This window comes from Cryobacterium sp. Sr3 (assembly GCF_004402835.1).
GTDB lineage: Bacteria > Actinomycetota > Actinomycetes > Actinomycetales > Microbacteriaceae > Cryobacterium > Cryobacterium sandaracinum.
This window is the reverse complement of the sequence record NZ_SOFA01000010.1, coordinates 1-57,671: the sequence shown is the minus strand read 5'-3', so window position 1 is coordinate 57,671 and position 57,671 is coordinate 1. Positions and strand designations below refer to the sequence as shown.

The following is a 57,671-nucleotide window of genomic DNA, read 5'->3' as shown; positions in this document are numbered from 1 at the left end:
TCAAAGGCCCGGGCGAATGGCGGAAACCATTCAGGGTTCTCGTGCAGGGCATAGATCGTGGTTTGGCTGGAAGTCATAAAAATCCCTTCGGGTTGCACTGAACTTAAGGAGGCCCCCGTGCGGGGTATTCCTCCGGTCTTGCGCAGTTACTACTGCGGGATCATGATGCCGTTGCCCGGGCCCATCGGTAGGTCGAAGAAGTAGAAGACGCTCAGCACGGCTACCCAGGCGATCCAGAACGTGACTGCGAAGGGCAGCATACGGGCGATCACGGTGCCAAGGCCCGCCTGTGGCTCGTACCTACGCAGCATGGTAAGTAGCACGATCATGTACGGGTTGAGGGGTGTGAGTACCTGGGTGGCCGAATCTCCCACCCGGAACGCACCCTGGATGAATGCAGGTTCGTAGCCAAGTAATACGAACAGCGGCACGAACACGGCGGCCATCAGCGTCCACATGGCCGAACCCGAAATGATGAAGAGGTTTAGCAGCGAGGCAAGTAGTACGAAGGCGACGACGGCCGGATATCCGGTGAGGCCGATGGACTCAAGGCCCCCGGCTCCTGCAACGGCGAGCCAGCTTCCGATTCCGGAGAAATTAAACAGGGCGACGAACTGGCCGAGGATGAATGCAAGCACGAGAAATCCGCTCATGTCCTTGATGGCCTGCCCCATCACGCGAGGCACGTCGCTGCCCCTGGCGATGGTTCCGGTGATCTTGCCGTACACCAGTCCTGGAATCACGAACATAACGAAAACGATGAACACGATCGAACTCAACAGGGGTGAGCGCGGCAGAAACTCGCCGTCTTCGTTTCGCCAGGAGGATTCCGGCAGGAGCACGCCAACCAGAATCACTCCGGCGACCACGATGCCGGCCACGAACGACCAGAACAGGCCGCGGTTCTCGGTGTGCGTGAGCCGCGTGTTCATCACGGAGGGAACCAACACGTCGTCGTCAGTGATCTCGTCGCGCGCAATCTGCTGCCGCCCCAAACGCGGTTCCAGGATTTTGTCGATGATGAAGCCGGCGAGTGCGATGAGTACGAGCGCGGAGACCACGTTGAAGAAGTAGTTCGATACCGGGGTCACGACGGAACCGGCGTTGGGCAGGTTCTCTGTGACCGACGTGGTGATCCCGGCGAACAGCGCGTCGAGGCTCGTTACGAACAGCGAGGTTGAGTAGCCGGCGCCCACGGCAGCAAACCCGCCGAGCAGCCCGGCCACGGGGTGCCGGCCAGCAGCCTTAAAAACCAGGGCGGCAAGCGGTGGGATGACCACAAAGGCCGCATCAGACATGATCGACCCTACGACTCCCACGAACGCCACGGCGTAGGGCAGCGACCAGCGTGGTGCCGAGCCGAAGGCCTTACGGATCAGCGCGGCGAGCAGGCCGGACTTCTCGGCAACACCGACCGCGAGCAGGATGGGTAGCACTGTCGCCAACGGCGGAAAACCCAAGTAGTTGACCCCAATGTTCTGGGTGAACCAGGTGAGCCCTTCGGCGGTGAAGAAACCCGTGATCACCGTGATCTCGTCGGTTCCGGGCAACTGCACCGTGACGTTCGCCCAGGCCATCGCGGTCGACGCCACCGCCGTGATTGCGAACAGCAGAAGGAAGAGCATGAACGGGTCGGGCAGCTTGTTACCGACGCGTTCGATTCCACCGAGAACACGATCGATCACGACGGTGCGCCGGGTGAGGGACTGTGCTGAAGACATGGAGCCTACCTTGCGTCGGATCGAACAAAACGATCGGTGTGTCAGGAGTTAGATCGTGCGCTGTCAGACAGGAAACGGAGTTAGGAATCAGTCGAAGAAGTGCGGCACATCGATCGCGCCGCCCTGCTCCGCGAACTCTTGAGCCATGCTGCGGCGCAATCCGGCGTCGCAGAGAAAATCAAGGGCGGTGAGGGCGAGCCCGCAGGCACCGTCGAGGGCGCCTGACTCCGCGGCATCCGTTGCGGCGGCCGCCGCGAATTCGCGGGTGTGCAGGGCAACGTCTGGTGCCGCAATCTTGATTAGTGGGTGAATACCGGGGATGCGATGGCTTACGTTGCCGAAGTCGGTGGACGCTGCGATGGTTTCCGACACCACGCTAAGCGGGAGTGGCTGGCGCCCACGGCGCTGCTGGGCGGCGACCCAGCGACCGGTGAGCACACCGTTCGTGCGCACCGGAAGGGTGGGGGCGTGCTCGTCCCAGTCGATCTCGACACTCGTTCCAGTCATCAATGCTGCGCCGCGCGCGATGTCGTCCAGCCGCACGCTGAGGTCTTTGAGCGTGTCCGCAAACTTGGATCGGGCGTAGAGCTTGAGTACCGCGCGCTCTGGAATGATGCTCGGCCGTGTTCCCCCCTCACTGATTACGGCGTGCACGCGGTCTACCGGCGGTAACTGTTGACGCAACAGGCCAACGGCCTGGTACGCCAGGGTTGCGGCGTCGAGAGCGTTGCGTCCCATAAAAGGTTGAGCGGATGCGTGCGCCGCGACGCCCGTGAACGTCACGGTTAGCACGCGGCGGCCGAGCCACACCTGGTCGGCGAGGTCGTAGCCATAGGGGTGCACCATGATCGCGGCGTCGAGGCCGTCGAAGGCGCCGTGCCTGGCCATCACTTCTTTGCCGGAGAAACCTTCCTCGGCGGGAGTACCGAGGAACACCACCCGGCCTCTGAATGCGTCGGGATTCTCCTTGAGCGTGTTAGCCAACGCGAGGAAGGCGCCGACGCCGGCGGCGGCGATCACGTTGTGCCCGCAACCGTGCCCCACGTCGGGCAAGGCGTCGTACTCGCTGAGAATCGCGATTGCCGGGCCGCAGTCCGACCCGATCTCGGCACGAATTGCGGTGTCTACCCCGTGCACGCCGAGCTGTGCGCTTATCCCGTGGCGACCGAGCAGCTCCACCAGATAAGCGGCGCTTCGATGCTCGGCGAAGGCGGTCTCCGGGTCGGCGTGCAGGGTGTGAACAACGTCGTTCAGGTCCCGGGCGAGCGCCTCTACCTGGGCGTCGACGGCGCTTGCAAGCTCCTCCGGGGCCCCGGAGAACGGCGACGGCACCGACTCATAGCTCTGTATCCTGCGGGCCGTTTCGGCCTGAAGCTTCTGCAGATACGTGGTGCTCGGCACTAACGAAGAGCTCATATATCCACCCTAGATAGGAAGATTACCTCCTAGGGCCGCCCTGACCTGCGCCGTCATCTCCAGAACCTGTGCTGGGTCAGCATCGCACTTGGCAGTGAGGAATCCCCCTCGCACTCCCCTAGCGGAATATCACGGTGATATCACTTCCAAAAGTGCGACGGCGAAGCCGTCACAAGCGATATGGAGCCGCTGCGCGGCACTGATTGTTGAGTATTTTTGTCCTATCTGGCCAATCATCGTAGCTCCCTTGCGTGCCTGCGTCACCCGCATTGCCGGACGCGCCCTGCGGGCTTATTTCGCCCGGCACTGCAGGCACTTCGGCACTCCCGGTCGCTCTCGATTTCTCTTGCCAGACAGGCCAAAAAAACAGTTGTTCACGAAGAAAGAGAACCCATGGCTGAGTCCGACTACCGGTACGAAAACACCTACCCGAGGGAGCGCTACGCGGACGGGTGCGCCTGCAGCGGATGCACCTCGGAAGGGGCCGTAGATACCCAGCCCGCAGAAACCTGCACCGCGACCCGCTACGCCGACAGCTTCGCCTAATCGAGGAAACAGAAACCATGCTCACCATCACCCACAGCCACGCCGCCGGAACCAGGATCGACGGCACCAGTAAAGGCGACGGAACCGCCGACGTCCTCAAGACCGTTGGTTGGCGTTGGGGGCGCAGCATCAGCGCCTGGTTCGTCCCCCAGTCCCGCGACCGCCTCCCCCAGCTCCACACCATCACCCGCACCCAGGAGGCCTTGGAAGCGGCCGGATTCGAGGTCGAAACCGACATCGACCACGAGCACCGCACGACCTCCGAGGTCGAGGCCGGAAAGATCGGACGTCAGGCCGACCGGGTCGACGCCCTGGCCGCGAAGGCCGACCGCAAGAGCGCCGCAAGCGACGACGCGTGGACCCGCGCCCGGACAGCGCTGGACCGCCTGCCCGAAGGAGGAGAACCAATCAAGATTGGCCACCACTCCGAAGGACGCCACCGCAACGCGATCACCAAAGTGGATAGTGCCATGCGTAAATCAGTTGAAGCCAGCGCCGACGCCACCCACGCCCAGGCGCGAGCTGACGCGGCCACCCACACCACCGACGCCCGCTACCGGCCCGTCACCGTGGCCAACCGCATCGACACTCTGGGGGCGGAGCTGCGCAAGTTAAAACGACGCGTCATCGCCCCGCGCTACGACGACGCATACGGCTACGTCGACGCCACCGACGCCCAGAAGCAGGCCCGAGCAGACCACCTCGCACCCAACCTCGCCGAAAAGCGCGACCAGATCGCGTACTGGGAAGCCGTGCGCGCCGCCCAGATCGAGATCGGCACGGCCACCGGCTACGACCGCAGCACCGTCAAGAAGGGTGACCGGGTGAAGATCCGCGGCCAGTGGCGCGAAGTCGTCCGCGCCAACCCCAAAACCGTGAGCGTCAGCACCGGTTACACGTGGACCGATACCGCCCCGTATGCGGAGATCCAGCAGCACCAGCGGCCCGAATAACTGCCGCGTAGGCCGGCCCGCCGAGGGGCCGGCCGCCGTGAGGGGGATGTTGCCCCCTCACACTCCCCCACCAGGTGAATCCGGCCTGGAGGCCGGACCCACACGGAGCCGGCTGCGCCGGCCTGACTCTTTCAAAACATTTCTTCCCTTGGTGGCCAATCATCGTAGTTCGCTCCGTGCCTGCGTCACCCGCACTCTCGCACGCGGTCGCAGGCTCCCTTATTTCGCACGAGAGTGCGGGCACTCCGGCACTCCCGCTCTCAATCGATTTCTCTTGCCACCAAGGGCAGAAAAACGGTGGACGACAACACAACCACTGCTCACGAGAGAGCTCGGGACCCCGCGCCCCTCACCAACCCTGGAGAGAGAACCCCATGACCACCAGCATTCGCAGCGTCAAGATCAACCCGACCGAAACCATCACCACCCTGGACGTGAACGAGGCCAGCATCGGGGCGGACATCGTCGCCGCCATCGGTTGCCGGATGTTCGACGTCGTCGGCCTGGAGGACGACATCGACCTCTTCGTCGATGATGAAGGCCTCATCAACGGGTCAACCCTGAACCTGCCCGCGACCGTGCTCGCCCACCGACTTGGCTCCCGCACGGTCATCTTCGGCACCGCCATCGCCGTCAGCGTCACCCGAGACGGCGAAACCGTCGGCCTCACCGACGCCCAGCTCGCCCGAATCCAGAAGTCTTTCGCGCAGAAGCCCGACGCCGGGACCGTCGACGCCCTCGTGGAGAGCCTGTCGCCGTTCCCCACCGTGGTGAGCATGCTCCGCAACATCTAGCCGCAAGCACCGGCTGGCCCCGGGCGGGCCGGCCGGTGAGGGGTGTCCCCCTCACACTCCCCCACCGGGCGCGGATATGGAAGCCTCCGCAGCGTCGAGCGACTTCGAAGCGCCTGTACTCACCGCCCAAGCACGCCGCAAGGCTCGGGAGAGCTGGACTGGCAGCTGTCATCGCTTGTAATGCTGCTATTGTCAGTAATGCTGGCATTGTAGGTAATAGCACTAATACAATTAATACCTGTAAAGACAGTGAAAGCAGTAAAGTCAGCATAAGCAGTAAAGACAGCATAAGCAGTAATGATGCTTATGCCATTAATGACAGCATTAGCTGTAATGTCACTAATGACGACAAGAGAAACGAGAACGTATGCCTCCGGCACTCAATCGCACCGCGTTGGAACGGGTCATCGCCGTCATCAACGGCAAGGGTGGCGTCCTCAAGACCACACTCACCGCCAACATCGGCGGCATGCTCGCTAACAACGGCTACCGCGTACTCCTGGTAGATCTCGACCCCCAGGGCAACCTGGCCGAGGATCTCGGATACACGGACGACGACCGGGACGACACCGGCCGCGCACTGGCTCAGGCACTCATGTTCGGTGGGGGAGCGGCCCCCATTCGCGAAGTTCGACCAAACCTTGACGTATTCGCTGGAGGTCCGGCCCTCGACCAGGCCACGGCCGGTCTCGCTGCCAAAGCGAACAAGGACCCCGATGGGGCCAAGCTAGCCGTCGCTCATCTGCTGGAGCCCATTGCGGGCGACTACGACATGATCCTCATCGACTGCCCACCAGGCGATGAAACGCTCCAGACAGCGGCCGTTGCGGCCGCGCGATGGGCACTCGTCCCCGTCAAAAGTGATAAATCAAGCCGCAAAGGACTTGGTGCCGTCGCAGCGCGACTCGACGCGGTCCTCGGAGTAAACCCCACCCTCGACCTCCTCGGCGTGGTCCTGGTAGACGTCGGGACCTCTGCCCACGTCGTCCAGCGCGAGGCACGCGAACACATCGCAGAGCTCTTCAATGCCGACAACAACGTCGTCTTCACTGCCACGGTTCGCCACAGCGAGGCGACGGCCCAGGCCACCCGAGAACGGGGTCTTTTGGTGCATGAACTCGACGCACAAGTCCGCAAGGGGCCGAAGTGGTACGAGATCCGGCGGGGTGACGCGCAGGCACAAACATTTGCACCACGCACAGCATCGTCGGTCGCTGACGACCTGCAGGCAATCACCCAAGAAGTCGTGGCCAGGATTACAGCCGCAGAGAACCAGGAGGCCCTCGCATGAGCGACGAAACCCCCAACCGACAGATCGGCGGCCTCACGCCACGCGCCGGGGCTCATGACCTGAGCCGGCTCCAGGCCCGAAACCGCCCTGAACCAAAACCGGAAACCAGTGAGCAGCCCAAAACCGTTGCCTCTCCCGCTGCAAAACCCACGCGCACACCAGCCAAGAAGTCGGCAACCGTTGTGGTCGACACGACTGCGCGGATGACCACCTATCTGTCAGTAGCCACACGCGATCGGGCCCGCGCAACGTACCGGGCGACGAGCCACCTAGACGGCGACAAGAGCTGGTCAGACTTCGTGGAGCGAGCCATCTTGGCAGAGGTCGAACGTCGTGAATTCTCACACAACGCAGGGGAGAGATACCAGGGTGACAGCTCGCCCCTCCCCGCTGGACGACCACTGAGCTAGCGGGGTCTCCCCACCCGTAGCCCGGCGCGAGAGACGGCACCGCCGACGGACAGGAACACCCCAGAACGCTTGCTGACGAGACGCGGGGGAGTGGGCCGGCGTTCTACTTCTGCTTGGGGCGTGGCGCCTGTGCTCCGGCGCGGTCGGCGCGGGTACGCTGTTCGCGTTCACTGGTGCGTGCCTGGTCCAGGTCGGCGCGCAGCTGGGTGAGTTGCTGCTCGAGGGCGGCCCGCACGTCGGTGACGCGCTGCTCGGCGTAGGAGCGCTCCCTGCCCGCCTCGGCCGTGGCACTGTCTCGTTCACTGCTGACTGTGGCCAGGCGCCCGGTGAGCACGAGCGCTTCCGCCCGCGCGCTCTCGCGCTCCGTCCGGGCCTGATCGAGCAGGTCCCGGGTACTCGCAGCATCCGTCTCGGCCCGCTCCGCGCGGCCGGCCGCGGCGGCGGCCTGCGCGACCGCGTCGCGCGCGGCCGTCAGCGCCTCGTCCTTGGCCGTTGTGGCCGCCGCGACGAGCTCCCGGGCCTCGGTGAGCTGTACGGTCGTGGCCGCGTTCTCGATGCTCAGAGCGGCCACCTGGTCTGTGAGGGCGGTGATCTCGGCGGTCGCCCGTGCATTGTCCTCGCCCGCAGCGACCAGGTCGCTCTCGAGGGTGGCGGCTCGCTGCTCGAGCGCGCCCAGGGCCGTGCGGAGCTCGTCGACCAGGGCAGCTGATTCCTCGGCTGCCGCGTCGGCTTCGGCGCGCTCGGCCTCGGCCTTGCGGGTAGCGGTCTCGGCACGGTTGGCGCGGGCGGCCGCCGTAGCGACCTGCTCGGCCGCGTCAGAGGTGACTGCCTCGATCTGCGCTTCGGCCGCGTCCGGGTCCGCGACGGTGCGGAGCTCGTCGACAAGGACCACCAGCTGCTGCTGCAGGTGCTCGACCATGCCGGCGACCTGGGACCGCAGCACGCTCGCCCGCTGCCGTGCCGCATCAACGGGGAGTTTGGCGTCCTCGGCGGTGCGCTCGACCCGGCCGGACTCGGCGCGGCGGGCCCGCCACGCAGCGGCGCGGTTGTGAGCGGGGTCGACGCAGTAGCCGGCGGGCCGGCCCACACCGGCCGTGGCGTCCACGGGCTCCTCGCAGCCGGGGAAACCGCAGGTGCGCACGTCGGTGATCTCAGGAATGCTCATATCGATATCGTACCACTGGTAACGCAATACGTTATAATGAAATAACGATAACGAAAATACGAAACTGCCCCTCGTCTCGGAGAGCGTGGAACCCGCCGCTGTCATTTTCCGAGGTCGTCTGCACAAATGCTCTTACTCGGCTGCACACGCCCGCTGGACGATCCCCTATCGGGCATCAGTTGCAGTGGTCGACCTCGCTAGGCTCGGGCCATGCTCGAATGGGGAAACGCTGTCAACGGCTGGGACGTACTGTTCACCAGCGTCGTCCAAGCTGGAATCGTAATCCTGACCGGAATGCTGACTTGGATCCTCACGCGGGGCTCGGAGCGGCGCAGAGCCTCAAAAGAGGCCATCAAAGACAAGCGGGTGCTCCTTGAGCAGTACTCACGTGACCTCATGGACCTCTGCGATCTCTTGGAGGACATGGCGGCCCGGCAAACGCCGATATCGAACGAGTCGTTGCGTCCCTTCAACCGCTTTCAAGATCGCGTGACTTGGATTCCGCAGAAGTCAGATAGGGCTGTGGACTCGTGGGTGCGAACACGCCTTTCTCGGTGCATCGGCCTTGTGATGGATGTCGTGAACAGCGATCTTGAGGGGGACAGCCTCGAGTACGAGGTCCATCAGACGCGCGCCGAAATTAGCGAGATATCCGAAAAGTTCACAGCCTGGATAGACAGGAAACTCGGGCCGGAGTGGTTCGCCGGCGAGCTGATCCACAGTTCGATGATTGTTTACCATCAACGAATCGCTTCCCCCGAAGAGATGTCTCTCACCCGGTGGGAGGTCATGCGGGGGGTCTTCTCCCGGTTCCGATACCAATTGGGTGAAGCATGGAATCATCCCATCAAGCCGACGCCCGTTAGGAACGTTGAAGCCAACGACGTAGCATGGCTCAGCGGGCGGAATCCGCAGGCGTAGTGCGTGGCATCGGCCGGTCTCTCGGTAGCAAACGCCCCAGTATTTCCTCGCCTACGCTGGCATCGGTACAGGCGCTCCAACAGCGGGGTCGTCGAGGTCACGGTTCTGCCAAGCCCCGTAGGTGAGCCCGGTGCTATTTTCCACCCAGGCGGTGCGACCGTTGGCGGAGCGGCCGGCAACGACAGCTGCTGCTGCAGACGGACTAGCAAACACCTGGTTCTTCGTGAAGATTGCCGGATCCGTAGTGGTGTCGATAGTGCCGTCTTTTTCGAGACGTTCGCGAAGGGCCACGTACGATCCTCCGCCGACCTGGTTGCGTCGTGCATGAGAGCCGCTGAGGACGGTGAACTCTCCATCCACCTCCGTGGCGTGGGCTGTTAGTCCTTCACGGGGCTGCTCCATGGTGAACTGCGGTGCGGACTCGGCGACCCGCGCCTGACCCGCCGCCACTAGATTGCCGGGGGCAATAGTCGTTACTCGAAGGACATTGACGCCAAGGACTGGCAGCGCGATCAGCGCTTGGGCGATGAAATATTCCATGTCAGACACGTCGGCTTCTGGGAGTGCAATCAGCGGAGGTGCGGTGCCGTTAACGATCTCAGAACGTTGCGCGTCTCGAGCAATTTGCAGGAAGCGAGATTCAAGGTAACGGGCGTGAGCTTTGGTGAGGTTGGCGTCCTTGCTGGTGAGGAGAACTGCGCGTTCCCAGAAATCCTTTTCACGGGCATGACTGGTTAACCTGACACTGATGTCGTCGCCCTCCCCGACATACACCTGAATACCCCCGACGCTATCGGGGGCGTCCCCGAGGAGCAGGTATACGCCTGTCCGGCCAGCCTCTTCTCTCCGGAGTAGCGAAAGAAGATCTGACCTCGGGCCCGCAAGGAGATGACCGGTCCAGTTCATGATCTCTGCCGTCACCAGGCCGCCCGGCGTGCCGTCCACTAAGAACAACCGGACGGACTTACCCGACGTGACCATCAAACTTCCCCCTCGGCTGCTGCCTCGCAGTTTATGACACTCCGGGTGCGGCCCGCCCTTGATCCATCCCACAGGGACAGGCTGCTGGATCGGTGGGCTGAACTGCATTTGCTACGCCATCCGTCGGTGGTCGCCACTAGATTTAGCGTGATATCCACCGACGCGTAGAAGGAAGCCCCCGGATGACCGAGTACTACTATGACTCCCACGGGCGCTGGATAGCTTTTCGTACCAGCGAGACCGACAAAAACTTGTGGAGTCCTAAGGCGAAGTGGATCGGCTGGCTGGCCTGGAGCGACGATGACGTTTGCGGAGTCACGACGAAGAGTTATTTGGGAACCATCGTTGGAGATCGGCTGCTGAAGAAGAGGACCCCTCCCTCGCACTACACCCCGTACACCCCGTACACGCCGTACACGCCCTACACCCCGTATACGCCGTACGCGAAGTCGGCGAGGAGCATTCCCTCCGGCTACACGGACGTGGACCTGGGATGACGTCATGTGAGCTTGTCTCGCAGGATCAACGCGGTGGAAAAAGGTCCGCCGACAGATAGCCGTCGAGCGGGCGCCCCTTGCCCTCGTGGGGCGTGACCCTCGCCGGGGGCGAGCTACACGCTTTCGTCATAAAACTTTCCGTGTGAGCGGATGATTCGTCGTTGCTGTAGCTCCCCTCGCGCTTCCTTGACGAGATGCAGCAGGTCAGGGGTGAGGCCCGGAATCCACGTTGGTAGCAATTCATCGGTCGCCTCGATGAGGGCTTCTGGGGATGGGTCGGTACGCGCCACTCGATCAAGTTTGTCGAGTTGCGTTCTAGCGTCACGAGTCGCCGGAATCATGAGGGAACTGATCTCGCTAGGAACTAGTTCGAGAACTCCTCCACCGAAGCTGCGTCCGTTCGTTTCCACCGTCAACAGAGTGAGCGAGTTGTGGAATGAGGCGGCAATGTCGTTCGGTGTTAGGGATGAGGTCGAGAGCATCTGCCCGCGGTAGATGGTGTCAGTCGTTACGACGCCGGCTTGATTCACGATGACGCGGGGGAACAGATTTGAACGCTTAGACATGAGCAATTGACCTGGTTGAACCACTGGGACTCGGAACCATGGGGTGCGAACACGGCATTTGAAACGCTCGTTCAACTCGGCGCTTTCGCCTTGCGTTAGGTAGCTGGTCGCTCGGGCATGCTGTGATGGGGCGGGTCTGCCTGCGTCAAAGCTCAGCATCCAAGCGGCGGCTTTTGATTCGGCCAGTTCGAAATGTTCTGTCGCTGTATACGTCAGTCCCTTGGCGTAGCGTGTGCGCGGCAATAGCGGCAACGTCCACTGTTTGAGGTCGTGATGCTCGACGGTAGAAGTGTCCACGCAGAAGAAGCTGTTCGCGCCAGTCACAGTCGAGACGGTAAACCGTGCTTCGGCACCAAGCCGGGTGATTCCCTCCAAGCGCGATACCTGGGTGAAAGCTGCTTCCTGCTCGGGGTTGAGGAGGTAGGAAGTCCAAGTCTTGGCGGCCGGTGAGATGTCGTGCTGCCAGTGGTGCGTGCCGCCGTTGTGATCGAAAAATCGCACGGCATTACTGGCCTCGTCGGCGGCACTGGCTTTGCGGCCGGTGAGGATGAGGACTTCTTGGAGGACTGTGGGGAATGAGCCCGGCTTGAACAAGTCGATGGTCAGGTCTAGACAGGCCTCCAGCAGCCAGGAGCGGACTCGTCCCGCAGAGACTCCGGTAAGGAACTCTGCGGGCAGGATCATTGAAAATACTCCACCCGGCGCAAGGCGCTGGAGGGCCAGCAAGAACACCGGTATCCATAGGTTGGAGACGGCGGCACCGGTAATACCGAGCTTGGCGCCGATAGCGAGAGCGTGTTGTTTATCTTCAGCGGAAACGAACTGGAAGCGCACGTAGGGAGGATTTCCGAGCGCGAGGTCGAACTTCGCTGAGCTGTGCCTATCCCAATCGAGAACGTTGGACGTGTGTACAACTCCCGGCAAGCCGGACCGTTCGAGCGCGTCAGATGTTTTCTGAGCCTCAAGGTCGAGTATTTCTACGGCCTCTAGATGCGTGATTCTGTCGGCGAGGGGGGAGCGTCGCAAACCCCGGACAAAGGCCCCATCTCCGGCAGCAGGCTCGAGGACTCTTAGATCCTGCCTGCCTCGAAGTAGATCCGCCGACCTCCTCAAGCACAAATCAACCAGGACGTCTGGAGAGTAAAACCCGCCCCGCAGTTTCTCGTCGCTTACCTCGTTGCGCGTTCGCATAAAAAACCTCACTTCAGATACTGAAGCAAATTCTACCCGTCCGCGTCCCAGCGAATGGACGCTCTGCCCGGGAGACTCATGATGTGAAAGCGCGATTTGTGGGGCAGCCCGCTCAAGGCCAACCCAGCTTGCTGGACTTCGTTGAACATGTGTTGACCACGGACGCAGATCATTTGGTGGTGGTAGTTGCGTGGGCCAAACGATCCGGGCTTGGGCGCGTGGCCGACCAGCTTGCGACGTTTCGAGCAGGCGGTGGCCATGTCGAGATGATCGTCGGAGTGAGTGAAGGCGGTGCGACTAAGGAAGGACTCACTCTAGCTCGTGAGCTTTCAGACAAGGCTTTTGTCTTTCACGATCCACGACGTACTTTTCACCCCAAGGTTTACCTCGCTACAGGCGGACTTCAACATTCGTTGTTCGTAGGATCGAGCAACCTCACGGCCGGCGGTTTGGGTTGGAATTATGAGAGTTCGCTCTGGCTGGATTCCTCCGGGGCTGTAGAAGGGCCATTCGCGGAGGCGATTGATTGGATTGCCACTCTGAGATCGGAGCCGACCGTTTGCCGGCCCCTGACCGAGCAACTCGTGGACGAGATGATGTCAAGTCGCGACATCTTCATTGCCAGCGAGGACGCTGGCCGTCGTGTGTCGAGGCCAAAAGATCCTGTACCGGAAGACAGCGACAGCGTAGTGTCCGGCTCAGCCCGCGGATTGTTTGGAAACCCAGTTGCTCTGATGCGTACTCTTCCCGCTCTCGCTGCAGCTTTCAAGAAAGCGACCTCGCCTGGTCAATCGAAGGGTACAGCCCAGGCTGCGGCGGCTCCGGCGACCCCGCAGACTCCGCCGACTGCGGCGTCCGCGGCTGCACCGAAAATCCCGCAGGCGCAAGTCGTTCGACGGTGGTTCAAAGACATGGATTCGACCGCCGCCCAGAAGCCGAAAACCGCAAACAGCAATCCAACGGGAAATTTGCGACTGAGCAAGGAGGGTTTCCCGTTCGACCACCAGACCTACTTCATCTCCGATTTTTTCGCCGGCCTTCCGTGGTCCCCAAGGTCCGGCAACGCGAACGAGTCGGAAGTAATCGTTGCGTTCGACACCTACGTAGACGGGATTTCTTATGGCGAATTGGATATCCGCATCAGCCACGACCCGCACAGGGCCGCAGGTCAGGGAAATGTTCCAACCGTGCTGCACTGGGGCCCCGTAATGAGCAAGGTCCTTCGAGCCGGTAACTTCGTCGGAAGTTATGTGTCGCTGGAAAAGGTGCACCCAGAAGGGTTCAGGCTGGTCATCGCAGCCCAACCAGCGGGTGATTTCGCAGTCTGAGAGTGAGCGGAGCCCCTAGACGAGCGTTTCGATCGCCGCATCCCACGGGTAAACCTCGATAGCTTTCTCGAAAGTCGGACCTGTAACCCGCTCGGCAAGAACTTTTTTCGTCGTCATATCGAACAGGTGCACCGCGCACATGTGGGTCGCGGGGGTCGGTGAAGAATTCCAGGTTCACGCCGTGGTCTTCGATGGACCCAAACACGACCACGCTGAATGGGCCAGCGGGCTGCGCCATGGCCGTCAGAAACTCGGCACCGCTCTGAGCCAGGTAGGAATTTATCAACTCGACTAGCGGCTGTGTGTCCCGAACGGTCATCACCTCCACCGATGGCCGCGGGGGAGCGGCTGCGGTAGGGCTCGGTCTCGGTGCTGAGCGCTCGACGGCTGGAGCCCAGACCCAGGTGCGGTGAGTGCCGGCGTACTCCCATTCCACGTAGACGGCACGCGGAGTCCAGGCCAGGGCCAGGCCGTGGACGTGGGTAGCTATCGCGGGGTATCTCACCCATGCGCGCACAAACGTTGGTTCGCTGGCCAGTGTGGCCGCCAGCCCGCCCAGCTCGGCGGGAGTCAGGCTGAACGGGTAAGGCACGAATTCGGCCCCATGGGGTGGTTCGACTTGCGCGAGGGTGTCAGCCCGCACGGATCGTTGCGCGTGTGGGGTGTCGGGGTGCTTAGTATCCGAACCCATGAATCCATTAGAACATAGGTTCGAATCTATTGGAATACTGAGGAGACCGGCTCGGTTCTTATTTGGCCGGGCGCACGTACATGACCAGGTGATTGGCGGGGATCGCGGCGCGCAGCTGCTCGACTGCAGTCCAGCTGTCTGGTGCTTCGACGGTGACGGGCGTTGACTCGCTCGCATCTCGCGGGCGGTGTGCCAGGTCCCAGTTCATCCCTTCATTATCCGCCTGCAGGTGAGCTGGCCGAGGTTACACCAGACGGACCAGACCGCATACGGGGCAACGCCAGAACGGGCTTGACGGCGACCCCTCGACCTGCAGCGGGGTGAGGCACCGCTCACAGTTCGGGGGAGCGCCCAACGGGTCCAGTGGCATGCCGGCACGATAGCCGACCCCGCCGAACCCCGCACTCGGGATGAGGAAAGGCGGGAGACTTGGTGTCCCGGTGTGCAGACCGACGCACGGCAGCTTTGTTGCTTTTCGTCTGGGGAATTGTTCACTCCGTGCTGCCGGCGTCAAGCCGTCGGCGCAGTTTCGGCAGAACTTGTGGCGAGCGATGCGCCTAACGTCAGGTTGGAGTACGCCCCAGCTGGGCGTCAGATCGTAGTGTGGAACTTGTGTCAGACAACGTCGGTTTCTTCATTCTTTGACACTCGCCGGCGTGGCTCTTGGAGTCGCCCTGACACATCGCGGTCAGTCGTTGGTCATCCAGCGACAGCGAATCCGCCCGAAGCGACGCGAGGACTACTCGTTTTCTCGTTCGAATGCGAGCCACGCGGTGATGTCGAGTGGTTGAGTTGGCGGTAGATTGATGGCTGATGGGATGATTTTTCGCGGTGCGGGATTGGGCTGCGGTGACTCGTTCAATTGTCTCCGCCTGAGTTTGGTGTAGGTGCGGCGCTCGGTTCGGGAGCGACGGGCGGCGCCGCAGAGGGAGCGGGAGTCGGCGGGGCCGTTGGGGACGGCGTCTGCTGTGTGAGGGGCCGTACTTGGGCAAAGGGTGGCACGGCCGGAGTAGCGGTGGAGAGGTCAGGCTCTCCACTGGGTTGCGAGTTATAGTCCACTGAGTCGACCGTGTTGAGGGGGAAAACGTTCCAACCGCTTCTCCCCGGTACGTCGGAGCTGGGGACCAAGATGACCTCCGTCCCGTCGGTGCCGTATGTGGTAACCCACGGTGTGGCGTTTGGATCGCCGACGGTCGTGAGTGGTTTTCCATCCTGGTCGAAGAGCTGCACGCCGGTGAGGGGTTGACCGTCTGAGTCATAGGTGAACACATTGGAGACCTGGTTACCGTCGAGTAGCAGGCCTGGTGGAACGTAGTCCTCCACGTATTGGTCGGCCGAACTGCTCCACGCTGTGGCGAGCACAAGAAGGAGTGGCAGCGCGATGATCGAGCAGACGCTGACCAGGGTCCTAAGCGGTGGCAGCCATGACCAGGGGAGCCATCGTCCCCGTCCCCATTGCACGCTGACGGTGACGAATAGCAGGAGCAGAACCCACTCAGTGCCGCTCGACGGCAGAGTACTGGCAATGCTGGTGTCGATAACTAGAGCCGAGATGACCTTGTAGACGGCCCAGCCCCGTAGCACCCACCAGAACGGTCGGAGTGAGATGAAGAAGTCCAGGGTGCGCGAGCCGATCACTGTCGATCGTGCCTTGCGGGCGAGGTTTGATCGCTGTGCGTTGGCCCAGGTGCGAAGTTTGTTGGCGGTCCAGGCGGATGCCAGCCGCGGCTTTCCCCGAACCGGTAGCCCGGCCGCGGCCCGCAACTCGTCGGCGTAGCCGACAGCATCGCCCGGGTCGAAACCTTGCGCATCGAGATCCTCGGCTTGCTCGGTCAGATCCGCTTCAAGTCCGTCCGTGAGTTCTTCGACATCTTCACTGGGAAGGTCGCTGAGCGCGGCGCGTACGGCAGCGGCAAAATCACGAATGGCCAGGGTGGGTGAGGTGGTCGTGCTCATGACTTGTCCCCAATCGTGCGGATGGTAGCGGTGGGCTGGTGCTGTTCTGTGAGGAGGAGTGACAGTGTGTTGGCGAACCGGGTCCAGCTGGCTCGCTGTTCGGCAAGCATGGTCCGTCCCTCAGTGTTGATTCCGTAGTACTTGCGGTGCGGGCCGCCATCGGAGGGCACAACATAGGTTGACAATGCACCCGCGGTATAGAGGCGTCGGAGGGTTCCATAAACCGAGGCGTCTCCCACCTCTTTGAGGCCGGCAGCGCGCAGGCGCCGCACAATGTCGTAGCCGTAGCCGTCTTCTTCCTGAATCACGGCGAGCACCGCGACGTCGAGCACTCCTTTGAGTAGCTGTGTGGTGTCCATGTATCTCCTCTGACGCATCACACACTACTACGCGGTACACGGTAGTGATTCCAGCGCCACGCCGGATGGTGGCACCGAACGGTCATTTTCCGAAGTCGCCTGCACAAATGTCCGTACTCGCCTGCACAATCGTCGCGGCGTTGCCCCTGGCCGAGTTCGAGCGGGCCCCTTTCTCTGAGCGCACCGTGGCCGGGCTCGCCGCGGCGCGAGCACGGGGGAGGACGGGTGGGCGTCCGTTCAAGATGACGCCGGCCAAGATTCGCCTGGCCATGGCCGCCATTGGTCAGAAGGAGACGAAGGTCCGTGAACTTTGCAAAGAGCTTGGGTTCACTCGGCAGACGCTGTACCGCCATGTCTCACCGACGGGGGAGCTACGGCCTGACGGTGCGAAGCTTCTCTCCAAGAAGTAGCGGCCAGTCCGAGGCCTAGGCCTTTCGTGACAGTACGGGATGTCTCGCAACTGACGGTGACTACCGTCATGCAGCCAGCAGGTTAAGCGACGTAGTTATGAGAATCACCGCACCACGAGATCCGGCGTTCTCGAAAGGCGCAGGAGATGGAGCGTGAGACGCCTCATATCCCTAGGGTTACGAGACAGAAAAGTCGATGCTCGGTGTCCGGGATGTTGGCGCGTTGTTGCCCCCGCAAAGGAGCGCGGGTTGCTTGCCACAGACTTGCGGTGGAATCAACCGGAAGTTGATTAGGCGAATGCTCAATCCGAGGGATTCTTCCTTCGTCGACGCTTGTCGAAGGCCACAATCGGTGGCTGCCAGAGTGAGCTAATGACGAGTGATTTGCAGGCTCGGGTTTGACCCAACCGTGATTTCTAGGGTCCCGCCGATAGGAAAAGTGGCTTGTGGTGAGCTGTGGCCGACGTCGACATTTGCCAGTACCGGCAAATCCTTCAGGACAGGCTGGCGAGAGATGATTTCCGTAAGAAGTTCTTGGGTCATGCCGGTGTCCGTTTGAAATCGGCCGATGACCAGGCCGAGCACGCCTACGGCATCAGGCAACTGCAGGATGGATGTGAGGTGTCTAGCGAAGTCCGCAGGGTCAGTCCCGGCAGTGTCTTCAAGTACGAGGATGGAGCTATTAAGCGATGGCATGTAGGGCGTGCCTTGAAGCCCGGCAATCGTCGTCATGTTGGTTCCAATGATCTGCCCCTCGGCGTGACCATCTTGGAGAGTCCACCATCCTTGGCTGGGCATCGTCACCCTGACATCTTGGTCCAGGAACCAAAGATCATCCGTCCACTCTGGGGACGGGAGAAGGTTCACTGGGGCATCATCGAAAAGCGTCTGCGTGAACCATGCGGCGGTGCGTTCGAAGTGGTCGCGCATGCCGAACGACGACCAATGCGGACCGGAATACGTCACCAGCCCTGTCCTAGCCAGGATCGCGTTCTGCAGTGCGGTGATGTTGGAGTAGCCACACAGAATCTTCGGGTTGGACGCGATCAAGTCCCAATCGAGGTAGGGCAACAGTTCGTTGCTGTTCGACCCGCCTATAACCGTCAAGATGGCTTTGACGTCGGGATCGGCGAATGCCGCATGCAGATCCGCAACGCGGGATGCAATGGATGATGAATCGAAGGCATCCCGTTCGTCCACGTGCTGGCCGAACGTCAGGACCAGACCCATTTCCTTGAACCGGCGCTCTATAAGCTCAGGGTCAAGGTGCTCCGTGGCAAATGCTTTGGAACGTGCAGGCGCAACAACTCGAATAATGTCACCTGAGCGGAGTTTAGGAGGAACTATTGTCACGAGCGTCCGATGTTCGAAGGGCCTGCTCAAGGCAGATTTGTTCTGAGCTGTTGGCCTTCCCAACCATGACACATTGATCAGGCAGGGTTCGTACGGAACGCCACCCGCAGCCCACGAACGGTGTCGCTCGTCGCGGGGTCCTGGCGCTCCAACGCTTTGGAGAGTGGTGCATGTTTCATAACCGATGCGTCTCGTAACCCATGGGATATAAGACACTGACACCTACTCCGGGGCGACGCGGGCGTATAGCTAAAGGCGCCAAATAGCGATCACAGAACGCCGCCACAGAGCGCTATGAGTCATATTTATTTGCACAACTCATCCACACCGACGTCGACCCATGCCGTCGTCCCGTATGGGAACCTCATACGGGCCGCCTAATGGGTATTACCCATTTCGGCTCCGGAGCGCGTGCGCGCGCCTCCGACGGCAAGGACAACCGCGCCGACAGATGCAATGGCGATCCAGATGAAGAAAAGGATCGTCGTGGTCCAGCTGGGACCCGCAGTCACAAAGCCTTGACCGTCTGCACGCTCCCAGTCACAGGCGCGCCCTAGAGGCCACGACGAGAAAGATCCATGCACCCGCACAGCTTTCGATGCGACCGAGAACGCGGCCACCGGCTTGGCCGCGCCGTTTCCGGTTAGCGACCTGGTCCGGTCGCTCCGGCCCCAACAGAATCACCAGCGGCCGCAGATTCGCATCGCACAAAGTGTGAATCTTGGTCGTTAAACCGCCTCGTGACCGACCAATTGCATGGTCAGCGGGCTCATTGAGCAGATTCGTGTAGTTCGAGAGTTCCCCCTGTAGTGCGCGGGAGGTTGGTGCCATGCTGATGGGCGCGGTTGTCCGTGGAGTCCACGGACACCTCCCACGCAATCAAGCCAGCCGCATCAGCCTGCGAAAGCAACCTGGTCATAATTGCGTCCCAAGTTCCAGCGCCACTGAAACGTCGGTGACGTTTCCAGACGGTCTGCCACGGACCGAAAGAATCGGGCAGATCCCGCCACGGGATACCCGCCCGATACCGATGAATGATGCCTTCGAGAATGCGGCGGTGGTCCTGGAACGGACGACCCAGACAATTCTTCGACGATGGCATCAACGGCTCGAGTCGAGCCCATTCACTGTCAGACAACACGGCAGCACGAGACATGCCTCAACTTGTCAGACAGAACCCTCGGCATTAGGAGACACGGACTGGACGGGATCGACCTCAGATGAGGGCACCATGTTGCGAATCAGAGTATCGGGTGGCCTTCCGCGGGCGAGGTGTCTCCGACTATGACGGTGGTGTCTTGGTTCTTCCCCGCGCGCTTGGACCGGTACATCGCCTCATCGGCTTGTTCGAGTATCAGGTCGGGAGGGATGTGATCCGGGACTCCGCCGAGGTACAGGATGGTGCCGATACTCCCGGTGACCCGTTTCTGGCTCGCGCGCCCGGTGAGCGGCTCGCGGAGGGCGGCATGCAGTCGTTCGACGACACGGTCCACCTCTTCGAGTTTCACGTCCTCGCAGAGGACCACGAACTCGTCCCCGCCGAGTCTCCCTACGAGGTCGCCGTGACGGACGACCGACGACAGTCTGGAGCCGATCTCACTAAGCACGCTGTCACCGGTGGCATGTCCCAGTTCATCGTTGATGAGTTTGAAACCGTCGAGATCGATGAGGAGAAGTGCTATCGAACGGCGGTTGAGTCGTGAGAGGTTCACCGCGTCGCTGAGGCGTCGTTGAATGAGGCGACGGGAGGCGAGGCCCGTGAGCTGGTCGATGAGCGTTAGTCGTTCAAGCTGCTGGTGTAGATGGATGCGTGTCAGCACCTGGGCGGACTGACGTGCGAGTGCTTCATACAGCCCGATGTCGTCCGCTTCGAAGCTTCTTGAACGTGCGAAGGAACTGATCAGGACACCGAGCGGAGTTGCTTCATCCGACAACGGCGCGGTCACGAGTGTCTCCACCTGGGCGCTTCGCATCACTTCGGCGAGCCCGGATGACTTAGCCAAGGGATCAGTGCGCGAAAAGATCATCGTGCGTTCGGTGCGGGCCAGTACCCTGGCTGGCCCGAAGCCGGTCAGATCGAGCAGTCCCAGCGCGGGATTTCCCGATGTTAGGTCCAGCCTCCCCTCAGCGTTCAGGAGGTACATCGAGACGTTAGACGCAGCGAACGCCTCACGGGTGATCTTCGTCAGCTCATTTGCCAGCGCGGTGTCGGTAGTGGCTTCGGTCAACACTCTCGATGCCTTCTGCAGCACCCTTATCCGAGTTTCCGATGCCTCCGCCTTGCGTTGGGAGGAGAGGAGCTCTCGCTCGTATTCCTGGCGTTCGCTGGCATCGAAGACGGCCATCCGGATGGTGACTGGTTCCCCACTTCCATCGGTGGTCACGGTGCTGTTGACCATCATCGGCAGCGCGGTGCCGTTCGCGCGCCGGAACGACACCGCCACCTCTTTCACTTCACCTCGCAGGTGGAGCACCGGGAGATATCGAGTCTCGAACATCAACTGGCTGCCTGGTCGGAGGAACGAGACGAACGACTGGCCGATGAGCTCTTCGCGCTGATACCCCGTCCACTTCAGCAGAGTCTTGTTGACTCGGATGATGATGCCGTCGACCGTTGTGGAGAGGTGTCCGCACGGCGCGTACTCATAGAGCTCCTCGAATAAGCTCTCGACCGCACGTTCGCCACCGTCAATCATTTCAGGTAGGCAAGAATGGCATCCGCTAGAGCGTCGGGTGCCGACAGGTTAGGGATGTGGCCGGTGGCCGTGAGAGTGACCAACGTACTGCCTGATATCTGTTGGTGAACGTAGTGCCCCACGGCGGCGGGAGCGACGATGTCGGCGGAGCATTCCAGGATCAGAGTCGGCGTAGTGACCAAGGGGAGGTCCTCCCGGTTGTCGGAAAGGAACGTGACACGAGCGAAATGGCGGGCGATCGTCGGGTCGGTGCTGCAGAAGTTCTCCGTCAGCTCATCCGATAGCCCCGGTCGGTCCGGGTTGCCCATCATCAGTGGTGCCATGACTGACGACCAGCCGAAATAGTTTGAATCCAGATCATCCAACATTGCATAGATGTCCTCGACCTCAAATCCTCCCTCATAGCCTGGCGCATTGATGTATCGAGGGGATGGGGTGATCAGGACGAGAGCGCCGAAGCGGGACGGGTCACGGTTCGCGGCGAGCACACCAATCATCGCGCTGACAGAGTGACCGACATACACCACGTCGGTCACGTCCAGCTCATCAAGGATCTCGAGCAGGTCGTCCGCGTACCCGAGCAACGAGTCGTATTTCCAGAAACTGTAGGCAGATGCGTCGGAACTGCCTGCCCCAACATGGTCGAACACGATGACCTTGTAGTCCGCGAGAAAGGCCGGGGTGACAAGTCGCCATGCGCTTTGATTGCACCCGAAGCCGTGTGCGAACACGATCGCACGGCCGTCCGGGTTACCACTCACCGCTACATTGTTGCGCCGCGAGACAACCGAGAGCTCTTCAATGACAACAGTCGTCTCCTCGGGTGAGGGCGGCCCAGCTTCCATGAGCATGCGCGTGGCCTTTACTGTTCGGTAACCCGGCTGACAGCGTGTGTCCCCGTGGCTTTGCGTTCCCGGCTCGCGCCGGGTTTGCCTGCATGATGAGCAAACGCCCACATGATAACCGAGACTATCAGGGGCCCAACCACACGGACCGCGTTCGCTCCTCCCAGTTCTCGTTGTTTTTGCCCTGCCCAATCCGCCGCAGACGCCCTGATTACGACCTCGGCCGGAATCGAGGGCCGCCCCCTGACCGACGACGACGAGGAGTGGTCCCTTAAACATCACCGGCGGAAACGATCTCCGCGGCGCATAGTCAAAAACGTGAAGTTGTGAGGTCCGCCGTAGAATCGCGCGGCGACTTCTTCGAGCCGGCGATGAATAGCGTGCGGACTGGACGAAAGTGTTCGACTTCTGCTGGTCAGCTCAGTAAAGATATCGTCCCCTTGGTGCAGCCTGGCGGTGCCGTCCCCGTCAGGGTTCGATTCCGGGAGGAAACCCAGGGTGCGGCTAACTCACCCCTTGGTGGACCGCATGTGCGTGGTGTTTCATAATTTCAGTGTGTCAAAACAGGCGAACTCTAGTGGTGTCTGCAACACCGGTTTGATTGGTTGGGTTCGAGATTAGCGTGGCGAGGACTTCTGTGGGTGTTCGGTAGCCGTGGCGTTTGCGGGGCCGGCGGTTGAGTTCCGCAGCGACGTTCTCGAGGATCCCGGGCCCGTGAAAGGACAGGTCTGTGCCTTTTGGAAAGTACTCGCGCAAGAGCCCGTTGGTGTTCTCGTTGCTGCCACGCTGCCAGGGCGAGTGCGGAGCGCAAAAGCAGATCGGCATCCCGGTCGCCATCGTGATTTCCTGGTGTCGAGACATCTCTGCTCCCTGATCCCAGGTGGTCGAACGGCGCAGCTGTTCCACGAGGGTATTCATTGCCACAATCATCGCGTCGGCCACGGTGCGAGCGGTGTGATCCCCGGGCAAATGCAGCAGCATCACGTATCCCGTAGTCCGTAGTCCGTTCGAGAAGGGTTCCGATCGCGGACTTCGACGAGGTCGAGCCGATGATCAGGTCGCCCTCCCAATGCCCGGGAACGGCGCGGTCCTCGATCTCCGGCGGGCGGTCGGAGATCATCACCATCTCCCGGAACCTCTGCGGCCCTGCACGTAGAGGGCCTGGTAGATCGTCTCGTGCGACACCTGCATCTCCGGATTCTCCGGATGCTTGACTTTCAGTCGGCCCGCGACCGGTTCCGGGCTGAACCGATCGGTGAGCATCGTGGCGACTTGTTCCCGTAACGCTAACCCGTCCAGCTTTCGGGCTCTTGGCCGCCGAGCCCGTGCCCAGGTCTGCTCCTGCGCGAGCGAAGGCACGTAGCGGCCGACGACCTGGTTTTTGGTTACTTCCCGGCTGATCGTTGACGGCGCCCGGCCCAGTGCCGCTGCGATGCGGCGCACCCAGTGACCCGGGTGAGTTGGAACCCGATCTCTTCTCGCTCTCGCAACGATAAAAGCCCGACACGGGCAACACTTAAATCCTGAATCGGTGATGGCAGCACCTTCTGATGCTCGCTTAACCACCGATACCCAGTCGGACGCGGATTTCCTTCAGATCCCCCCCAAACGTCAAACGGACACGCAAAGGCGACAACGGTCGAGCCATCGACAACACCCCACGGAACTCGGGGTGTTGCTCTCACCACCTGAACTCGCTACCCATGGGTTGAAAGACGGCCAAAATACCGAGACGATCTAATGAGTGGCCTCGCCTGTGGTTAGTGGACACGAGGTTATGCGGCTTTCGCGAAGTCCGCGGTCTGGTTCGAGTATTGCGGCTCGAAGTCGACGGGGCTGATCTGGCCTAGGGAGGTGTGCCGGCGGCGCAGGTTGTAGTGGTCCTCGATCCATGCGCCGACTTCCCGGGATGCTTTGTTTTTGCTGGGCCAGACGCCTCGGTGGTAGAACTCGGTCTTGAGCGTGGCGAAGAAACTTTCCGCCATCGCGTTGTCCCAGCAGACCCCGGTATAGCCCATAGACCGGGTGATGCGGTGCGCTTTCGCGAACGCGGTGATCTGCGCTGACGCGTATTGGGTGCCACGATCGGAGTAAAAGATGACCTGCTCGGGCCGCTCACCGCGGAGAGCCATCGCCATGAGCAGGGCGTCCTGGATGAGGTCGGTGCGCATGTGGTCGGCGATCGCCCAGCCGATAACGCGGCCCGCGTGCGCGTCGATGACGGTGGCCAAATACAGCCACCCCTCCCAAGTCCTCAAGTAGGTGATGCCGCCCACTCAAAAACCTGGTTCAGGGCCTCGGTATCCCACTGCCGTTTGACGGCGTCGACGGGGTAGGCGTCCTCGGCTTGGCTGACCGTGGTGGTGCGCCAGTATTTCGGGCTGATGCCCACCAGTCCAGGCGACGCATGAACGTAACCACGGTCTTGCGGGAGATGATCTCGCCATCGGCACGGAGGTCGGCGAGGAACTGCGGGGCCCATAAACCTCGTTTGAGTCGCTGTGGAACCGTGCAACCTTTTGCTCGATGTTCTCCTGCTGGACCGCCCTCCCAGACGGGCTGCGGCCCAGCCGGGCGTAGTAACCCGACCGGGACACGACGAGGAGGCATCCCATTCGGACGATGCTGAAGTTGGTCTTGCCACCAGCATCAGTGCGAACGCTTGGCGTTCGAATCCGAGGCTTCCTGGGCGAAGAAGAGGAAGGCTTTTTTAGGAACGCCCGGTCCAGTTTCAGGTCGCTGTTCTCGTTGCGCAGCCGCAGCAGTTCGACCTTCTCGGTCTCCGTGACCCCGCCCTCGCCAGCGACTTGGCTGGACTTGAACAGGTTCACCCAACGGCCCAGGGTGGCTTCGTTGACGCCCAGCTCACGGGAGACGGTTGCCACCGCGCGACCGGTGTTGATCACCAGTTTGTTGGCCTCGTCTTTGAACTCAGGAGTGAACTCCCGGAGTGATCTTGCCATCGTGAACATTCTCTCTAGTGAGGTGTCCACTCGCTGGGGTCAAGGCCATGGACACCTCACTAGAGAGCATGTGAAGGGCTAATGGGAGTCGGAGGCAGACAACAGCCGACATTCGTCAATTCCGGTCCAATTGAAGCACGACGACGATGTTCTCCACGGTGGGAGCATCCGGGTTGTAATCCACGGGCCTGTAGCAACTCGCGAGCACCAGAGGGTTAGGGATAGCGATAGTGACTTCGTCGCCTATTTTGCATTTCCCCGTGTTCAATTTGATGCTTATCTGCGCGACGTAGCTGTGTGTGCCGTTTGCAGGGCCGATGCTCGCGATGGCTTCGGGCTGTAGGTTTTTGAGGACATTGAACACTGCCGCGTCGACCCGGGAATGCCCATGAAATCGGCCGTGTTGGCCCTGTTTTCAGTGGGTGTTAGCACTCGGCTGTCCCAGCCAGCCCATCTGCAATGGTCGTGTCTCAGGAATCGTGGGGAGTTCGGGATGATCGAATTTGCCGTGGCCGCCGATCAACTTCTGGGCGAAGTTGTGAGCGGCTCCGTCGAGCCTGATCGATGGGGCTCTGAGGCGAACTTGTGCGGTTGCCCAGACCTCGACGTCAGTGCCGAGCGAGTTGAGAACAATCCATCCGAACGAAAGTACTCAGTGGAGTGCCACTGCCCCGCCGAGCAGCGCCTTCCTAATGACGGGTGTTCATCTAGTGCGTGGCGAACGCCACTGTCAACAACCCTGCTGGCGGGAGCACGCCGACCCCGAGGAAGACGGGAAAACCGGCATCCCTGGCGGCGTGAGTGAAGCCGTGGGTCTTGGAGTCGTGCAGTGCACTCTTCGCGAGCGGCTAGTTCGTCGCCGCAGCGAGGACTGAAGCTCTCTTCAGTGAAGTACCGAAACGAGTGGCGCCGGTGGCTGCAGGGCTAGACGCAACGTGGCTTACGGATTTCCTAAAGCCGGTTTGAGGCCACCACGGTGCTCGGTCCGAAGCCGGTCGGGGTTTCGGTGCTCGAGGATCCACCGCGGATCTTGAGGTCAGTTCGATTTGCTGGCCGCTTTGGTTGGTCCCTCTTGTCGGCTAACGAACCATTCGTCCAGCTGGGCTGCGGGGACTGGTCGAGATATGAAGAATCCTTGTGCGGCGTCGCAGCCGCAGACGGCCAGATCCGAGTAGGAAGCACTGTTTTCTACGCCTTCAGCGACCATGCGCAGGCCGAGGCTATGGGCAAGGTCGATGGTGGAAACGACCAATGCAGTCGCCCGGGGATCGCCGGCCATGGGTATGACAAATGATTTGTCGAGTTTAAGTTCGTCGATGGGGAGGTCACGCAGGTACGCCAAAGAGCTATAGCCGGTGCCGAAATCATCCACAGCGATCCGCACGCCCGAGGCCCGTAACCGTGTCAGTATTGCGTGGGCACGGTCCCGGTCGGCCATCAAGAAATCTTCGGTGATCTCCAATACGAGCACTGATGGCGATAGGCCTCGGGCGGCCACCATGGAGCTGATGCATTCGGGCAGGGCTGTGTCAATCAGTGAGCTGGCCGAGATGTTTACCGCTACTGTCAGGAATCGGCCCTGCGCATGCCAGATTGCGGTCTGGTCTAGGGCTTTCTCAAGAACGATTTGGGTCATGGCGTGCATGAGCCCGCCTTCCTCGACCAAGTGGAGGAAGGCGTCGGGTTGTAGCTGTCCTCTCGTGGGGTGGTTCCAGCGGACGAGTGCCTCTACTCCGCAAACGTCATCGGTCTGGAGATTAATTTTAGGTTGATAGTGCAGCACCAGTTGGTCCTCATGCAGCGCCAGACGCAATTCCTCCAGTGTGCGGAGTCGGGTTTCGCCGTGGCTGTCGTCATCGTTTCGATAGATGTGGTGTCCGCTGCGGGTTGTTTTCGCCTTGTACATGGCCATGTCTGCCTTGCGCATGAGTACGGTAAGACTGTCGCCCTGCTCGGGGTAGATTGCGATTCCAATACTGGCGCTTGCTTCTACTGTGATCCCCGCCAGGGTGAATGGCTGCGCCAACGCCGCACGCAGCTTCAGGGCCACAGCTTCCGCTTGGTCGGGGCCTGAGCTGTCGAGGTGGATCACGAACTCATCCCCGCCGACGCGCGCGAGTAGATCTGTCTGGCGGAGTTGTCCTGACAGTCGCGCGGCGACTTGGATCAAGAGGCGGTCACCTACGTCGTGTCCGAGGCTGTCGTTGACCTCCTTGAACTTGTCGAGATCGAGCAGCAGCAGTGCGCTCTTTCGGCGCAGATCGGTCGCGAGACGCACGGGAATACAAGCGGAGATGGCCCGCCGGTTTGGCAACCCAGTAAGATCATCGGTCCATGCTTGGCGATGGGCGTCAGCGATCCGGATCCGCTGCCGAAACACCAAGGGCAATGCTGCCAGAATCAGCGACAGGGCTGCCGTCACCACCGCGAGTGGAGAGATCCGCAGCTGGGTGGTACCCAGAATCAGAACGCCTAGGCTGGCGGCGGTCGCTATCGTTGGCACCGTCTGGACGGGAATTGACCAGACTGAGGGGTTCCTCTTCTTGTCGGAATTGGCCTCCCCATCGACCCATAAGGCGATCAGGGCGAGTCCGAGGGCCCAGCCCGCGTCCAGAGGAGTCCCCACCACGTACATGCCGTTCAACTCCAGTGACGCGTGAACGACATCGGTGGCAGCAAAGGCCACCAGCCCGAGCACAAGAAGGGCCCAGCCTCGACTAATTTTCTTGCCTTGAGATGCTCCGATCCCGACGAAGACGGACACCAGCAGCAGGTCGAAAAGGGGGTAGGCGACCGCGAATGCTGTGGCTGGGGAGGCGGGGATGTCGATGGCGGACTTTATAATTGGGTCGAGCAGTACCGCCAGCACGGCGGCCGCGCCCAGGGACCCTACGGCACTATCCAAAATCACGGGCCAGCCCAACCCCCGTATCTGACGCCTCGCCAGTGCGGCCAACGCCCCCAACATCAGGGGGTAGAAACCCAGGAACCCGATATCGGCCAGCGACGGATACGGCAACGTCACTCCTCCGGCCGTCGCGAGAACAAAGTACGTGTCCCCAACAGCGAAGGCAGTCACGGCGGCCGAAGCCAGTCGCACGTCCAAGCGTCGAAATTTAGTTCTCCGCGCTCCTGACCAGCACACTGCAACGGGAACCCATACGGTCAGAATCCCCAGCCAACCATCCACGAGCGGGCTGAAATCCAGGCCGGTTCTGATCAGCAAGCCGACCACATAGCTCACCAGGGTCACCCCCAGCACCCAAAGGGGCCACACACTCGATCGACCGGTCACGCTAGGCAAAACGTCAGCATGCTCCGTGCGTGTGTTCGCTAGCATCAGGTCCCATCTCTTTGGACCAACCTAGCGGCATCGATCCCCCACAGACGGAACCGAATCGGTAGCCGGCATTGCACACTGACAACGAGGCATCTCAGGGTGGGGTATCCATGTCGGCGTGCCGCAGATACTCATCAAAATCGCTGACGCAGCCGGTCCGGCGTGGGGTCCGTGGTGTCCGCTGCGGTCGCGGCAGCCCGGTGCCCCCTACGTGTCAGGGTGAGTTGAGGCCAGACCACAAGGAGCCCCGACCAAAAGACTCGTCGGCCCCGCCTACTGCCGGCATCACGTCTCCTCTGGTCGTTGACTCGACGTCAGCGTGCCAGCCCCCCGAATCTCGGCCCCCACTCCTGAACGGAAGTAGTGGATTTTCGAAGGCGCTTAGTCCTCGGAGGCAGCACAAGAGTGCGTCCCGATAGCGGTTCCTCTAGCGGGGAACATCACGACAGTGGGCACTTGACTATCGTCTCGTATCCTGCGTGTGTCGAAACCCATGGGATACAAGACGCTGAAGCTCGCTCGGGATCGCCGAGGGCCTCAGATTCGATGCGCCAAATAGCGATCACAGAACGCCGCCACAAAGCACAAACAGTCACATTGGACGATTTGATCGTCTTTTGCAGCACGCAGAATAGATGACTGGTTGTGTGACAATTTTTGAGTGCGTTGAGATGACGATCACGTTGTCACGTAATCGGACGTTTAAATGACAGGGGTCGAGCATGCTCGTCGGATGCATGCGCGTGTCAAAAGCTGATGGTTCGCAGAGCACTGATCTACAACGAGTCGCACTCCTGGCTGCCGGCGTCGCTGCAGGGGATCTCTACGAGGACATGGCATCCGGCAAGAAGGACGACCGGCCACACCTGGCGGCTTGCCTGAAGGCGCTGCGTCATGGTGACACGCTCCTGGTTTGGAAGCTGGACCGGCTCGGTCGAGACCTGCGGCATCTGGTCAATACGGTGCATGACCTCACCGACCGTGGCATCGGCCTCAAGGTGCTCACCGGAGAGGGCGCAACGATCGACACCACGACGGCACCTGGGAAGCTCGTCTTCGGAATCTTTGCTGCTCTCTCCGAGTTCGAGCGGGCGCTCATCTCTGAGCGCACAATCGCCGGGCTTGCCGCAGCTCGAGCACGGGGGAGGACGGGCGGGCGGCCGTTCAAGATGACGCCGGCCAAGGTCCGCCTGGCCATGGCCGCGATGGGGCAGAAGGAAACGAAGGTTGGCGACCTCTGCAAGGAGCTCGGGATCACCCGGCAGACGTTGTACCGCCATGTCTCACCTGCGGGGGAGCTGCGGTCGGACGGTGCGAAGCTCCTCTCGAAGAAGTAGTGGCCCACCTGGTCACTGTCAGAAGGGAATCCTCAATGGGGCGAGGCGAGGCGTAGCGCGCACCACGTCGCCGCGGACCATGGTGTCGTTCAGCGTGTGGGCATCCTAACGTGCCGTCAAGACGCATCCTACGAACTCATTGAACGTCTACCCACTGCGCCAGACGCAAACAACTGCACCAAGGCAACAGCGAGGGTCACTGCCGTTTCTGCTTCCAACTGAGTCGGATGCCGGTAGCCGTTTCCGCCGTGACGGGATTCTTGCCCGGTCCACAGCGCCTCGGCCATCACGACCAGCGCCCCTGCTTCGTTACCCGGCAGCTCAACAGTCCAGTCCTGCTGTGCTTTCATGTCGCGGATCATCGTGCCGAGAGTGGCCCTCACGTTCTTTGGACTGACGATGTTCGCCGCTACTTCCTCAACAGCCTTGATCGCTTTCTCGTATGACTCCTCAGGGTCGGGACTGCGGCCGTAAGCGGCCGCCCACGCCTCGCCGAGAAGACTCCCTGCTGAACCCTCGCGCAGGGTCGCTTCAACAGCGATTTGTATGCTTTCGGGCATGCGTCGAATGAGTCCGCTCTGACCGTTACGCCTACCGACTGTCCAGACCGAGCCCGCGGCTTCCAAGAGTTGTTCGAGATTGTTGGCAATGCTGCGATTGTTTTGATGAATGACCCAATCAGCGAGGTCTAAAAGTTCGTCATCACCGAGCCTAAGAAAGAAACCGGGCCAAGTTGACTGGTCGAGACGGTCGATGTATGAAGGTTGACGGCGTGCGACGAGGTCGTACCGCATGAGTGTTTGCGTCTGAAAGAACCAAGACCCAGTCGATGATGACGAACGGGCAAGGTGCGGTTTTAGGAACTCCAAGAGCGCGGGTTTCATATAACTAGGCACGCCTTCGACAAGAACTTCTCTCATGGAAGGGTCCATGCCCCGAGGTACCCAACGCGACATTTGAGCTCCAAATCTTCTCTCTCTCCCCGATCCTAGGCTGACGTGCAGTAGCCGAATGTCGACATCAGATGAGGGACCTTATTGGCACAGAGCCAAGGTCCGTGGTGGCGTGAACGGCCTGTGCAGGCGAAGGCGGAATTTGTGCTGCCGAGTGTGGAAATCGACACGAAACGGCCAGGGAGCTTCTGCTGAAGGGACCGTCCCGTTGCTCCGCCCGGGAGAATTCGCAGTCAGGCGCGTCTAAAGGAACGCCCGTCCTGTGAATAGCGTCGGGAACTTCACGCTCTCCGTCTCCACATCTGGATGACGTTGTCCGCAGCCTCTGCCTCGACCGCAACCCGCTTCTGTTCCAGCTCCGCGGCCTGACGCGCCCAGACCTTCCCTGCCACGTCGAGCAGGTCCCACATCTGCTCGCCGGTCACTGAAACCCCGCGGGCGCCGGTGCGCCGGGTGCGGCCGCGGATGAGGGCGTAGTGGGTGCGGAACACGGGCGCCCCGATCGTTGCTTGGGCGTCGTGGAAGAACACCACGTTGGATACTGGCCCGCTGCCGTCGTCGAGAGAGAGGAAGACCACGCGCTTGCCGCTACGCATCGGGGGAGTGTGGGTGGCACGTCGGACCCCGGCGACGAGTACTTCGGTTCCGCCGGGCAGGTTCGCAAGCTCCGAGGCAGGTGTGACTCCGAGTTCTTTGAAGAGGGGGTAGAAACGGGTCATTTGGTGCTGGCTGACGGCGAGGCCGAGGTCTCGGAGTTCCACGTCTGTTTGGGTGCGGCCGCGGAGGTCGAGGGCGGTGACTGCCCGGTAGAAGTCGGGCAGCGGCAGATCAATGTCGAAGGCGAGCTGGTCGGGGCCGACGGGGAGGGCGCGGCCGCCGAGGCCTTGGATGTGGGCGAGGAGGTCGCCGCGGCGGGCCCGGTCGTAGCCGATGAACGAGTCGAGGGCGCCGACCCGGGCCAGGGCTTCGAATGTGCGTCGGCGCGGCCGCACCCGATCGCGGAAGTCCTGCAACGAGGAGAACGGTTGATGCCCGGCGATCCGCTGCCGCTCCACCGCGCTGGATCCGGCGAGTTCGGGCAGGGCAAGGCGGATGGCGAGCTGCCCGTCGCCCAGCTGCTCGACCCGGTAGTCCAGCGCGGACTTCTGGACGTCGAGGCCGAGGACGGGGACGCCGAGGTTGCGGGCTTCGGCAACGATGAGGTCCTTGGGCCACATGCCGGGGTCGTGGGTGAGGAGCCCGGCGAAGAACGTGGCCGGGTGGTGCGTTTTCAGCCAGGCGCTCTCGTACGTGGTTCGGGCGAATGCCGCGCCGTGTGCTTTGGCGAACCCGAAACTGCCGAACCCGGACAGCACCTTCCACGCCCGGTCCACGACCGGCGCCGGGAACCCGCGGGTAGCCGCCTGCTGCCGAACGTACGCTTCAATCTCGGCAAGGTCGCCAGATTTCCCGAGGTGCCGACGGAACACATCGGCCTTACCCATGCCGCAGCCGGTCAACTCGTCGAAGAGGCGCATCACCTGCTCGTGAAAGACGACGACACCGTTGGTTTCGGCCAAGAAGGGCTTGAACCGTGGGTGCATGTGGTCGGGTGCGACTTCCCCGTGCCGCGCCTTCAGATACTGGAGGGGCATGTTCGCTTGCATGGGGCCGGGTCGGAACAGGCTGATCTCCACGGTCAGGTCGTTGAACACTGCCGGTTGGAGCTTCCCGATCAGTTCCATCTGTCCGGGGGACTCGAGTTGGAAGACGCCGAGGGTGCGGGTGGTGCGGAGCATTTCGTAGGTAGGTTCGTCGTCGAGGGGAACCCGGTCCAAGTCGATGGTCTCGCCGGTAAGGCGCCGGTGCTCCTCGATCGCAAAGGCCATTGCCGATTGCATTCGGACGCCGAGGATGTCGAGCTTGATCAGGCCCATCGGGTCCATATCGTGCTTGTCGAACTGGGACATCGGCAGTCCCATCCCCGAGCGTTGCACCGGGGTCCGGTCGAGGAGGGACGTGTCGGAGAGGATGACGCCGCACGGGTGCACGCTGATGTGGCGGGGGAGCCGGTCGAGCTTCGCCGTCAGGTCCACCAACTGGTCCAGCTGCTGCGACTCGCGCACCTGCTGGGCAAGGTCCGCGAGCTCGGGTTTCTCCTCGAGGGCCCGGCGGAAGTCGCGGGCGTTGAACCGCCACATCTGCTTCGCGATCGCCGCGACCTGGTCCTCCGGCATGCCGAGGGCGAGCCCGGCGTCCCGGACGGCGCCCCGCCCCCGGTACGCGTTGGTCATCGACATCAGTGACACCCGGTCGGCGCCGAAGACCTGGAACACTTCCCGGTAGATGTCATGACGCCTGGCGGATTCGACGTCGATATCAATGTCGGGGAGGGTCTGGCGTTCGGGGGAGAGGAACCGCTCCCAAATGAGCCCGTTCTCAATCGGTTCGACCGACGAGGTGCGGAGCGCGTAGTTGAGGACGGAGCCGACACCGGACCCCCGCGCTTGCACCCGGACTCCCATGCCCCGGATCAGGTCCGCGACCCGGGCGACGGTCAAGAAATAAGCGGCGAACCCGAGGTGCTCGACCGTCTCCATCTCATGTGCGAGCTCCTCGTGTGCGGCGCGGGCGAGGGTGGTGCCGGCGTAGCGGTCGTCGATGCCGTGGCGGGCCCGTCGCCAGAGCTCAGCCACCGGGTCACCGACCACGCCGATGATCGAGGCTTCCGGCATCCGTGGTGTGCTGAGTCCGATGTCCGCGGCCGGGTCCAGGGCGCACCGGTCCGCCAACTCCTGGGTGGTTCGGAGCAGTTGGTCGAGGGCGCCGGGGTTCCGGGCGCCGGCGTCGATGACCATGCGGGCGACCTGGCGCATGTGTGGTGCGTCTTTCAGCCAGGCTTGCCCGTTCGCCTGCGGCTCCTCGAGCTGGGCGAGCGGGGTGAGGAGTCGGGTCGCGTCGGCGAGGTCCGCGGTCGTCGCGTCAGTTGGCTCGCCGTAGCGGACGGCGTTGGAGAGGATGGCGGGGGTCCCGGTGTCCTCGGCGAGCCCGAGCATCCGGGTGGCCGCGGCCACCGACCCGCGTTGCCCGTTCGGCGCCAGGTGGCAGACGACTTCGAGGGTGACCGAGCCGATCGGCATGACGCGGAGCCACGCGCGCAACCCGGCGACCGCCTCGGTGCTGTCCCGGCGTTCCACCGCGAGCCCCACATCCGAGAGCGGCCCGAGGAGCACGGTGAGGGTGCGTCCCTCCGCCCAGGTAGCGAGCCGGCGGCGGTCGATGCTCGGCACCCGGCCTGCCTCGTGCGCGGAACTCACGGCCCGACAGAGCGCGGCATAGCCGCGGCCATCCGCGCCGTGGGCAAGCAGGGTCACCCGACCGAGCGGCCGGTGCTCATCGTCGTGGACGGCCAGGTCCGCGCCCAGGCCCGGCCGGATCCCGGCGGCCGCGCACGCCCGCACGTGCTTGACCGCCCCGTACAGCCCGTCCCGGTCGGTGAGGGCGAGGAAGTCAGCACCGGCGGCGGCCGCCTGGTCAACGAGGACCTCGGGCATGGTCACGCCGTAGTGCGGCGAGTACGCGGAGGCAACGTGGAGGTGCGGGAAGCTCTGTCGCATCTGTACCTCCAACCCCTGCTATCGAACGTTTATTCGATATGGGGAGTGTAGGTCGGGGCTCTGACACTGACAAGGTCTTCCCACGACAGGCGGAGGTCATAGACACATCATCTACGTCGCCTGAGCCGATACCGAAGAGGTTGAGGACATCGGCAGACACCGGCGCGGTGACGACACGGACTCTGCCTGCCGGCGTCGCCGGTTCGGCTCCTCGGACGCTGGTCAAGCCAAATAACGAGGAGTCCTGGTGCCCGACTGCGTAGGTCGGCGCGCGTGAACTTTGTTGCTTTTCGTCTGGGGGATTGTTCACTGCGCGCTGCCGGCGTCAAGCCGTCGTCACAGTTTCAGCAAAAACTTCTTCCCCCGCTGCGCTCCGCCATAACTTTTGGCCTGCAACCGTTCCTTGGGGCTTGACCCCGACAGCACTCCATGAGGGCGGAAAAACCGCCGAAAGGCAAAAAAATTTGGAGGAGAGAAAATGCTTGAACAGATCCAGGCCCCCACACACGAGGTCACTCCCGCTGACGTCGAGCGGAAGATATTCCACCTCACCAGCTCGATCCGCAGGCGCGAACGCCTCCTGACCTGGGACGGATACGCCACACCCCACACTCCCGAGCGCCCCGCAGTCGTCGCCGCGCGCACCGCCGACCAGCTCGCCCGGATTGACGAACTCCGGACCCTGCTAGCCCACTGGGAAGCCATCCAGGCCGACCAGGCCACCACCACCACACCGAGCAACTGAGGAGATACGAACATGACGGACTACATCAGCACCAAAGACACCGCCAAGTTGGTTCGGGTGGCGTTGAAGAACGCGTTTCCCGGCGTGAAGTTCAGCGTCCGGATGAGCACCGGCACCGCGTCCGCATGGATGAACGTGTCATGGAGCGACGGCCCCACCGACCGCGAGGTGAACGCGGTAACCAGCCAGTACGAGGGCCGCAAGTTCAACGGCATGACCGACGGCTACGACGATCAAGGGTCTGCGCTCGTCGCGTTCGACGGCGAGGACATGCCCCGGGTCGTGCGGTATTCCTGCGACGGGATCAACACCCACCGCGACTACACGGCCGCTGGATACCGGGTCGCGCAGCACCTCATCAGCACCGACAGCGACCACAAAGACCTCGTCGTATTCACCCCCGAGGGCGAACCCATCAACGATGCCGCCGTGCCCCACGGGATCTACGTCGCGGGGCACTTCCACGATTACATCTACAGCCCCGTGCACATCGCCCAGGTCATCTTGCACCGCGTCAACCTCTGCACCGTCACCGTGCCCACCCGATAGACCAGGCGAACCAGCAATGAACACAACCACCATAGACACCGCCGCAGCCGCCCGATTCGTCGACGTGTTCGCGGCCGCAGACTTCGCGGGCGACGTGGGCCCGCGGATGAGCTGCACAGAAGTGGACGCTCTCGCCGGGATGCTCCGCGCCGTCGGCGCCGACACCGCCGCCGACACCTGGGTCGCGGCCCACGCCGAAGAAGACCAAGAAGGAGACACCACCACCAAGCCTGATCGCCCAAACGCCCCCCTTGACGACGATCAAGGGGGGGCGTTTGCACACCCCAGCAACTCACCAACCGGAGCAATCGCCCACGACGGTTGCGGCCTTTTATGGACAGAGCGCGGGAGTCGGTTGAAGCGGCGCCGTCCCGGAACCTGGCAACGACGAGGCATCGGGCGAACTCTCCGCACGCATCAGTTGGGCGGACCGCTCAGCATTCTCCGGCGAGACTCCGGCGGGACGGGCAGGACCTAGCCATTCCAGCGAAGAGAACCAAAACCAGACAGGTCAACGGCCTCGGTGAGAGCTCAATGACTTCAGAGGGCAGGAGTCTTCTTCACGTTGCGACGAAATCGGAAGGAGGATCAGACCTCCTCGGTGACTTCGATCGTTTGATTACGTCCCCCGTCAGAATCGAAAAGGCTCACTCCTTCCGCTGGGGCTGCGATGACTGGCTCGCCAGGGTTGGGTTGCAGGAAGACACCGCGCGCAAATACACGGAATTGTGGATCGAGGCCAGCAGCACCAATCAGGAATCCGCAGATGTCAGAGAGCAGTTTTGCGGGGAGCGGATCAAAAGCGGATCCGAATGCTTCTGACAGTGAGGCCGGCTCCTTGGCCAGCTGCGCTTCGGCGGCCCATTCTGCATATCGCAACTCGTCGTTCGCTGCGTGGGGACGTCTCAGGTGTCTGACCAAGAGCTCTAGAAGTTGCGGGTACCACTCCGGAAGTACTCCGCCGCCGCTCGAGTCCCCTGGGGCAAGCCGCTTCAAGATCGATTCCAATTGGCGCTTCTCTTGAAGGCCGGCTTGTCCTCCGAATAGGTACTGCTGGAGTGCGCCATCAACTCCGACGACGTGAACAGCTCGGACATTCTGGGCTGCATGGGCGAGTGAGAGGGCGTACAACCACGCGCAATCTATGAAGAGCGCTCTATGCGCGGGCTGATTCGGGTCCAGGACTGTCTTGACATGGCTTAGCTGAGCGACAACTTGTTGCAGGTTTCGATACTCGTCTATTACCCAGTAGTCGAATTGGCGATAGTCGACAAGTCGTTGGATCTTGCTGTCGAGAACGGTGAAGGCTTTCCCGTAGGCGCTCACCTTTGTTTCGTCGAAAAGGATGGAGAGTGGACCAGAGTCGAGATCGAGTTCAGTGGGATGAAACTCCTCAAGTTTTGCGAGGTCCGCCGGCTCGAGGACTGAGATTCGCAGTCGGCTCGCAAGCTGCCGCGACGCGGCAGTGACGTCCTTGGATCTGACCATCCACGCGTCGTCAGAATTGAAGAAATCCGAAACGCCCCGAATCCAGAACATCCTCTCCGTTGAGCCTCGCTGTGTTGTTTTGCAGTCAGATATGACTTTTCGAATCGCGAATCCAGACACGATCGATATTCCAAGCACATCGAGATCCGTGAAAGTTTCAAAACGAGAGGAGTTTCGGCGCCTCGGATTCGCAGGAATTGGAGTTCGCAGAGGCACGTCGACCCTTGTGGTGAATCCCATGCGCCAGAGAAGTCGGCGGGAGTTCATCTTCAGTCCAAGATCGAGTTCACTCACAGTACGGACCTCCCCATAGCTGCATCAAGCATGGCCCGATATTCGCCGTCGTTAAGAGTCACGCTGTCCCTGAGTCGAGCGACGGTTTGGAGCGGAGCCTGGTAGGGAGAGCTCAGCGAGAGCAGCCCTTTCGCATCATCATCCCCGCTGCGGTCAAACATTGGCTCGCCGAAAGTCAGTAGATCCCGAGCAAGCCTGACTGCTTCCAAATTGTCAGGAGTAAGAATCAGCTTTGGCCGAACCCAATTCCCTGCAGGAATGAAATCCACGATCTGCATTCGATAGAGCATCTGGTACTGACGCTTGTGAGAACTGTGCGCGCCCAGGGTGTAGTCCCGGTTCGGATCGATGAGCGCGGTCAGGACCCTGGCTGGATTCCGCGTGCTTGTGGCGCCGCCGAAGTGCTGTCCACAGCGGGTGCATGCGATGACCGCCAGCGCTTTTTCAAGTACCGCTTTGCGGACGGTTAGGAGACTCTTGTCCGGCAGGTAGGGCAGGGTGGCGAATGCTTGATTAGTGCCATTGGGAAGTTTCACCGACGGGGCAATGATGAAGCCACGACTGATCGCATCCGCGAGAGCCGGGTTTGCCAACTCATCCAGTGGCAGCCCCTGATGGTCACGAACTGCAGCCAAGTCTTCGGCGACCCTGCTGCTGCCGTGCGAGGAGAACAAGTCGCCGAGCAGCTCCGGATTCTCAAAGCCAAAGAACGGTGAGTAGAGCACCTCGCCATCAATCGTTGATATCCCCTTGACCAGACTTGCGGCCTTTCCAAGTTCGATTAGACGCGGGGTATCGATCCGATCGAGGCCAAGTTCGGCTTCAAGTTCTTCTGCTGGAACTGGCGAGAATGCCAGCCGTTCAACAACGGCAAGCATCTCCTGCTCAAACTGGCTGGGCCCGCCTTCGTTCCAAGATTCGCCGAGCCTCCCGTAAAGATCCTGATGGTAGGGGACTGTTTCCGTGAAGCCAGTTATCTTTTTGTTCTTGCGCTGAATCGAGATCATATCGGCGCGTTCGAGAGTCTCGAGAACCGGTCCGAAGGCATACGGGCTAATGTCCAGCTGATCGGCGACGATAGATTTCAGCGATTCTGCGTCGGAAATGATGTCCTGGCCGCGAACCAGGGAGGCGAGGCTAGCGGCCATCCCAACCATGCGTGTGTCAGCCAGAGGGGTCAGTGTCGCGCTGTTCGGATCTACGTTGCGCAGCCCAGCATGCACATCCTGGCATCGTAGGCCAGCTTTAAAATTCTCCACTTTGATGGTCCCCCCATGTCCAGTTCGGATACAGAACCCCCAGGGACACGAGCAGGAGGAGCACCGCCAAACGGTTAAAAAATCCCCCCCGTCAGGCAGAACAAATCATACAGTTGACCCGCTTCCCAGCGTGACGAGGGGCGGCCCGCTACTGAAGACTCAATGCCGCAGACGCAAGCGCACGGCCGCGCGTCGAACCGCTATCTAGGAGTAGCGGGAGACCTCTTCACCTCGCGAGGCGGGAGACCAAGACGATCTGCTACCTCCGACTTGGGCGTTCCGAGCTCGAGCATGGAGGCGATGACCGTCGCAGCTACAGTGCGAGCGGCCGCGCTCTGCTTCTCTGCGCGTTCCTGGATGGCTGCGATATCCGCCTGAGCTGTCGCAACAATGTCGTCGAGCGAGTCAGTAGCGACGAAGTAGTCGGTGGCAAGCTGCTCGAGCTTGTCTTCCTTTGCCCGGAACTCTGCCGCTTTCTCGCGTGCGCGAGAGCGGGCGGCAGTCTGCTTCGCAGACTTGCGTACATCGGCCATGGGTGTACCCCTTTCGTGGGTGGAAGAACCATTATGCGGGAGTTCGCCGTGCAAGCTTGGACGCCACAGCGAACGCTTGGGAGGGTGCTCGGGTGCGCAGCCAGGCACGCGTCTACAAGAGAATTGTGCACTGCCTGCTCCGTCGACTCGATAGCCCCTATCTGCAGTCACCAGTCGATCTCAGCCTCCGCTTTCGACCATCTCAATCTTCGATCGAGAACACCCTGCATCCTCATTCTTCGTACAGATATTTGTCACACCTCTGGCATTAGTAATAGACGAGGTAAAGTGAGCGGGTGATGACTATGCATATCCTCTCTGCGGGAGACGGGTATGTGTACTACACCAACGAGGTCGCGACCGGTGATGCGAAGCGTGAGAGCGGTCGTGAGCTGGGCGATTACTACACCGAGGATGGCAACCCTCCCGGTGTCTGGGTCGGCGGGGGACTGGCCGCACTCGGCGTCTCCGGGGTCGTGACCGAGGAGCAGATGAAGGCCCTCTACGGTGAGGGTCTGCACCCCGACACCGAACGAATCATTGCTGCCGCGCAAGCGCAGGGCAAGACCATGGGTGAGGCCACGAAGGCCGCCAAGCTCGGCCGCTCGTACTACGGGTACAGTACCGACGGTACCGACCTGTCCGCGAAGATCACCGCCGGCTACACCGACTTCTCCACGGTGAACGGGCGCGAGCCGAATGTCGCCGACCGGCGGGCAATCCGCACCCAGGAGGGTGACCTGGCGTTCCGTGACGCGAAGGGCCGGCCGCCGGCGGACAAGGACGAGCTGGGCCGGTTCATCACCGCGGCGACGCGTCCGACGCAGCAGGCGGTCGCCGGTTTCGACCTGGTGTTCTCGCCCGCGAAGAGCGTCTCCGTACTTTGGGGACTCGGCGACGAGGACACCCGGAAGACGATCGAGGATGCCCAGGCGGTCGCGATCCTGGACACCGTGTCGTATCTCGAGCGCGAAGCGATCGCGACCCGCGCGGGCACGAACGGGGTCGCACAGATCGACGTCGAGGGCGGCCTCATTGCGACGCGGTTCCGTCACTATGACTCCCGCAATGGTGACCCGCAGTTGCACGATCACCTGGTCGTGGCGAACAAGGTCAAGGGTGTCGATGGGAAGTGGCGAACGATCGATTCCAAGCTCCTTCACCGTCAGGGTGTGGCCGCGTCCGAGTTCTACAACCAACGCGTCATGGACGAGGTCACCACCCGCCTCGGCTTGACCGCGGAGTTGCGGGAAGTGACCCCGGGCAAGCGGCCCGTGGTCGAGATCGCCGGTGTCGACGAGCGCCTCACCGGGGTGTTCTCGACTCGGTCCGCGGACATCAAGAAGGTCGTCGGTCAGCTTGAGAAGGACTACCGGGCCACCCACGGGCGTAGCCCGGACGCGGTCGCCCGGATCAAGCTCGCCCAGCAGGCCACCCTCGAGACCCGCCCCGCGAAAGCCCACGCCCGATCCCTCGCCGGCCTCCGCGCCGAGTGGGCCACGAAGGCCGCCGAACGCGTCGGCACCGCCACCGTCACCAAGCTTCTCAAGGATGCCCGGGCCGCCGCACCCGCCCTGGGTAGCAGGCCGGGGGAGTCCCGGGTGGTGGATGTGGACCGTGCTGCACGTGAGGTGGTGGCGACGGTGTCGGAGCATCATGCGGTCTGGGGTCCGCACATGATCGAGGCCGAAGCCCGCCGCTGGGTCCAGAAAGAAACTAGCCTCGGCCCCGTCCCCGCAGGCACAGTCGAGCTGATCACCCGGCGGGCCCTGGAGACGGACTCGATCGCTGTGACCCCGCCGGCCCCGCACGGTTCCTTCGAGCCCCTGACCCGGCGGGACGGGTCGAGCATCTACGAGCACAAGGGCCGCATGCTCTTCACCTCCACCGGCCTCCTCACCGCCGAAGACACGTTGTTGGCCGCCGGCCGCACCCGCACGATCGCCCCCATCACGGTGGCCGAGTTCGACCATACCGCCGCCCGCCACACCGGACCCTTGGATGCCGGGCAGCGGGCCCTGGCACGCGAGTTCACAACATCCGGCACACTCCTCGTCGTCGCGACCGGGCCCGCCGGCGCCGGGAAAACCACCGCCCTCGGGCTCGCCGCCCGCGCCACCGAGCAAGCCGGCGGCCGCCTCATCGGATTAGCCCCGTCAGCGACGGCGGCCGCCGTGTTCCGCGACGCCGTCGAGGTCCCGGCGGCCACGATCCACTCCTTCGTCCGCGCGTACGACACCCACGGGGATGCCACCCCCGACAGTCGCCACCCGGAGGAGTTGAAGCTGCGTGCGGGGGACATCATCGTCGTCGACGAGGCTGGCATGGCCGGCACCCTCAACCTCGCCAAAGTCACCAGCATTGCCGAGCGTCACGGCGCGCACGTGCGCCTGATCGGTGACGACCGTCAGCTCGCAGCCGTCGAGTCCGGCGGGGCGCTGCGCCTTCTGGAACGCGAAGTCGGGTCCGTCAAGCTCGAGGAGATCCACCGGTTCACGTCCCCGGCCGAAGCCGAAGCGACCAGGCAGCTGCGCGACCCGGCCACGGTGGGGGACCCGTTCCGCTGGTACGTAGACAACAACCGGGTCACCGGTGGCAGCATCGACCGGATGACCGACCACGTCTTCGCCGCCTGGCAGCACGACGACGAGGCTGGCAAGAACGCCGTCATGCTCGCCCAGCAGAACGTGACCGTCACCGACCTCAACACCCGGGCCCAGGCCTACCGGATGGGCTCCGGCCTCGTCTCCGGGAAGAAGTCCTCGCAGCTCCGCGACGGATTGGCCGCGTACCAGGGCGACCGGATCGTGACCCGCTTGAACGACGCCACTCTCCGCACGGGGCGCGGTACCGACCGGGTCAAGAACGGTGACGTGTGGACGGTGGGGAAGGTGCAAGCCGACGGGGCGCTGACCGTAACTCATGCCGGGCATGGCGGCCGCATCACGCTCCCCGCCGAGTACGTGCAGAGCAACGTCGAGCTCGGCTACGCGTCGACCATTCACCGGGCCCAGGGGATGACCGCGGACACCGCCCACGTCCTCGCCGACTCCTCTACCTCCCGTGAACTCGTCTACGTCGGGTTGACCCGTGGGAAGGAAGCCAACCATCTCTACGTCGAGACCGAAGACGCCCAACCCATGAGTGACGTCCTGGCCACCATCGCCGGCCATAGCGACGGGATGCTCTCCGCCACCGAAACCATCCGTGCCGAACAGGCCCGCGTCGATGACCTGGTCACCCTCATCGACCAATACGGCGACGTCGCCGAACGCGCCAACACCGTCCGCTTCACCCAACTCGTAGGCCATACCCTCGACGAGACGGACGCGCAGAGGCTTACCAGCTCCGAGAGCTGGGGGGCCGTCACCGCAGCCCTCACGCGCGCCGAAACCCAGGGCCTTGACCCGGCCAGTGTGCTGCGGGAATCGTGGAACGAACGGGAACGCGGCACCGCAGACGACGTCGGCGCCGTCCTCTACCACCGGATGGAACGACGTTTCGAAACAGCCCCCGCAGACCAGGCGCCGGTGCCAGCGGCCGAGAGGCCGCCGGTGCCGGCTTGGATTGCCGATCGCCGCGTGCTCGATGCTGCAGGCACCGACCCCGCATGGCGCGACCACCTCGCCGAACGGTACGAGTACCTGGCTGTGCGCCTCGAGGAACGCGGCACGGCGATCGCCGTCGAGCAGCCCGACTGGGCGCGGCAGCTCGGCGACGTCCCGGCCGAGAGCGCACGTCGGCAGGATTGGGTGCGGCTCGCGGCCGAAGTCGATGTGTTCCGCGACCGGTACAAGGTCGACCCGACTCAAACGCAGGCCATCCCTGAGGCATATCGTGAGCGCAGCGTTGGTGCCGAGCTTGCGGCCCGGGTGACGGTCTTGCAGGAGCAAACGCAGGCTCAGAGCACCCGGCCGGGCGCGTCCGAGCCCGGGCGACAGAATCCGGCCACCGCGCTCGACGCGATGCGCGCCGCGAACCGCGCGACAGCCGACCGCCAGCGGGAAGCGCAGCGTGCCGCCGGCCTCACTGTGAAGGCTCGCCAGGCGACTCGCGGCGGTCAGGCGACGCAGGCCGATGACCACCGCACTCGGGATGATGGCCGGGAACGGTAGAGCATGGAAGATCGCCGTGCATCTCGAAGCGGATCGATGGACCCATATTTAGCCGAGGCTCATGGTTACTGTTTCCGAGATCTCATCTTCTGGAATGGTGACCGAGCCGACGTCTCCCACTGTAACCTCGTAGAATTTTTCGCCCACGGGCACGTTGTCGGCTGACCAGGCGAACTGACAAGCGAGGAGGCTCCCGTAGTCAATGACAATTCCTTCTTTCAAAGAAGTTGCTCCGACTGTGTCCCCGGTGGCGTTTGTGATTATCACCTGCATAGTTGGCCCGACTTCAGACTCCCTATCGACACAGATTTCGCCTTCTGCGTCTCCCTTAGTGGCAGAGATGTCGAGTGTGCCGTTCACGGTGATACCGTCCGACTCCGACTCCGACTGAGTTCCCGCGCAACCAGAGGAGAGGAGGACGATACCAATAGCTGTAATGGGGAAGATCAATCGTCTGTGCATATTCCCGATTCTATGGTTGGTCGGGACACGGGCCTGGCCACAGTATTTAGCGCAGATTCGGCTTTAGCTTCGCCTCGCTCATGGTGAGCAAGAGCAATGCCGAAGTCTTGAGGGAGCGGCCAATCGCGGAAGTCTTCCTTCGCGGTCTGCATCTCATGGAGAGCGCGATTGTATAGCGCTTCCCGGATGCAGAACTCTATGGCCCTGTTGTGAGTCGATTCATCCCGCCCGATCAGCTCTGTGTCTTCAATGCGGTGGGCCGCGGCGATAAGCCAGTGGTGAAACGCTTCCTCGAACCGCGCTGATACGTGATACTGAAAGGCGTGGTCTTCAACCGTGTGGTACTCGATATTGTTCTTGGCGTGGACGCGCGAGTCGCCGACCATTCCTCTTTTCTTTAAGTCCCAGGGGTAGGACTCACGCTCGTATTCGTCCCCCCTAGGGAGGCGATTCCATGAGCCGAAGTAGAGAATAACCTTTTCATTCGCCAGCTGTGCCAGTTCAGATGTCCAAGTTGCGTCCAAGAGGTTGTTTCACTTTCTGCTTGAAATCCGAAACAGTGATGGGGTGCTAGGGAAGGCGCAAACTCTAATTCTAGGCGTCGCCTGCGGTGGCGGTCATTGCTTCAGTGCTAGCCATAGTCGGACAAATGCTCTGACTTCTGCCTTGCTTGTTGGGCCGGGGTGGTGCGAGTGGTGGTGAGGGGCCCGTCGCGGAACTAGAGATGCTGAGCCATTTGGGGTCATCGGTGTTCTGAGGTTATAGCGTTTGATCAGTATTTATTACTGACATAATAACCATTATCGGTCATATTACCTGTCATAACACCCGCGAATTGGTAGCCTCGGTTCATGATCAGTACGTCAACCGGGGATGGTTCTCGTTCTGGTGCGGATCGCGCGGCACACGAACGCTCCGTGGGTCTGAGCGTTGCTGAGATCGCAGCGGTCTTGCAAGCGCAGCTGGGCCAGGCGCTGCTGGGCGTGATCGTGGGGAAGAACGCCCGGACGCTTGCTCGCTGGGCGCACGCAGCGGTGCGTCCGCCGCACGCGAGTGAGAAGCTCCTCAGGGACACATTTCAAGTTCTTGAGATCCTCAGCTCTGTTCATTCGCCTGACGTTGCCAGGGCGTGGTTCATGGGCATGAACCCGGAACTGGGCGACGCTTCGCCGGCCGAAGCGCTATCGGAAGGACGCTCCCGAGAGGTTATGGCCGCGGCGCGGTCCTACGTCGACCTGGGCTAGGCGTTTCCGCGCGAGCGCGCGACGGTCGCCGATTGCAGGCGGGAGACAATGGGGCTATGGCCCGTGATGATGTTGCTCTTCCCGACGGATACCCCGAGTTCCTCGGCTCGCTCAAGCTCCGGGTTCGCGAGGCTCAGATGCGGGCGCAGCGCACGGTCAACACTCAGCTCATCGGGCTGTACTGGTCCATCGGTCGCTCCATCCTCTCCGAGCAGGACAAGCAGGGATGGGGCGCCGGGGTTATGGACCGCCTGGCGCATGATTTGCGCGTGGAATTCCCGAAGATGACCGGCCTGTCCCGCAGCAATCTGTTCTACATGAGGGCCTTCGCGGCGGCTTGGACGGAGGAACTCCCAATTGTCCAACAGGCTGTTGGACAATTGCCATGGGGTCACATCACAGTCCTCCTCGACAAGCTCGAGGACATCGACACCCGCGCCTGGTACGCCGCGGCAGCCGCAAAGAATGGATGGTCCCGCAACGTTCTGCTCAACCAGATCAAGAACCGCACCCTCGAGAGAACCGGTGCCGCCCCCTCGAACTTCAGTGCCGAGCTAGCACCCGCTGATTCCGACCTGGCCCGGCAGATCGCCAAAGATCCCTACGTCTTCGACTTCCTGGAACTGACCGAGGACGCAGCCGAACGCGACCTAGAACAAGCCCTCATGGACCGCATCGTCGACACGCTCCGTGAGCTGGGAAAGGGGTTCGCATTCGTGGGCCGCCAGGTCCACTTCGACGTCGCCGGCGATGACTTCTACCTCGACCTGCTGTTCTTTCACGTCGAGCAACTCCGGTACGTCGTCATCGAGCTGAAGACTGGAAAGTTCCAACCCGAGCATGCCGGCAAACTTGCCTTCTACGTCTCCCTCGTCGACGACAGGCTCCGACGAGACGCTCATGCGCCCACGGTTGGCATCCTCATCTGCGGCGACCGAAACGAGCACACAGTCCGCTACGCGCTTGGTCGCTCGGCCTCCCCCATGGCCGTGTCCACCTACACCTATGACTCCCTGCCGCCTTCCGAGAAGGACGCGCTCCCAGATGCCGACGAACTCACCTCAGCTCTGGGTTGGGATGGAGCACCGCAGCAGCTCGACTAATTCCTCGCGGACAGCGAGCTACGGCACCCTCGACTAAGCTGACCATCCACTCGCGGCTTGACAAGAACATTGGGACACCCCGCCCGAAAGCTTGATCGCGTGTATAACCCTCGCCGCGAGGATCATACGGACGACTGCGGCTCAGCTGCTTCTCTGCCTCGAGTGGCCATAAGCCAGATGCCGACAGCGACGGCCGCAACAAGAAGTACTGTGACACTGCTGAGGCCGGCTGATTCCCAGCCGGAGTAGACGGACGCCATGTTCAAACCTTGGGTCGTATTGCAGTGAATCTGCGTCGGGAACAAGCTCTGGGTAGTGGCGAGGATGCGACCGCTGGATCGTCCGAGGGCATACTGACACGCTATGTGAGCGCCTTCCCCGATAGGGAAAACGAACCAAACCACAAAAAAGGGCCAGATGGCGAGCAGGGCGGCACCTCCGCTCGCATAGAACACCCCGGCTCGGAAGCGGTCTGAGCGGCCGCTGGCTATTGAAAGGGTCGAAGGTGCCGTGATGAAAATTAGAGCCAGGCCAATGAGGAGTGCGGTCACATCGACGATACCGAAGTAGCTGCCTTGTGCACGGGTGACCAGCGAGCCAACGAAGGAAGTAAGGAGGAGCCCGACGCTGGTGTACAAGGGAAGCAGGGGTAGAGCAGCCGACCAACCCCGGACGGCCTGCGGAGGCGTCTTCGGTATGGTCATCACGATTCTAGACTACCAACCGCTGCGCCGTCTGTCCTCGAAGTCATCTGCCGCCTCTTGGTGTCGTATCGCACAGATCATGCGCGGCGCCATATGCTGGCGCAGCGGAAGCCGCGGTTTTCGCCCGCGGCTTCCACTTCTCAGCTGCCGACAGCTATCCCTGGATTTTGTCCCTCAGCACGTCAGCCCATGCCTGGCTGATGTCCGGGATGAACTGTTTGATGTCGGGTTCGGAGACGAAATCGGCGAGGAGAATCCCGCCTCTCATCGCCTGCACGAGCGTGATGTCGCTCTCCCAGATGTCAATTGCCATTTCAAGGGCATTGCCCAGACTTCCGGAGAATCTGCGATCCAGGTATACTGCGTGCCGCACCGCGTACTCGGGGCCGGTGAAGTAGGACCGGAAGGCGCCTGCGACGGTGGTCTGGCCACCGTTGGCGAGCAGCCAGGCGATGTTCACAGCGGCAACATCCGCTTCGTAGTCGCTGTCATCGTACTGACCCTTGAATCCTCCGATCCACTGCCGCGCGAAGTTGTGCGCGTCAGCCTCGGGGTTCTCCACCTTGTACGCATGGAAGTCAGCAAAGGTCTGGACGAGATCCCCGGCCCACCCGGTCATGTCGGGAACCTGGACTTTTGTGGGGGACGCGGGGTAGCTGTTAGCCCAGGTGAAGCCGTTGATGGCGGCGGTGAGGTGGCTCAGGCTGATGTAGGTCCCGCCTCCAGGGTTGGCGAACGTGTAGACCCGCTCCCGCCCCAGAGTGTCAATCCAGGTGATGAAATCTTGGTTCAACGGTCCGGCCGCAAGGAACCAGCTACCGTCGTTATAGGTCTGCCGCAGGTAGTGGAGCACGAGGTCGTTCTCCGGTGTGGAGGTGTCGGGGTCGATTGCAACTTTGTAGTAAGCGGCGCGGCCCTGGAGCCAGTCCATGTAGTCGAGGTATGTCGCCGGAGTTGTTACGGCTGAAACCCCGGGGTCGCGCCCCTGTTTGACGTCCTTGTCGATATTGATGGCGCCGTCACCGGCGCCCTCGACGTACTCCAAAATCTGGTCGAAGGCCCAGTTGGTGGGCAGCGGGTATCCGAGGTTTCCGCTGTAGCCAGTTGACATCCCACTCACGAAGCTTGTAGTGGCGAGCCCCACCTCCGACACAATTGAGCAGGTGTTCCTCGAGCCATAGACTCCGACCTTGTAGAAGTCGCCGACGTCCCTGAACTCCGCGACGATGCCTTCGAAGAACGGAACGACCGAGTTGTAGACCTCAGATTCGTACGCGTCGAAGTCGGCGGCGAAGTAAATCGTCGTTCCGGCCGGGAATCCGTACGCTCGCGCAGCAGCGTGAGCCGTCCGGCCGGCGTACCGTCCTTGGCTCTCGTCGAAATACTCGACAGCGTCGCCGCCCTCTTGGAAGATCGGAAAGACCTTGAACCCGTGAGCGAAGAGTGTTGCCAGTTCCCCAGGCTGAATCTTCTTGTTGGTCGGATCGGGGCCCGGGTAATTCGTGAGGTACCGGCCGACCGTGTCGTAGCCTGCGTTCCTGAGAGTGGCGGCGTACTCATCGGTGATCGCAGTGATGCAGTCGGCGGCTGTGGCAGGCCTGGATGTGTCTCCGGTGCTCACGAGTAGAGATGCCCAGGTTACGAAGTCCGCTGTGCCTGTGACCGGCAGTTTTGCGAAGGCTTGGAATGCGCGGACGACGGTGGCGGTCGCCGCGGTGTACGTCGAGCTGAACGGGGTGGCGTAACCGTTAAACGTCAGCGCCGCCTGGAAGAGATGGACGAAGTACTGGATCGTGTCAGTTGAACCCTCTGCGACGTGTGCCTGAGCGCGGATCCCAGCTTGCGTACCGTTGCCGAAATAGCCGTTCGCGACACCATCATCCATGCCGATTTCGTACTGGAGGGCGAAGAGGAGCGCTGTTTGAACGGCCCGCGAGAACAGGCCGTCTGCGGGAATAGCGAAGAAGTCGGCTCGCGCGATGTAGCGGTTGTTGAGCGCTCGCTGGATCGTCTGAATCTGTGTGGTTCCACCGTCCAGGAGTACGTAAGCATCCATGTTCAGCAGGGCTTTGAAGACCTTCGGTGTCATCCACCCGTTGCTGGCTGAGAGACCCATGTCCACCCGCAGCGACTTCACGGCTTCGACGGTCATGACGCTGTAAGACCCGTCAAGAACTCCGTTGCCGCCGTTGTACCCCTTGCAGTAGAGGCCGGCGCGAATGATGTTATTGATGCGCTGCGCTTTCGTGTTCGGTGCGGTTGTCGGGCCGATCGGTGCGATGTCTTCGACGGCGGCAAAGGTGCCAGGTCCGAAGTTTTCGGACAGCTCGGTGAATCCGAGCTCATGCTGCAGCGCTCGGGTGAGCCCGTACATCGTGGACCAACCGGTGACACCCGTAGCCTCGACCAGCACCCACCCGGGAACTGCGCTGTACGTCTGGTTGAGGTGAATCTGGACGTCTTGAACCCATGGATCTGTCATTTTGTTCTCTTTCAATTTGTTTATTTGCCCGAAGGCGGGGATGTCTCGTCCTATGGAGGAGAGGCGGTTGAGCGAGTTAGCGGGTCGCGTCTTCTTGAGTCGACGCGAGGGGTGGTGCCGGCGCGAGTTTTGGCCAGTGACTTTCGATCCACGAATTCACGGCGGGAGTTGCCATCACCTGTGCCACGATTTTTGCGAGAAACGCCACACCAACGACTGTGAAATTCACGGTTGCGAACACCCATCCAGGGACCACAGCGTCATACGGCGGCGACGATATGAATGCCTGAACGGTTATCAGGACGGCGTTCGATGTGGGCAATAGGGCGACTAGGGTCTGGACGAAAGTCCTCCAGGAGGTACGCCGCGGATGGGCGATTTGAGTGGGCATCATTTTGGTTCTTTCTGAACGCGCGCGGTCCGTTGTTGAGCCGCGATGGGGCGAACGAGCGTCACGCCGATGGCGGGAGACTGGTACTCGTCGGAGAGGGCGCTAAGAGTGCGCAATGTTCTGTAGAGCGGATAAAGTTCTTGGGCCGAGCTGGCTATCCAATGGGCCGATGTAGCCGCCTTGTCTTGCTAGCGTCTGCAGCGCGCGGTAGGTATTGATCCCCGGCACCCCATCGACGGGACCTCCGTAACCAAAGCCGCGCAAAGCCGACTGCAGTGCAGCCCACGTGAGGGTTCCGGGGACACCATCAATCGGACCGGTGTAGCCATAATGTCGCGCGAGCTGCTGTAAAATAATGCCTTCGTCGCCGGCGTGACTCGAGCTATCGGCGAGGTGCTGACCCACGTAATCATGAGACCAGCCTCGATAAGTGGCATTCGTGTGCGTTCCGTAGCTGCCAACAGAAGACGTGCCGATTGCCGTTCCCCAACTCTCGTCGAGCTGGTTAGTGGCCATCATGATTCGCCGACCGCCGCCCACAAGATCCATTCCGACGTGGCCCGCGGTAATGCCACTGATGTCCCACCAATGGAACGAGCCAGTTGGCGCCAGAGACGCGTCAAACGAAGTTATTGAACTCGCTTGGCGCGCCTCCGTGGCAGTGTCGGCTGACCAGTCGAAGCCCCCGGCGCGAAACATCAAAGACGCGCACCAGTTCTTCCATGAACCACTATCCCTCTGCGGATTTGCTCGTCCCCAGGCTTCGGCCTGTTCAACTGTTCGCGCCATTTGGTTCCCCCCAATGTGTTGCTGCAGAAGCTCCCCCGAGCTCCTACATAGAACATATCATCGATTAGTAGAAACTTGCAATTCAGAAATATGGAATACACATTCGATTTTGTCTCTGGTGAGGTGAAACTGATTCGCCCGGATGAGCCCAAGGCGTCGAGCTCCGTGCCTCATTCAACCGCTGGTCACCGACAGTGCGCATCGCTGCTGTGCGGGCGGCATGACGGACGGTGGCGCTTCCGCCTCACGAGACTCCTGCCTCGTTGTGAGGCCGGGCGATGGGAAGGCATCTCAGGGCAGCCGGCGCAAGCCGGACAGCCCGCGAGACACTCGTGTAGTCGCCCAGCGCGCGCTCAGGTGGTGGGCGAAATCAACGTACGGACACGCCGCGATTCGCCGACAGTCGGCGGTCGTGGCTAGCATTCGTAATGCGCAGGCTATCCTCCACAAGCGGGATGGTGGAGGCGGCGAATGGGGGCGCGTGAGCGGAAGGACCGCAGTGTCGGCTGTCGAACCACGACGGAGTTCACCGAAGGTTGAATCGCAGGGGTATGGCCGTCGCCTGTGGATTTCTGTGGCCACGACCCGTCTCACTTTTGATCGAAGCACGCCCAGTCGTTCTCATCATCTTCTCCCTTCGCTTCTGCGTCGGAGGCCTGTTGGGATCGGCCGCCCACCCGTTGAGCTATTCGGGTGCTGGCACCGGGCACCTCGCGTGGCTCGGTGTGGTCTGGGCTGTGTACCTGCTGAATGGAGTCACCGACCGCGATGAAGCCACGGCGAACGGCTCGGTGCGACCTATCGCCCGAGGCCTACTGAGGCCAAACACTGCGCTGCGTTTGTGCGCCATACTCTCTCTCGTCGATCGCGTTGTTCAGTGCCGTCTTCGTGTCGCCGCTGCTCCTCGCGCTGGCCGCCGTCATGCTCATGCTGGGACTCCACTACTCCGCGGGAGCCAAGCCTGCGAAACGGCACGGCGCGCGGGCACTGCTCGTCGCATCGGCAGGTGTCTACGTCACCTACATTGCCGGCGCCGCGGCATATGCCGGCGTAATCACTACTGACGTTCTTGTGTTCGCCCTTGTGATGTCTTTGTGGACGCTCGCCGTCGGCAGCACGAAGGGCTTCGGCGAGATGGAGGGCGATGCTGCTTGTGGGCGACGCACCCTCCCCATCGTATTCGGGTTGCGAGCGGCCGTTCGCCTGTCAGCGGCGGTGGCATTGCTCGTGGCCTTCATCGGGGCTATCGCCGCCCTCACGACTCAAAGCGTGTGGCCGTTGGCGCTACTGCTCCCGGCCGCCGCAATTCTCTGCGTTCAGCTCGGAGTCGTCACCGCTTCGGCCGGCCGGCTGGAGCTCAGACGCCCGTATCGAGCATTCATGGTCTCGCAATTCGCCGTCAATGGGCTTGCTGCGGCAAGCTTCGCTCGTGGCGCAGTCCGAAGTGCCCTGTGAACCACCAAGCAGCCGCGCCTGGCTCGCTGCGCTTTCAGTTAACTGTGCAGGTCCTCCGTAAGTGTGAAAGCACGCCTTGCGGCCGTTGGCAGCCCGCTGGTAGCAGATCGGGTTGTCAGCCGGGAGTTAGGTGCTCAGGTGCGCGGCATCCTCGACCGGGCGTTTACGTCCCTCGATGCCCTGCCCGACGCCCTGAAAGAGGCCGGACTTCACCAGCCTCTTGTCGCTGCACCAGATACCCACATAGGCCGCGTGCGAGCAAACCAGAGTATCCACCCGTCCGACAGTATGGCGGCCGCCAACCTCCTCTTCGACGTGTCTCTGCACACAATCACCGAACTAGCACCGGGCATCTGGGAAACCACCGCCCTCGCCTTGGCACTCCACCGCGCGGTACTCGAGAACGTAGGACCAACATCAACCACGTAGATCAACGTGCTTCTCGGGCGGTTGTCCGGAGCCCACATCGAAGAGCGACTTGCCATCTCGCGGGACCTTCACGACCGAGTCGCTCATGGCATTGCCGTGGCGCAGCAACAGCTGCACCTATCCGGATTCGTGGACAGCGACGATGGAAGGGCAAGTTACATCCGCGTAGGCGTTGAGAGTCTGCAGCGTACTCTCGCGGACACTCAGTTGATCGCGACGGAACTGCGGTATTTGGTCTGGATCGAAACAGCTCCATGACGCCCTGACCGTATTCGCCCAGGACGCTGACCCGTCATTAACTCCTGTGCTTGTCTCCGTCCGCGGTGAGGCCCAGCGGCTGATGAGCGGTGTGCAGGAGGATGCATTCATCGTTATTCGAGAACTCGTGTTAACGCCAACTGGAATTCGCCCTAGAACTCGCCTGGCAGAAGTGGCCCTATCTTCAGTCGGCGTTAACACCTCGTCGGCAACGCCCGCCGTCACGCCACCGCGAGCGTCATTCCCGTCGACTTTGCTTGGTCGCCGGCGCCGGCGCCGGCGCAGGTGCTCGTGACCGTTAGCGACGACGGCCAAGTATTCAACCGTGCGCATGTTCGACCGGGTGCGTTTGGTCTCATCGGAGCCCGCGAACGAGCCGAAGTCATCGGCGCCGAACTGGAGATCATCGCGACCATCCAGGCCGGCTGTCTCGCCGGACTACCGCTACCACCAAGCGCTACTCGCCATTAACGCTCAACCTCGGCCAGAGTACTGTCCCTCGCCGACAGAAACCGCGCAAAGTTGACAATATCGAACGCGGAGGAGCAAATCGTGCTCCAGGCTGAACGCCTGGGCGCCGAGATGACTGAGAGGGGCATTCTCCGGGGCGGCGTTGCCCAAACGACCGCGATGCGGAACGCGCACTAGCGCTCTTTGATAAGTCTGAAAAGCCTGCCAGGTGTTGCGACCGCTCCGGTTGCCAGAATTCCCACAATCGCACCGAAAAGTCCTGCAGCTACGATCTTGAAGCCTGCGATGAACAGTTCGTCGGGTCTGGAGACCAAGAAGCGATCGAGTAACCACAGGAATGGGGTCACTGCGCTGAGAAACGGTATCGCCCACCAAAGGATCTCTACCGATAGCTGAATTAGAAGCGCTGATCTCGACATTCCCAAGTGACGGGCGAGAGCAAACTCAATCCGACGTTGGCGAACTATCAGAAATGCAAGTACGAAACAGAGGCACCACGAAGCAAGAGTGGCTGCGCGCGTAGGTCGATTCAAGAAGAGCGATTCGCCGTCATACACTCGACCAAGTGACGAATTTAGTTGAGTGACAATCACTTTTGTGTCGTCATTCTGGACAAATACGACTCGGCTGATAATTGAACGAGCGTTCGCTGGGACAGGCCAAAACTCTGCCCAGCATTGGTCGTACCAGCCTCTTGCTGCCTGGATCGACACGGCAGAGTTGCTGAGGACCTGCAGGCGACCGTCGTCAGGATAGCCATACACTTCCGTTAGCGAAGCCTGCCCCTGATTCGTCAGGAATTGTTGGCCGGGCCGAAGCCCGACCCGTGTTGCCAGTCGCTTCTCCAGAAGCAACCTTGAATTGGTTATATCGCTTGGCGATTGCCCAAGTTTTGCGAGCCCGAGAACCCTCCGGATTCCAGGGGTCCCGTCATAGAAATCGATCTCCTGGCTCGGGAGATTCGCTGTTCGTAGTTTTTCGCTCCTCCCGCGGAGCGCACCTGACGCTCTCACCCCGGGAGTGTGGGACAGTAAGTCACACGTATTTCCGCTCACTTGTCCGTCGGCAGTGAGCACGAGAGTAGCGGCACCGCTTTCTCTGAACTTGTGTGATCCGTCCAAGATTGCTCCGATTGCCGTCCCATCTGCCAAGACCATAATCATTGTCACAATGGTGATGCCGCCCAACAACCAGCAAGCTCTCGCAACTCCGGCAAAGACGTTGCGTCGCGCCTCGCCTGCGATCTCTTTCCACCTCACAGGTGACCGAGAGTCAATGTCGATCTGCATGAATTGGCCACTCGCGTGTCATGCGTGGCCACGACAACCACGCGGCCTTCGCCCGCCATCTTTCCGAGAACGTCGATTACGGACTGGGCACTGAGGGGATCGAGCTGTGCTGTCGGTTCGTCAACGAGAACGATCTGGGCACCTCCGATCGCAGCACGGGCGAGCATGAGTCGCTGGGCTTCGCCGCCAGAAAGTTGAGAGAACTCGCGCATGCGTGCTCCACCGAGACCAAAATCAGCGAGCGCCTCGGACGCCTGGAATTCCGCGTCCGATCGCTTCACCCCTGAGGCGATCAGAGGAAAGACGAGATGATCAAGCAAGGTTCTGCCGGGCACACCGAAGGGGTTCTGGGGCACCCAAGTGATCGATGAGAGTGGCGATACGTCCACTCGACCTTCGGCGGGTTTTAGCCACCCTGCCAGGATGGCTAGCAACGTGCTTTTTCCGGATCCGGACGAGCCCAAAACGGCAATGAGGTCACCCGAAGTGAGTTGAAAATTCAAGTCTTGGAACAAGGGAGCCCCGTAGTGAAACCAGTGCCCGAGCCCCGATACGGTCACGAGCATGGCCGCTGCGATTTCGGAAAGGTCTGCACGGCCTTGGGGATATCGGCAGCCGAGAACGTGATCGTGGCGTTGCCCAAACTAGAAGCAAGAACCGCAATAGGAACGGCCGCGGAACTATTTGCATCAAAAACGCACTTGACCTCGCCCGTAGTACGGATGGCTCCACCAGGAACGTTCGCTGCGCTGATTGGCGCTGCTAGACGAAGTTCAGCGCTGAGTGACGTCTGCGCTGGTCCGTTCAATGAAGCGATGACAGCGGACGCTTCAGGGGTAGCGGCAATGGACGCTAGTCCGTCCACGTCGGCGATTGTCCCAGATGAGTCTAAGGTGGCAGTGGTTGAGCCGACTGTTATTATGCGAGCACCTGGAGTCATATCGCTCGGCAGATCGACCCTCCCAGAAATGACCACATCCGGGACCGCCGCAAATGCGGAACCAGCCTGCACCTGACTTCCCAAGGTTGCCGGGCATCCGGCCACGGCCACCTGAATAGTCGGGAGCCACATGACTCTTGTCATCGGCAGCCCCCCGTCGCCACCGTCTATGCCCATGGCTTGCTCAAGGCGATTTACCGCGTCTGACGTTGACTTATCCCATCGTCCTGACGTACCTGAGTCATAGCCAATCCGGGTGAGTTCCTCTTGCAGCGCTGCAACATCCGGACCTCGCGTCCCGTAGTCGAAATCACGCCACATTGGGGTGCTCAGATGTAGCGCGAGTATTCTTTGTCCGGAAATCTCGATGGGCGCGGATCCGGAATCAAGCCGACCGCCCTTGCTACATGAAATCTGAGTGATCACCCCGGTAGCCGGAATGCTGATGTCCGGCGCGGGTTGCACCTTCAGCTCAATCGTTACCTTTCGCGCGTCCAGAAAAGGTTCAAGAGCAATGGGGGCAGATGAAGGAGCGACACCGGCACGGAGGTCAGGTGGTGTTGACAACGGTTGCAGGGCCATCGCGGTCCCGATCCCAACCCCAATTCCAACGCAAAGAACCAAGATGTTCTGGGTAGCAGAGCGCGATCCCTCACGCATCGGTATATGGATCGTTCAAGCAGGCCTGCACACCCGGATCGGACATATCAAACGATGCAGAACTGAGTAACCCTTTGGAGGCTTCGTCTGGAGTTGATTCCGCATCAAACTGTCCAGGCGTGTACGAAGGGTCGACGTACTCTCCCGCGATGAGACACTTGACTACCATGTCAGAGTAGTCCTCATGCTGGGGGTTCCGTTTTTGATCGGCGTATAGGGAAGCGACAAGCAAGGTCGTCCCTTTTGCGCATGATTGTGACACTTCCACGTACGCATCCATGTGTGCGCGGAAGTCGGCGTCACTCGCAGTGGCTGGAGTAGACGACTGCTCTACGTACAGTCCGTCGCTATCTGGACCGGTGAGCTTCGCGTTCGGGAACCCTCCCTGTTGAACGCAGGAAATGTAGCGCTGCATTGACTCGCTGTATTCGCTTCGTTCGATGTTGTCGTCGGCGAAGACCCCTTGCTCGAAAATGCTGCTGGCGCGAGCCTTGGCATCGGCAATGTCGAGTGCCCATAGTTCCTCGCCGGTCAACGATGGCCCGGAAGTACCATTTGCAGAACAACCAGTGATGGCCACTGAGATGGCGGCGGCACAAAACACGGTAACTGTGAACTTACGCATATTTACTTCCCGATTTTTTCGGTTTAGTCATTTTCCACTCGGTCGCACGGCGACGGGTGGCGAAACGTCAATGGGACCGCTTCGCCACCCGCCTCAGTTCTTATTACATGTAGCAGGTGAACCAAGATTCGTGGGCGTATCCTGCAGTGAACGATGCATGCGACTCAGCCCCCCAACTCCCCCATTGCGTGATCAGGCTTCCACCGTAGTTCCGGGTGACGTACGCCCGAACCATAACATTCGATGGATTCTGCCTCCAGGCGTTGGAGTGGGACGAGTCTCCGCTCCACTTTGAGTACCCGATGCAGTCGCTCGCGGCGGCTTGTGCGGCCGGCGCAGCCAATCCGACAGACATCGCGACTGCAAGCACAGCAGTGAGTGTTGCAGTCTTCAAGACGGCATGTTTCTTCATTGATGTTGCCTTTCGATTTGGGTCGTTCCCCCCAAGGCCACGCCCAGGATGTCGACGGCTCCAGCATAGGGCTACCACAACCATCGCGACCGCGTTCTGTCTCGAATTGATCTTCAAGATTTCTAGTCGAAAATTGCCTTTGATCCCATTTCTAGGAGTGTGGGGCGACACAGTTAATGCAGACCCGAGCGCGCTCAGTGGCACATTCGACCGAGCTGCTTGGGTGCTTCCGTACGAATGTTGGCGGTGGTTGCATCCCAAAGACGTGGCGAACTCTTCAGTTACAGCTCCTCGTCGTCCGGCGGCATCGACGCGGGCACGATCCTGGCGGTGGTGTCCTTGCGGCGGTGGAGGTGGCCTTGGTCGGGGTCGCAGTCGCGGAAGGGCCCGTTGCTTTTGTCGAAGATCACTGCGGCGTGGCGGTCCCAGTGGTTGATCCACCAGGACGACACGGCGCATGCTGGCCTGCCAGAGGGCCTTGAACCTGGCGACTACCTCGGGGTGTAGCCACCATTGGGTGCACCACGGTGTTGGTTTGGTGCCGGTCACCTCGACGGTGTCGAGGTGACCGGTCAGCCAGTCGAGGAACATTTGGCGGACGTCGACCGCGTCCTCTTCAGGGCCGGTCGAGTCGTCGTCGTCGTGCTCAGCCATGGGCTGCTACCTCCGCTGCAGTGGTGTCGTCGGGAACCGCG

The 57,671-nt window shown here is 61.6% G+C and carries 44 protein-coding genes, 3 pseudogenes and 1 riboswitch (1 of these 48 running past the window's edge); of the genes and pseudogenes, 15 read left to right on the top strand and 32 right to left on the bottom strand.

Annotation, left to right across the window (positions count from 1 at the left end):
- The 3 genes from E3N94_RS03395 to E3N94_RS03385 form a co-directional block, all read right to left on the bottom strand.
- A protein-coding gene (locus tag E3N94_RS03395; protein ID WP_134569803.1) for an alpha-L-glutamate ligase crosses the window boundary here: on the bottom strand, positions 1-77 show its 5' end (the start). It extends 886 nt beyond the left edge of the window; 77 of the gene's 963 nt are visible here — the first part of the coding sequence; its start codon is at positions 75-77; the stop codon falls past the left edge of the window.
- Positions 78-149: 72 nt separating this feature from the next.
- The gene (locus tag E3N94_RS03390; RefSeq protein WP_134569802.1) at positions 150-1,721 is read right to left on the bottom strand and encodes an AbgT family transporter; all 1,572 of its coding nucleotides are present in this window, start codon (positions 1,719-1,721) and stop codon (positions 150-152) included.
- An 87-nt stretch (positions 1,722-1,808) separates the two neighbouring features.
- A complete protein-coding gene (locus E3N94_RS03385; RefSeq protein ID WP_134569801.1) occupies positions 1,809-3,137 on the bottom strand; it encodes a M20 family metallopeptidase in 1,329 nt (442 codons plus the stop codon).
- A 563-nt stretch (positions 3,138-3,700) separates the two neighbouring features.
- Between E3N94_RS03385 and E3N94_RS03380 the strand changes: the two genes are divergently transcribed.
- The 4 genes from E3N94_RS03380 (at position 3,701) to E3N94_RS03365 (ending at position 7,131) form a co-directional block, all read left to right on the top strand.
- Positions 3,701-4,636: a DUF3560 domain-containing protein gene (locus E3N94_RS03380; RefSeq protein ID WP_134569800.1), complete on the top strand. Its 936-nt coding sequence runs from the start codon at positions 3,701-3,703 to the stop codon at positions 4,634-4,636.
- A gap of 374 nt (positions 4,637-5,010) precedes the next feature.
- Positions 5,011-5,430 carry a DUF3846 domain-containing protein gene (locus E3N94_RS03375; protein ID WP_134569799.1) on the top strand — a complete coding sequence of 140 codons (420 nt, stop codon included), beginning with the start codon at positions 5,011-5,013 and terminating at the stop codon, positions 5,428-5,430.
- A 367-nt stretch (positions 5,431-5,797) separates the two neighbouring features.
- A complete protein-coding gene (locus tag E3N94_RS03370) occupies positions 5,798-6,721 on the top strand; it encodes a ParA family protein (protein ID WP_104170602.1) in 924 nt (307 codons plus the stop codon).
- Positions 6,718-7,131: a hypothetical protein gene (locus tag E3N94_RS03365; protein WP_134569798.1), complete on the top strand. Its 414-nt coding sequence runs from the start codon at positions 6,718-6,720 to the stop codon at positions 7,129-7,131. The genes E3N94_RS03370 and E3N94_RS03365 overlap by 4 nt, the downstream gene beginning before the upstream one ends.
- A 103-nt stretch (positions 7,132-7,234) precedes the next feature.
- On the opposite strand, the gene E3N94_RS03360 is transcribed toward E3N94_RS03365, so the two are convergent.
- Positions 7,235-8,296: a hypothetical protein gene (locus tag E3N94_RS03360; RefSeq protein ID WP_134569797.1), complete on the bottom strand. Its 1,062-nt coding sequence runs from the start codon at positions 8,294-8,296 to the stop codon at positions 7,235-7,237.
- A gap of 210 nt (positions 8,297-8,506) precedes the next feature.
- Here E3N94_RS03360 and E3N94_RS03355 point away from each other — a divergent pair, with 210 nt between their 5' ends.
- Entirely contained in the window at positions 8,507-9,217 is a 711-nt protein-coding gene (locus E3N94_RS03355; protein WP_134569796.1) for a hypothetical protein, read from the top strand.
- Positions 9,218-9,268: 51 nt separating this feature from the next.
- On the opposite strand, the gene E3N94_RS03350 is transcribed toward E3N94_RS03355, so the two are convergent.
- Positions 9,269-10,198, bottom strand: coding sequence for a GIY-YIG nuclease family protein (locus E3N94_RS03350; protein WP_134569819.1), 930 nt, complete (start codon positions 10,196-10,198; stop codon positions 9,269-9,271).
- Between the two features lie 182 nt (positions 10,199-10,380).
- On the opposite strand from E3N94_RS03350, the gene E3N94_RS03345 reads away from it, so the two are divergent.
- Complete coding sequence (locus E3N94_RS03345; protein WP_134569795.1) at positions 10,381-10,695, top strand: hypothetical protein; 315 nt, start codon at positions 10,381-10,383, stop codon at positions 10,693-10,695.
- Between the two features lie 113 nt (positions 10,696-10,808).
- On the opposite strand, the gene E3N94_RS03340 is transcribed toward E3N94_RS03345, so the two are convergent.
- Positions 10,809-12,095, bottom strand: coding sequence for a hypothetical protein (locus tag E3N94_RS03340; protein WP_198416253.1), 1,287 nt, complete (start codon positions 12,093-12,095; stop codon positions 10,809-10,811).
- A gap of 440 nt (positions 12,096-12,535) precedes the next feature.
- On the opposite strand from E3N94_RS03340, the gene E3N94_RS03335 reads away from it, so the two are divergent.
- Positions 12,536-13,780 carry a phospholipase D family protein gene (locus E3N94_RS03335; protein WP_134569793.1) on the top strand — a complete coding sequence of 415 codons (1,245 nt, stop codon included), beginning with the start codon at positions 12,536-12,538 and terminating at the stop codon, positions 13,778-13,780.
- A 749-nt stretch (positions 13,781-14,529) separates the two neighbouring features.
- Here the strand turns inward: E3N94_RS03335 and E3N94_RS16410 are convergent.
- The 3 genes from E3N94_RS16410 to E3N94_RS03325 all read right to left on the bottom strand — a co-directional run bounded on the left by E3N94_RS16410 (position 14,530) and on the right by E3N94_RS03325 (position 16,786).
- Positions 14,530-14,679 carry a hypothetical protein gene (locus E3N94_RS16410; RefSeq protein ID WP_166790052.1) on the bottom strand — a complete coding sequence of 50 codons (150 nt, stop codon included), beginning with the start codon at positions 14,677-14,679 and terminating at the stop codon, positions 14,530-14,532.
- Between the two features lie 650 nt (positions 14,680-15,329).
- Positions 15,330-16,427, bottom strand: coding sequence for a hypothetical protein (locus E3N94_RS17435; protein WP_134569792.1), 1,098 nt, complete (start codon positions 16,425-16,427; stop codon positions 15,330-15,332).
- The gene (locus E3N94_RS03325; protein ID WP_134425494.1) at positions 16,424-16,786 is read right to left on the bottom strand and encodes a PadR family transcriptional regulator; all 363 of its coding nucleotides are present in this window, start codon (positions 16,784-16,786) and stop codon (positions 16,424-16,426) included. The genes E3N94_RS17435 and E3N94_RS03325 overlap by 4 nt, the downstream gene beginning before the upstream one ends.
- A gap of 128 nt (positions 16,787-16,914) precedes the next feature.
- Between E3N94_RS03325 and E3N94_RS03320 the strand changes: the two are divergent.
- Positions 16,915-17,196 (top strand): annotated as a pseudogene (locus E3N94_RS03320) (helix-turn-helix domain-containing protein); the annotation flags it as partial.
- Between the two features lie 369 nt (positions 17,197-17,565).
- Here E3N94_RS03320 and E3N94_RS03315 read toward each other — a convergent pair.
- The 9 genes and pseudogenes from E3N94_RS03315 to E3N94_RS03280 form a co-directional block, all read right to left on the bottom strand.
- A complete protein-coding gene (locus E3N94_RS03315; RefSeq protein ID WP_241987049.1) occupies positions 17,566-18,549 on the bottom strand; it encodes a S66 peptidase family protein in 984 nt (327 codons plus the stop codon).
- A gap of 666 nt (positions 18,550-19,215) precedes the next feature.
- Positions 19,216-19,705 (bottom strand): annotated as a pseudogene (locus E3N94_RS03310) (IS5 family transposase); the annotation flags it as partial.
- A gap of 85 nt (positions 19,706-19,790) precedes the next feature.
- Positions 19,791-21,245: a diguanylate cyclase gene (locus tag E3N94_RS03305; RefSeq protein ID WP_134569791.1), complete on the bottom strand. Its 1,455-nt coding sequence runs from the start codon at positions 21,243-21,245 to the stop codon at positions 19,791-19,793.
- Complete coding sequence (locus E3N94_RS03300) at positions 21,242-22,096, bottom strand: alpha/beta hydrolase (protein ID WP_347232683.1); 855 nt, start codon at positions 22,094-22,096, stop codon at positions 21,242-21,244. The genes E3N94_RS03305 and E3N94_RS03300 overlap by 4 nt, the downstream gene beginning before the upstream one ends.
- A 17-nt stretch (positions 22,097-22,113) precedes the next feature.
- A riboswitch (cyclic di-GMP riboswitch) is annotated at positions 22,114-22,189 on the bottom strand.
- A 459-nt stretch (positions 22,190-22,648) separates the two neighbouring features.
- The gene (locus E3N94_RS16715; protein ID WP_174776115.1) at positions 22,649-23,071 is read right to left on the bottom strand and encodes an IS30 family transposase; all 423 of its coding nucleotides are present in this window, start codon (positions 23,069-23,071) and stop codon (positions 22,649-22,651) included.
- A gap of 138 nt (positions 23,072-23,209) precedes the next feature.
- A complete protein-coding gene (locus E3N94_RS16710; protein WP_174776114.1) occupies positions 23,210-23,533 on the bottom strand; it encodes a helix-turn-helix domain-containing protein in 324 nt (107 codons plus the stop codon).
- A gap of 332 nt (positions 23,534-23,865) precedes the next feature.
- Positions 23,866-24,366: an IS3 family transposase gene (locus E3N94_RS03290; RefSeq protein ID WP_134569790.1), complete on the bottom strand. Its 501-nt coding sequence runs from the start codon at positions 24,364-24,366 to the stop codon at positions 23,866-23,868.
- The gene (locus tag E3N94_RS17035) at positions 24,345-24,482 is read right to left on the bottom strand and encodes a hypothetical protein (protein WP_241987048.1); all 138 of its coding nucleotides are present in this window, start codon (positions 24,480-24,482) and stop codon (positions 24,345-24,347) included. The genes E3N94_RS03290 and E3N94_RS17035 overlap by 22 nt, the downstream gene beginning before the upstream one ends.
- A gap of 1,607 nt (positions 24,483-26,089) precedes the next feature.
- On the bottom strand, positions 26,090-28,306 hold the full coding sequence (locus tag E3N94_RS03280) for an EAL domain-containing protein (RefSeq protein WP_166790051.1): 2,217 nt from the start codon (positions 28,304-28,306) through the stop codon (positions 26,090-26,092).
- Between the two features lie 809 nt (positions 28,307-29,115).
- Between E3N94_RS03280 and E3N94_RS03275 the strand changes: the two genes are divergently transcribed.
- Positions 29,116-29,730: a recombinase family protein gene (locus E3N94_RS03275; protein WP_134569787.1), complete on the top strand. Its 615-nt coding sequence runs from the start codon at positions 29,116-29,118 to the stop codon at positions 29,728-29,730.
- 128 nt (positions 29,731-29,858) lie between these two features.
- On the opposite strand, the gene E3N94_RS03270 is transcribed toward E3N94_RS03275, so the two are convergent.
- Both E3N94_RS03270 and dnaE read right to left on the bottom strand, forming a co-directional pair.
- A complete protein-coding gene (locus E3N94_RS03270; protein ID WP_134569786.1) occupies positions 29,859-30,650 on the bottom strand; it encodes a hypothetical protein in 792 nt (263 codons plus the stop codon).
- Between the two features lie 314 nt (positions 30,651-30,964).
- Positions 30,965-34,279, bottom strand: a complete 3,315-nt coding sequence (gene dnaE, locus E3N94_RS03265; protein ID WP_134569785.1) for a DNA polymerase III subunit alpha — start codon at positions 34,277-34,279, stop codon at positions 30,965-30,967.
- A 478-nt stretch (positions 34,280-34,757) separates the two neighbouring features.
- On the opposite strand from dnaE, the gene E3N94_RS03260 reads away from it, so the two are divergent.
- Together E3N94_RS03260 and E3N94_RS03255 are read left to right on the top strand one after the other, a co-directional pair.
- Positions 34,758-35,024 (top strand): hypothetical protein, encoded by a 267-nt coding sequence (locus E3N94_RS03260; protein ID WP_134569784.1) that lies wholly within the window; start codon positions 34,758-34,760, stop codon positions 35,022-35,024.
- A 12-nt stretch (positions 35,025-35,036) separates the two neighbouring features.
- Positions 35,037-35,573, top strand: a complete 537-nt coding sequence (locus E3N94_RS03255) for an LPD29 domain-containing protein (protein ID WP_134569783.1) — start codon at positions 35,037-35,039, stop codon at positions 35,571-35,573.
- Between the two features lie 588 nt (positions 35,574-36,161).
- On the opposite strand, the gene E3N94_RS03245 is transcribed toward E3N94_RS03255, so the two are convergent.
- From E3N94_RS03245 to E3N94_RS03235, 3 genes are all read right to left on the bottom strand, one after another.
- Positions 36,162-37,355 carry a hypothetical protein gene (locus E3N94_RS03245; protein ID WP_134569782.1) on the bottom strand — a complete coding sequence of 398 codons (1,194 nt, stop codon included), beginning with the start codon at positions 37,353-37,355 and terminating at the stop codon, positions 36,162-36,164.
- On the bottom strand, positions 37,352-38,503 hold the full coding sequence (locus tag E3N94_RS03240; protein WP_198416250.1) for a hypothetical protein: 1,152 nt from the start codon (positions 38,501-38,503) through the stop codon (positions 37,352-37,354). Before E3N94_RS03240 ends, E3N94_RS03245 begins: the two co-directional genes overlap by 4 nt.
- A 311-nt stretch (positions 38,504-38,814) precedes the next feature.
- On the bottom strand, positions 38,815-39,147 hold the full coding sequence (locus E3N94_RS03235) for a hypothetical protein (protein WP_134569780.1): 333 nt from the start codon (positions 39,145-39,147) through the stop codon (positions 38,815-38,817).
- Positions 39,148-39,446: 299 nt separating this feature from the next.
- Here E3N94_RS03235 and mobF point away from each other — a divergent pair, with 299 nt between their 5' ends.
- Positions 39,447-43,262, top strand: coding sequence for a MobF family relaxase (mobF, locus tag E3N94_RS03230; RefSeq protein WP_134569779.1), 3,816 nt, complete (start codon positions 39,447-39,449; stop codon positions 43,260-43,262).
- A gap of 48 nt (positions 43,263-43,310) precedes the next feature.
- Here the strand turns inward: mobF and E3N94_RS03225 are convergent, their stop codons facing one another.
- Entirely contained in the window at positions 43,311-43,712 is a 402-nt protein-coding gene (locus E3N94_RS03225; RefSeq protein ID WP_206750949.1) for a hypothetical protein, read from the bottom strand.
- On the bottom strand, positions 43,709-44,248 hold the full coding sequence (locus E3N94_RS03220) for a hypothetical protein (RefSeq protein WP_134569777.1): 540 nt from the start codon (positions 44,246-44,248) through the stop codon (positions 43,709-43,711). Before E3N94_RS03220 ends, E3N94_RS03225 begins: the two co-directional genes overlap by 4 nt.
- Positions 44,249-44,575: 327 nt before the next feature.
- Here E3N94_RS03220 and E3N94_RS03215 point away from each other — a divergent pair, with 327 nt between their 5' ends.
- Together E3N94_RS03215 and E3N94_RS03210 are read left to right on the top strand one after the other, a co-directional pair.
- Positions 44,576-44,968: a hypothetical protein gene (locus E3N94_RS03215; RefSeq protein WP_134569776.1), complete on the top strand. Its 393-nt coding sequence runs from the start codon at positions 44,576-44,578 to the stop codon at positions 44,966-44,968.
- A 56-nt stretch (positions 44,969-45,024) separates the two neighbouring features.
- Complete coding sequence (locus tag E3N94_RS03210) at positions 45,025-46,071, top strand: PDDEXK nuclease domain-containing protein (RefSeq protein WP_134569775.1); 1,047 nt, start codon at positions 45,025-45,027, stop codon at positions 46,069-46,071.
- Positions 46,072-46,929: 858 nt separating this feature from the next.
- Here the strand turns inward: E3N94_RS03210 and E3N94_RS03205 are convergent.
- Both E3N94_RS03205 and E3N94_RS03200 read right to left on the bottom strand, forming a co-directional pair.
- Positions 46,930-49,257 carry a glycoside hydrolase domain-containing protein gene (locus E3N94_RS03205; protein ID WP_134569774.1) on the bottom strand — a complete coding sequence of 776 codons (2,328 nt, stop codon included), beginning with the start codon at positions 49,255-49,257 and terminating at the stop codon, positions 46,930-46,932.
- 493 nt (positions 49,258-49,750) lie between these two features.
- Entirely contained in the window at positions 49,751-50,437 is a 687-nt protein-coding gene (locus E3N94_RS03200; protein ID WP_134569773.1) for a peptidoglycan-binding domain-containing protein, read from the bottom strand.
- 828 nt (positions 50,438-51,265) lie between these two features.
- On the opposite strand from E3N94_RS03200, the gene E3N94_RS03195 reads away from it, so the two are divergent.
- Positions 51,266-51,892 (top strand): UbiA family prenyltransferase, encoded by a 627-nt coding sequence (locus tag E3N94_RS03195; protein ID WP_134569772.1) that lies wholly within the window; start codon positions 51,266-51,268, stop codon positions 51,890-51,892.
- A 126-nt stretch (positions 51,893-52,018) separates the two neighbouring features.
- Here E3N94_RS03195 and E3N94_RS16405 read toward each other — a convergent pair whose 3' ends face one another.
- The 5 genes and pseudogenes from E3N94_RS16405 to E3N94_RS17030 form a co-directional block, all read right to left on the bottom strand.
- Positions 52,019-52,168, bottom strand: coding sequence for a hypothetical protein (locus tag E3N94_RS16405; protein WP_166790049.1), 150 nt, complete (start codon positions 52,166-52,168; stop codon positions 52,019-52,021).
- A gap of 2,137 nt (positions 52,169-54,305) precedes the next feature.
- The gene (locus E3N94_RS03185) at positions 54,306-54,905 is read right to left on the bottom strand and encodes an ATP-binding cassette domain-containing protein (RefSeq protein ID WP_134569771.1); all 600 of its coding nucleotides are present in this window, start codon (positions 54,903-54,905) and stop codon (positions 54,306-54,308) included.
- Entirely contained in the window at positions 54,896-55,861 is a 966-nt protein-coding gene (locus E3N94_RS03180) for a peptidoglycan-binding domain-containing protein (protein ID WP_166790047.1), read from the bottom strand. Before E3N94_RS03180 ends, E3N94_RS03185 begins: the two co-directional genes overlap by 10 nt.
- Before the next feature lie 70 nt (positions 55,862-55,931).
- Complete coding sequence (locus tag E3N94_RS03175; protein WP_134569769.1) at positions 55,932-56,564, bottom strand: hypothetical protein; 633 nt, start codon at positions 56,562-56,564, stop codon at positions 55,932-55,934.
- A gap of 693 nt (positions 56,565-57,257) precedes the next feature.
- Positions 57,258-57,567, bottom strand: a pseudogene (locus E3N94_RS17030) (DUF4913 domain-containing protein).
- Between the last annotated feature and the right edge of the window lie 104 nt (positions 57,568-57,671).

Coding starts and splice junctions, on each gene's coding strand:
- E3N94_RS03235 (WP_134569780.1), bottom strand. CDS start 39,147: ATGGCCGATGTACGCAAGTCTGCGAAGCAGACTGCCGCCCGCTCTCGC.
- E3N94_RS03385 (WP_134569801.1), bottom strand. CDS start 3,137: ATGAGCTCTTCGTTAGTGCCGAGCACCACGTATCTGCAGAAGCTTCAG.
- E3N94_RS03175 (WP_134569769.1), bottom strand. CDS start 56,564: ATGCGTAAGTTCACAGTTACCGTGTTTTGTGCCGCCGCCATCTCAGTG.
- E3N94_RS03350 (WP_134569819.1), bottom strand. CDS start 10,198: ATGGTCACGTCGGGTAAGTCCGTCCGGTTGTTCTTAGTGGACGGCACG.
- E3N94_RS16715 (WP_174776115.1), bottom strand. CDS start 23,071: ATGCTGCTGCATTTGCCCGGGGATCACACCGCTCGCACCGTGGCCGAC.
- dnaE (WP_134569785.1), bottom strand. CDS start 34,279: ATGCGACAGAGCTTCCCGCACCTCCACGTTGCCTCCGCGTACTCGCCG.
- E3N94_RS03325 (WP_134425494.1), bottom strand. CDS start 16,786: ATGGACACCACACAGCTACTCAAAGGAGTGCTCGACGTCGCGGTGCTC.
- E3N94_RS03275 (WP_134569787.1), top strand. CDS start 29,116: ATGCTCGTCGGATGCATGCGCGTGTCAAAAGCTGATGGTTCGCAGAGC.
- E3N94_RS03180 (WP_166790047.1), bottom strand. CDS start 55,861: ATGGCCCTGCAACCGTTGTCAACACCACCTGACCTCCGTGCCGGTGTC.
- E3N94_RS03360 (WP_134569797.1), bottom strand. CDS start 8,296: ATGAGCATTCCTGAGATCACCGACGTGCGCACCTGCGGTTTCCCCGGC.
- E3N94_RS03345 (WP_134569795.1), top strand. CDS start 10,381: ATGACCGAGTACTACTATGACTCCCACGGGCGCTGGATAGCTTTTCGT.
- E3N94_RS03365 (WP_134569798.1), top strand. CDS start 6,718: ATGAGCGACGAAACCCCCAACCGACAGATCGGCGGCCTCACGCCACGC.
- E3N94_RS17435 (WP_134569792.1), bottom strand. CDS start 16,427: ATGAGCACGACCACCTCACCCACCCTGGCCATTCGTGATTTTGCCGCT.
- E3N94_RS03305 (WP_134569791.1), bottom strand. CDS start 21,245: ATGATTGACGGTGGCGAACGTGCGGTCGAGAGCTTATTCGAGGAGCTC.
- E3N94_RS03355 (WP_134569796.1), top strand. CDS start 8,507: ATGCTCGAATGGGGAAACGCTGTCAACGGCTGGGACGTACTGTTCACC.
- E3N94_RS03260 (WP_134569784.1), top strand. CDS start 34,758: ATGCTTGAACAGATCCAGGCCCCCACACACGAGGTCACTCCCGCTGAC.
- E3N94_RS03185 (WP_134569771.1), bottom strand. CDS start 54,905: ATGCTCGTGACCGTATCGGGGCTCGGGCACTGGTTTCACTACGGGGCT.
- E3N94_RS03370 (WP_104170602.1), top strand. CDS start 5,798: ATGCCTCCGGCACTCAATCGCACCGCGTTGGAACGGGTCATCGCCGTC.
- E3N94_RS03375 (WP_134569799.1), top strand. CDS start 5,011: ATGACCACCAGCATTCGCAGCGTCAAGATCAACCCGACCGAAACCATC.
- E3N94_RS03270 (WP_134569786.1), bottom strand. CDS start 30,650: ATGAGAGAAGTTCTTGTCGAAGGCGTGCCTAGTTATATGAAACCCGCG.
- E3N94_RS03300 (WP_347232683.1), bottom strand. CDS start 22,096: ATGCTCATGGAAGCTGGGCCGCCCTCACCCGAGGAGACGACTGTTGTC.
- E3N94_RS03240 (WP_198416250.1), bottom strand. CDS start 38,503: ATGGCCGCTAGCCTCGCCTCCCTGGTTCGCGGCCAGGACATCATTTCC.
- E3N94_RS03390 (WP_134569802.1), bottom strand. CDS start 1,721: ATGTCTTCAGCACAGTCCCTCACCCGGCGCACCGTCGTGATCGATCGT.
- E3N94_RS03200 (WP_134569773.1), bottom strand. CDS start 50,437: ATGGCGCGAACAGTTGAACAGGCCGAAGCCTGGGGACGAGCAAATCCG.
- E3N94_RS03205 (WP_134569774.1), bottom strand. CDS start 49,257: ATGACAGATCCATGGGTTCAAGACGTCCAGATTCACCTCAACCAGACG.
- E3N94_RS03210 (WP_134569775.1), top strand. CDS start 45,025: ATGGCCCGTGATGATGTTGCTCTTCCCGACGGATACCCCGAGTTCCTC.
- E3N94_RS03380 (WP_134569800.1), top strand. CDS start 3,701: ATGCTCACCATCACCCACAGCCACGCCGCCGGAACCAGGATCGACGGC.
- E3N94_RS03255 (WP_134569783.1), top strand. CDS start 35,037: ATGACGGACTACATCAGCACCAAAGACACCGCCAAGTTGGTTCGGGTG.
- mobF (WP_134569779.1), top strand. CDS start 39,447: ATGACTATGCATATCCTCTCTGCGGGAGACGGGTATGTGTACTACACC.
- E3N94_RS03215 (WP_134569776.1), top strand. CDS start 44,576: ATGATCAGTACGTCAACCGGGGATGGTTCTCGTTCTGGTGCGGATCGC.
- E3N94_RS16410 (WP_166790052.1), bottom strand. CDS start 14,679: ATGAACTGGGACCTGGCACACCGCCCGCGAGATGCGAGCGAGTCAACG.